A 57,671-nucleotide genomic window follows, 5' to 3' on the forward strand; every position below is an offset into this window, starting at 1 on the left:
CCGCGCTTGCCTCACATTGACCGACGAAGCGTTCGCCGAGCGCAGGGTGAGCTTCTTCCCTTCGTTGCAACTCACGTTGAATCACATCCTTCTGGTGGACCGTTACTACTTCGACGCGCTGATCGGCGGCGGCGCAGGCCTCACCATTTTCGATAACGAACTGCCCTATCAGCGCGCAGCCGACCTATGGGATGCACAAGCGCGGAGCGATCAGCAACTGCTCGCCTTCTGCGAATCGCTGAGCGACGACGATCTGCCACGCGAAATCGAGATCGACCGCGGGCCGTCGGTCGGGGTGCAACGCGAGCAGGTCGGCAGCGTACTGCCGCATGTTTTCGTCCATCAGATTCATCATCGCGGGCAAGTTCACGCGATGATGAGCGGCACGGCGGCCGCCCCACCGCAGCTCGACGAGTTTTTTCTCGCCGCCGACGCACCGCTGCGCGCTTCCGAACTTGGCGATCTCGACACGATGTGCGAGCCGCGAACCACGTCGCGGTCCGCCCATTTCCCCTAGCCGGAGAGCGCGTCAACTGCGTGACAGTCATCGAGAAGGATCGCACCGTGACGGGGCACGAAAAATGCATCCGTCGTTACCGAGAGTCGCGTTAAACTGGTTGTCACGGCAGGACGTCACAATACGCGCTGCCCGGCGGGCCGCGCCAGTCAACGCGCTTGGCGGCGTAAGGCACGCGGGCAGGCGAATGGGTTAACGCGCGGGCAACCACGTAAAGCGTGACGGCGGCGCGACAGACGCCGCACTACCGTGCCTTTACAATGGTTCGATCAACAACGGAACAAGGACAACTTCGATGCGCACTTCCGGGTCTTCCGGGTCAATGGCCCTGCTCGCCGAATACGACGACGCAACGGCGCGCGAACTTCGCTCGCTGCGCCTCGAATCGACAGAAGACGGCAAAGGCATTCTTTTGATCGAAGTCGATGAGCGCAAGCCAGGCATACATCGCGAAGTGCGCTACGAAATCACGCCGGCCGAACTGATTGCCGCAATTCGCGCGCACGGCGCCGAATTGCCGGGCGAACAGCACAATCATCGTCAATGAAATCCGTCACGCGGCATTGCACTTTCGGTGCGAATGCCGCGTGGCGCTTTAGCATCACTGGTCTCTAATTGCTTGCTGAGCCGGCGTCTGCGGACGTCCATCGGGCATTATTTCCGCTTCAGCACCGCGCGCGACATTCGCACCTTTTTTCGTTTTGTTCAAGTCGCGCTGCTAATGCGTCTTTCAAGTGGCTCAGTGCGCTTGAGATAGCGCTTTCCATACCCAAGTAAAGGGCATCTTTTCAAGGCGTTTGCACGTCTTGAAAATGCGTCCATAATCCTTGCATTCTCCTTTGCAATTCCTACCTGCGCCGCGCCCGAAAGGGCTGCGGATGTAAGCCGATGCTACATGATCTCGTCGAGCAATATGGGCCGGCGCTCGTGTTCGTGAACGTGCTCGCCGCCTCGATCGGGCTGCCGGTTCCGGCGATGCCGTCGCTCGTGCTGTTCGGGGCGATGGCTGCCATGCATCCCGGTTCTGTGGGCACGCAGTTGGCGCCGGTGCTCATCCTGTCGATATTCGCCACGCTGATCGGCGACAGCGCGTGGTATTTCGCCGGCCGTATGTACGGCGGCAATACGCTGAAAACCATTTGTCGCCTGTCGCTCTCGCGTGACACCTGCGTAAAAAAGACCGAGCGTTTTTTTGGCCGTTGGGGTGTGAAAGTGCTGGCGGTGGCCAAGTTCGTGCCGGGACTGTCGATCGTGTCAATCCCGATGGCGGGCGCCATGGGCACGCGCTACCGCACGTTCCTCACTTACGACAGCATCGGCGCCGCGTTGTGGTCAGGCACCGGCCTGATCATCGGCGCGTTGTTCGCGAAGCAGATCGACATGCTGTTCGCCCTGGCCGGGCGCCTTGGCCGCACGGCCGCGCTGGTCGCCGTCGGCCTGCTGCTGGCGTATGCCGCGTACCGCTGGATCCGCCGGCGCCAGTTGATTTCGAAACTCGCAACCGCGCGGATCGACATCGACGAACTGGCGGCGCTCGTGAAGGCCGGCAAAACGCCGGTGCTGTTCGACATCCGTTCGCAGGAGAAGCGCGCGCTCGATCCATTCGTGATCCCGGGCTCGCAATTCGCCGACGAGCGGCAGCTCGACGAGATCGTCGCGACCTATCCGCACGATCAGAAGTTGGTGATCTACTGTTCCTGCCCGAATGAGATTTCCGCGGCATGGATGGCCAAGCAATTGAACGAAGCCGGCTTCTCCGACGTGCTGCCGCTGCGCGGCGGCATGGAAGCCTGGCGTGACTCGGGCAAGCCGGTGGAATCGCTGCCCAACATGCCGCCGCCCGACGTGGCGGTCGACGACGTCGCGCCGAAGGCCGTGTAGCGCAAGCAGCGCATCGGGATTCGCGCCTTCGGGCGCCGCGCCGCTTCGCCTCTCGTTCGATCCATCAATGAACACCGAAGGAGCGGTTCAATGCTTTCGACTCAAGAACCTGAAGTGCAGCAACCGGAAATGCCACAACCAGACGTCGTCGCCGACGCGCCGTTTTCGTCGCTCTCGACACGCATGCATCAGATGTTCCCCGCGCTCACCTGCGCCGAAATCGGCCGTCTGCGCAAGTTCGGCGAGATTGGCCACTGGAAGGCCGGTGAGCTGTTGTTCGAGACCGGCCTCACCGGTCCCGGTATGTTCGTGGTGCTCGAAGGGCGCGTGAAGGTCTATCAGCGCGACGGCATCGGGCGCGAAGTGCTGATCAACGAACATGGCGCCGGGCATTTCCTTGCCGAAGTCGGTCAATTGTCGGGACGGCCCGCGCTGGTCAACGGCATGGCGCTCGGTTCGGTGGAAGCGTTGCTGATTCCGCCAGAGCGGCTGCGTGCGCTGATCGTCGCCGAAGCGGAACTCGGCGAGCGCATCATGCGCGCGCTGATCCTGCGGCGCGTGTCGCTGATCGAAAAGGGCGCGGGCGGACCGATCCTGATCGGCAACAGCAGCGACGCCCGGCTCGTCATGCTGCAAGGCTTCTTGTCGCGCAATGGCCATCCGCATTCCGTGATCGACGAACGCGACGAAGACGCGTTGCGTCTGATCGAGCAATTCGCCGCGCAAAAAGAAGACATGCCGCTGGTGATCTGCCCGGACGGTTCGGTGCTGCGTCATCCGAGCATGCCGGAACTCGCCACGTGCCTCGGCTTGTTGCCCGATCTCGACGATGCGCATGTCTACGACGTCGCGATCGTCGGCGCCGGCCCGGCCGGGCTCGCCACCGCCGTGTACGCGGCCTCCGAAGGCCTGTCGGTGATCGTGCTCGACAGCCGCGCGCCGGGCGGCCAGGCTGGCGCGAGCTCGCGGATCGAGAACTACCTCGGTTTTCCGACCGGTATCTCCGGCCAGGCGCTGGCGGGCCGCGCGTTCGTGCAGGCGCAGAAATTCGGCGCGCACGTCGCGATTCCGGTCAACGTGAAGGCGCTGCATTGCGCGGAGCGGCCGCATCGGCTGGAATTGAAGTGCGGCGGGCATATCACGGCGCGCGCGATTGTGATCGCGAGCGGCGCGGTCTACCGACGTCCGGCGCTCGAAGGGCTCGACCGTTTCGAAGGGCGCGGCGTCTACTACTGGGCGTCGCCGGTCGAAGCCAAGCTGTGCAAGCGCCAGGAAGTCGTGCTGGTGGGCGGCGGCAACTCGGCCGGCCAGGCCATCGTCTATCTGGCGACGCATGCGGCCAAGGTCCACGTGCTGATCCGGCGCAGCGGCTTCGAAGCCACCATGTCACGCTATCTCATCGACCGGATCCGCTCGCTGCCGAACGTGTTCGTGCATCCGAATTCGGAGATCGGGCGGCTGGATGCCGACGACAGCGGTTTGTCGTCGGTTGCTCTGAAAAAACCGTTGCCCGACGGCACCGATCATTTCGACACGCGCCATCTGTTCCTTTTCACCGGTGCGGATCCGAATACCGACTGGCTGCGCACCTGCGGCGTCAAACTCGACGAGAAAGGCTTCGTGCTGACCGGCGCGAACGCCGACGGCGCCTCTGTCTGCGATCTCGCGACGACGGTTGAGGGCGTGTACGCGATCGGCGATGCCCGCGCCGGCTCGACCAAACGCGTGGCGGCGGCCGTCGGCGAAGGCGCCGCCGTGGTCGCGCAGATTCATGAACTGCTGGCGGTGTCGGCGGGAGAAGCGGTCGCGCTCGGCGCCTGAATGATCTGGACGGTCTGAAATGGCCGCCGGCCTCGCAACCGCCGGCGGGTAACCTGCTGTTACACACGCCTTCAACTGGTTGCACCTGCTTGTCTTTCTGTCTCGTAATATCGCCGTTAGCCATTCGACAGGAGACAAGCATGTTCCAACGCGCGATCGTTTTCGCCGCCTTCAGCCTTGCCGCCGCCTGCGCATCGACTGCCGCCTCGGCGCGGGTGGACGTCGGCGTGTTCGTCAATACGCCGGGGCCGGTGTATGCGGCACCGCCGGTCTATGCGCCGCCGCCGGTCGTGTACGTGCCCCAACCGGCCTACGGCTACGGTTACGGCTACCGGGACGACTACTATCGCGGCGACCGTCACTGGCATCACGATCATGGCCGTCATCGTGGCTGGGATCGGCATCACGGGCGCGGCTGGTAAAAGCAAGTTCGGGCGCTTCACGCTACAGTAGCGGCTGCTGATCCAGGCCGGGCCTCGTGCTCGCCCCCTTCGCAGTCACTCATTGATCGACGCCCGCGTGAAGACTCTTTCGCTTTCCGCTGCCCGCACCCTCCATCTGGCTGCGCAAGGTTTGCTGACGCCGCCGCGCCGCAAGGCCGTCAAGGCCGACGTGCTCGACGCGATCCGCCGCATGGCGCAATTGCAGATCGACACGATCCACGTCGTCGCGCGCAGTCCCTATCTCGTGTTGTTCAGCCGGCTCGGCACTTATCCCCAGCAATGGCTCGACGAACATCTCGCCGAAGGCAAGCTATTCGAATACTGGTCGCATGAAGCGTGTTTCGTGCCGATCGAAGATTACGGCCTGCTGCGCCATCGCATGCTCGATCCAAGCGGGATGGGCTGGAAATACGCGGCCGAGTGGCACAAGAAGCATCGCAAGGACATTGAGAAGTTGCTCGCGCACATTCGTGCGACTGGACCGGTGCGCTCCGCGGATTTTGCTCGCGAGGCGGGCAAGGGCAACGGCTGGTGGGACTGGAAGCCGGAGAAACGCCATCTGGAAGTGCTGTTCGCGATCGGGCAATTGATGGTGGCCGAGCGGCGCAATTTTCACCGCGTCTACGATCTGACCGAACGCGTGCTGCCGCATTGGCACGACGCGCGCGATCTGCCGCCCGCGCACACCGTGACCGACGCCGTGTTACGCCGCACGTGCCGTGCGCTCGGCGTCGCGCGCGCCGATTGGGTCGCCGATTACTACCGGATGCCGCGTCGCCCGTATCGCGACGAACTGCATGCGCTCGCCGACCAGGGCGAGCTGACTCCGGTGCGCGTGGAAGGGTGGAAGCAGGACGCGTACGTGCATCAAGACTTCGCCGCAATACTCGACGATGCCGCGAGCGGCAAACTCACCTCGACGGTCACTACGGTGTTGTCGCCGTTCGATCCGGTGGTGTGGGACCGCAAGCGCGCGGCGGCGCTGTTCGACTTCGACTACGCGATCGAATGCTACACGCCCGCGCCAAAGCGCAAATATGGTTACTTCGTATTGCCGTTGCTGAGCCGCGGCCGTCTGGTCGGCCGCGTGGATGCGAAAGCGCATCGAACTCAAGGCGTGTTCGAACTGAAGTCGCTGCACATCGAACCGGGCGTGCGTCTGAGCGCGCGTCTTGCCGGCGATCTGCGGCGCGCGTTGCAACGCTGCGCGGATTGGCATGGCACGCCGCAACTGGAAATCACGTCCGCGCCGCCGGAATGGCTCGACGCGTTAAACGTCGATGACACCTTGGGCGACAGCGTGGCCGCCTGAACGCCGCATCAGCGTCGCACTCAATGCAGCGCCGCCCACGCGAGCGACAAGGAAAACACGCCGAGCACGATCGAAGCGCCGCGCTGCATCTTCACCGGATTGAGCCAGGTGAGCTTGCCGCTGCCGAGCGCCGCGCCGAACGCGATCCACGCGAGCGCGATCGGCACCAGCAGGCACGCGAACATCAGCATCGAGAAGGCGTAGGCCGGCAGGTGCGCAAAAGCGACAGCCGGGAAGATCGTGCCGGCGAACAGCAAACCCTTCGGATTGAGCAGCGTGGCCACGAACAACGTGCGCATGCCGCTCGCTCGCTGCGCCGAGTCGGGCAAAGCGACTGCGGCGCGCCACATGTCGACGGCGAGATAGGCGATGTACAGGCCAGCCGCCACGCGCAACAGCGAGGGCAACCAGGGCAGCGCATGCGCCGCCTGGACGAGAAAATGCCCCCACACCGAGATCGAGACCAGATAGCCGCCCAGTTCGGCGGCGATCAGCGGCAGCGAGCGCCGCACGCCTTGGCGCAAGCCGGCCGCAGCAAGCAGCGTATTGGCGGGGCCGGGCGTAATCAGCACGACGACAATGCCGACGGCCAGCAGCGCGATAGCAGACGCAGAGAGCATAAAAAAGGCGCAATGTTGGAGACAGTGCGCCTTTTTATCATAGACAGCGGCGGCGCCGAAATGCAGCGGCCAATTACGATGACGAATCGCAACCACGTGATGCCGTCACACCAAACTGGAGCAACGGCCATTCGACATCGGCATGCATGCCGATGTAAATCGCGCCGCCCACCGGCAACGCGCTGTCGCCTTTAGTGATCCAGCTTCGCGCGTAGCTCGCGAGCGGCTTCCAGCAGACCTTCGTATCCGGAACGTGCATGCTCGGGCAAATCGGGATCGCCGACGAACGTGCCGAGCGTTTCGATCAGGCTATACAGAATGCCCTTGGCGGCGCCGGATGCAATGCTGCCCGACGAAACCTGCTGATCCACGTGACTGAGCGCCGCGTCGAGGTTTTCCAGATCGGGCCGGTCGCCCGTGGGTGGCTTAGGCGTTACGTCTTGCGTCATGATGAAACTTCGCTCCTGTTGATGCAGCGGTGAACAAGCCATCCTTTCACGTTGTTATATACCGATCGTGCGTTGCCGTCCATTCGTGATCAGCACGCATGCGACCGGCGTCAAGGCGTCCATCGATACATCAGAATTTTCGCGCGGGCGTCGTCCTCGAGTAGCACGACATACTCGCCATTGTCGCGTTGCACCGCGCTGATACCAAGATACACGTCTACCCAGCCGCTCGTGTTGCCGACGCTCGCGCCCGGCGTCATATAGCCGACCGCCTGACCGGTGCGCGCGTCGTAGACATCCACCTTCTGCGTGTACAGCTCCGCTACGAAAATGTAATTGCCCGCCACCGCGACGCCCACGGTCGTCGTTTGCGGATTGCTTTGTGTGTTCCAGGGCAGCGAGATCGTGTACTGCTGTGTCGGCGTACTGGAGCTCCAGTTGTCATAACGCGCGAGCACTGGGCCCGCCTCTTTCCAATGCGTCGCATCCCAGGGAATCGCGCTCGTGAAGCCGGAGATGTACAGGGTATCGGTCGCCGCGATGTAGACGATCCGCGCAATCCGCGTGAACGGTTGCGGCATCGTGAACATCTTCGAGCTGGCGTACGTGTAGATCGGATTGCCGGCGGAATCGAGACCCTGCAACGGCATTTCGCGGATGCCGCTCAACGGCGTGGCGAGCCAGACATTGCCCGGCGTGTCGACCCACCAGAAGCCGTTGCCGACGGTGCTGCCGGTCGAAGGATTGCTGCTGATCTCGCTGGCGTCGACGCTGCCGTTGCCATTGCTGTCGCGCCACAGCCATTCGCCATACGTGGGCTGCGCCGCGGGCCATGTGCCCGGCAGCGGATTTTGCGCGAGCAGGCCGGACGGAATCGCCATTTCACCGTGCGCGGCGTCGAAGCGATAGACGTTCAGATAATGCGCGCCTGGATCCAGCGTGTAGAGAAACCGCTGGCCGTTGATTCGACGCACCATCGGCTCGCCGCGCACACCGCGCGGCTGATGAAACGCGGGGTCGTCCGGATAGTCGAAACGGTCGAGCGTGAAACCCGCATACGACCATTCGTGGCCGACGGGCTGGTTGTAATCGAGCGTGAAGCGCTTCGAGCCGGTGTAGACGGAATTGGGCGTGGCGGGATCGAACGCGGCGCTATCGACGAACGTCAGACCGTACAGCCGCCAATTGAAGGCATGCGAACTGTACACGTAGCTTTCGAGCACCGCGCCTTGTCCGACCGATACCGATCCGACCGGTCGCGGCCCTTCGCCGTTCTGCGCGACATACAGATTGCCCGCGGGATCGACGCCGATCCCCGTCATGCCGTTGAAGCGCCAATTGCCCGGCACGCCTTTGACCGCGTGAAAGATGCCGTTGCGCGTGCCGATCGGCGCGGCGGTTTGCGGTTGACCGCTGCCGTCTTTGTTAAAGACGAGAATCTGTTGCGACGGTCCATTGTCGGCGACGAGGATTTGCCCCGCCGGCGTGACCGCAATGTCGGCCGGCACAGCACCCACGGGCAGTGTCAATGTGCCGGCGAGCGTGGTGCCATTTGCGGCGTAGTGTTGAATAGTTAGGCTTCCAGACGAGACGCCGCTCATCACCCACAGTGTCGAATCGGTATCCACCGCAATGCGTCCCGGCGACGTCACGTTCCACGAGCGCAAACGCTGCATCGAATTCGCGTCGAACACGACGATCCGGTTCGCGTAGGTATCGGCCACATACAGTTCGCTGTCGGTGGCGGCCATGCCACGAATGCTCGCGTCGTTACCGGTCCCTACCGTCTCGAGCGGCAGAAAGCTGTTCTTCGTCGCATTGGCGCTATTGCCGATGCCACCGCTGAACGGCGCGCCGGTCGCCAGATTGGCGAGCGTGCGGCGCGTGATGCCGTACCAGGTCAGGTTGGCTGCGGGAAAGTCCGCGCCGACCAGAGCGTTGCTCTCGTTGCCGATCGACATCGCCGCGTAGAGGTAGGTGTGATTCACCGCGACCGCGTCGCCACCGGCCGCGCCCCAGCCATGCGTCGAGCCGGCTACGGCAATCTTGTCGCCCGCGCGATAGGCGGCGATTTCGCTGCCGCTTTCGTCCCAGGGCGCGTTGGTGTACACGGTGCCGTCGGCGCCGACGCTGATGGCCTGAATATCCTGCTGCATCCATTTGCCGTCGCCGAAACCAAAGCTATTGCCGATCCATGAGGTGGTGTAATTGAGTTGCGATTGCGCTGACGTATTCAACGGAATAAGGCTGTTGAAGATAACAACTGCCACGCCCAGGCGAGAGAACAATGTCACGACGGTATTTCCTTGCGAGGTGCGAAGCGCGTACGGTCGGCATTTCCGCCGTACATTCGCGCGCATGCGGTTCGATGGCCAATCGCGCATGCGTGAAAGTTGGCGCTTTATCCTCGCATAGAAAAATCGGAAATATATTTATAAAAAATTCGCGTTAAATATTTAATTACCAAAACGATTCGAAGCGCATAAGCTCACGCACGATACGGTGCTATTTGCCCTTCACGCGCGGATGCGATAAGCGCACCGCCGCGCGCCGGCCAGCACATGCTCCTCGCGCTCAATCGAACCGTCTTCGCCCACGATCTCCGCAAAGAGTTGCAACTCCGTGCGGCAAAATCCCTGGCAGGTTCGCGCCGCCGCACAAATCGGGCAATGGTTTTCGAGCAGCAGCCAGTCGCGTCCGTCTTTTTGCAACTCCGCCATGTAGCCCTCGGCGCTGCGAATTTCCGCCAGCTTCGCGAGCCGCGCCTTGAGGCCTTTGACCGGCTTGAGCGCTGCCAGATAATTCGCGCGCGTTCCAATGGCGCGCTGGTCGATCAACTTGTCGAGGCCCGCTTCACCGAATAGCTTACGAATCGAACCGAGCAATTGCACCGTCAATTGCGGATGCGTGTCGGGAAAGCGCGCGTTGCCCGCGTCCGTCAAAGCCCAACTTTGACTGGGCCGCCCCGGCCCCGTTTGCGAAGCCTGACGCCCTGCTATCAACCCGCCGCTCAGCAACTTCTGGATTTGCTGGCGCGCCGCCTCGACAGTGATATCGAGTTCGCCCGCGATCGACGCGGTCGACAACGGCCCCTGCACTTTCAACAGATTCAGGATGCGATCCACCGGCACAGCTGTCGTCGCGATCGACGCGACGCCCGGTGAATTTTCCAAGCTTTCATTTGCATATCTCATCGAGTGCCATTATTATCCAAGCCAACACTTGCATAATAAGCCAGCCTCGCACGGCTGTCCACGACATGAAAAATCTGCAATCGAATGCGCCCGCATGGAGCGATCTTCTCAGTGGCAGCAACGGCTGGCGGGCGTTGGGACTGGCCGGCGGTGTCGCGCTGCACGCCACCAACGTCTATGTCGCGACGACGATCCTGCCCTCGGTCGTGCACGACATCGGCGGACTCGAACTGTATGCGTGGAACACCACGCTATTCGTGGTGGCGTCGATTCTGGGTTCGGTGTTGTCGGTACGTCTGCTTGCGGTGCTCGGCGCGCGCGGCGCTTACTTCAGCGCGCTCGCCGTATTCGCGTTGGGCACGGTGGTCTGCGCGAGCGCGCCCTCCATGCCGTGGATGCTGGCCGGGCGCACGCTCCAAGGTCTCGGCGGCGGCATTCTGCTCGCACTCAGCTATGCGCTGATTCGCGTCGTGTTCGAAGAGCGCCTGTGGCCTCGCGCGATGGGACTGGTGTCGGGCATGTGGGGCGTCGCCACGTTGTGCGGGCCCGCGCTCGGCGGCATCTTCGCGGAACTGGGCGACTGGCGGCTCGCGTTCTGGGTCCTGCTGCCGGCCATCCTGCTGCTCGCCGTGATCGTGCATCGCGAGGTGGACGGCAAACACGCGACCGGCGCGGCGGCGCCCGTTCCGTTGCTCAAGGTCGTGCTGCTCAGCGCATCTGTTCTGGTGATTTCGCTTGCCGCCTTGAGCGAGAACATGGTGTGGAACGCCATCGGCGTCGCGGCCGGCCTCGGCTTCGTCTGGCTGCTCGCGAGACTCGAACGCGACAGAACGCGTACGCGCTTGTTGCCGAGCGGCTCGTATTCGATTCGCACGCGCATCGGCAGCATTTATGCGTGCATGAGCCTGCTCGGCATCGGCGTGACCAGTGAAATCTACCTGCCGTATTTCTTGCAGACGATTCATGGCCGCTCGCCGCTCGCGGCCGGTTATCTGACCGCCTTGATCGCGGCCGGCTGGTCGGTCGGTTCCATGTTCAGCGCCGGACGCTCCGCCGTCGCCGCGCAACGCTTGAGCCGCGCGGGACCGATCGTCGAAGCGCTCGGTCTCGCCGCGCTTGCGTGGCTAATGCCGCAAGCCGGCTTGTTCGATAGCGCAAGCGGAACGCTGACGCTGTGCGCGGCGCTCGTCAGCGTCGGACTGGGTGTCGGGATCGGCTGGCCGCATCTGCTGACGCGCGTATTCACCGCCGCGCAATCCGGCGAGGAGAACCTCGCATCGCTCTCGATCACCACCATTCAACTCTTCGCGATGGCGCTCGGCTCGGCACTCGCCGGCCTCGTCGCGAACGGCGCGGGTCTCACCACGCTCGCCGCGCTGCCGGGCGCGCAACAGACCACGCTGTGGCTGTTCGCGATCTTTGCGATCGCGCCGCTGCTCGCGGCGGGATTGATACGCCAGCAGTCGCGCTCAACCGGAGAAGCATCGTGATAGATCGCGTGCAGGCCATGCGGATTTTCGTACGCATCGTCGATACGAGCAGTTTCACGCGCGCTGCGGAATCGCTCGAAGTGCCGCGCGCCACCGCGACCACGACCGTGCAGGCGCTCGAGTCGCTGCTCGGCGTGCAACTGCTGGTGCGCACGACGCGCAAGGTCACGCTGACCGCCGAAGGCGCCGCCTATTACGAACGCTGCGCACAGATACTCGCGGCAATCGAAGAAGTCGAATCGGGCCTTTTCAACCGGCCGGAAAATTTGCGCGGCCGCCTGCGCGTGGCCATGCCGGGCATGATCGCGGCGTCGATCGTGGTGCCGGCATTGGCTACGTTTCATGCGCAGCATCCGCATGTGGAACTGGCGCTCGGCGTGCAGCATCGCTCGCTCGATCGGGTTGGTGAGAGCGTGGATTGCAGCATCGAGCTGGGCGAGTTGCCGGACTCACGCCTGCTCGCGCGCCGCCTCGGTTTGATCGAACGCGTGACCTGCGCGAGCCCTGCGTATCTCGCGCGATTCGGCGAGCCGCGCCATCTCGACGATCTCTCGGATCACGTCGCCGTGCACTGGCTGTCGACGCAAACCGGCCGCCGTATGGACTTCGACTTCAGCGTCGCGGCGCGCTCCAGCAAGGTGAAAGTGGACAGCTTCATCCAGGTGAACGACGAACACACTTACCTCGCTTGCGGACTCGAAGGCCTCGGCTTGATTCAGCTCGGACGCGCCGTCGCCGCGCCGTATTTTGCGTCGGGACAGTTGGTCGACGTGTTGCCGAAGTGCAGACCCGCGCCGGTGCCCGTTTCAGTGACGTATGTGAAGAGCCGCCAGATCTCGCCGCGTGTGCGCGCTTTCGTCGACTGGCTCGTCGAGGTATTCGAAAGCGCGCCTGGCATGGTGAGAACGGCGCCGCCGCCGCGAGCCGATTCGCCGCCGTGGCCGGTGCTCGATTCGACTCACGACGCCGTACTCGCGCAGCTTGACTAGCTTGTCGATTTCACGCGTGATGTGCCGTTGCAGCCTGCACGGCCGCCGCTTCCGCCGCGGCGACAGCAGGCGACACGATCGCCGGCTGCCCCGTCTGCCGGCTCACCCGTGCATTCCACAACCGCTTTCTCAACTCCCGATAATACTCACCTCAAACGCCCATAGGTGCGGCCGTGCCGATCTGAATCATCACCTTTGATCAATCGACGCGTCGCCAAACGATGTCACTTCGGCGCGTTCGGCGCGGCGGCGAATTAGCGCGCCGCCTCGCCGAAAGAACGTCCGTCATGAACTCCGCACCCGCCGGACAAAAATACGCCGCGTGAGATCGAACGCCACCAGATTGCCGGCCACCACCAGCAACAGGCCGACCACGGCCAGCGCGGACCACTGATAGCCTTCGAATACCGTCGACACCGCCAGCGCCACGATCGGAAACAAGACCGTGCTGTAAGCGGCGCGTTCCGGTCCGATGCGCCCGACCAGCATCAGGTAAGCCGTGAAGCCAATCACCGAGCCGAAAATCGCGAGATAGGCGAGCGCGCCGAGATAGCGCGCGGACGGCTCGACGGCGAACGAAAAGCCGGCCAATATGCTGCCCACCGTCAAGACGCTGGCGCCGATCAGCATCGCCCAGCTATTCGTAGCGAACGGGTGCAAGCCCATCGATTGCATGCGGCTCGACAACAGATTGCCGGCCGAAAAGCACAGGGTCCCGAGAAACGCGATGCCGAGACCGAACCACGCGGCGTGATCGCCGAGATGCCCCGTCATCTGCTGAACGAACAGACATACGATGCCGACGAGTCCCAATGCCGCCCCGGCAATCGCCGTGGGCTGCAACGGCCGGCCCATGAACAGGCGGCCGTTGATCGAGTTCAGCAGCGGCGCGGTGGAAAACACCACCGCCACCAGGCCGCTCGGCACCACCTGCTCAGCGTAGTAGAAGCACAGAAAGTTCAGACAGAAGAGCGCCAATCCTTGCGCGATCAGGAACCGCCATGCGGCGCGCGGCGGCCAGATCGGCCGGCGCATGATGCGCAGCAACGCGAACAGCACCAGCGCCGCAATCCAGAAACGCCAGGCAATGGATACCGGTGGCGGCACCGCTCCAAGTTGCCATTTGATCGCGATCCACGTGGTGCCCCAAATCAGAACGGTGACAGCATAAAGCGAGAGATTCATGGCGAAGCCTGCGGCAGCGAATGCGGAAGCCCACTATGCCGCAGCCTGGCCAGCCGCACTTGTCCAGGATTGCGCACTTTTTCGGGGTGTCGAGCCGCCGCGCGCGTGGCGCCGTATACTGACTCATTCAGTCATGACAGGTATTTTGCCCGCTTCGTGAACACCAGACCGCCCGCCCCCGTGACCCACGCCACTGAAACGCCGTTCGGCCTTCAGTCGGTGTGTCACACGCTGAGCAGCGCCAATGCGAATCTGGACCGCTTCGCGTGGCTTGGCGACCGGCTGGCCATTGCCGTCTGGACACGCGACACGGAAGAAGCCGAGACCGTTTACGAGCGCCCCGGCCATCACACGCTGTCGTGCTATCTGGACGGCGGCTATCGTACGGAGCGTCAGAAAATGCCGGGGCATTATGGCGCGCCGTCGCGGCTCTGCGCGCTGCCGGGCGAGCACGAATCACGCTGGTGGGTGCGCGGGCACATGCATTTCATGCACCTGTACTTCCTTCCGGAACACTTCACGCAGCGCGCGGTTCAGGAACTCGACCTCGAGCCGCGCGAACTGACGCTCGCCGATCGCACGTATTTCGAAGACGCCCGCATCGCCACGTTGTGTCAATCGCTGGCGAACGAAGACTGGCAGGATCCGGACGGCTTGCTGCGCACCAACGAGACCGCGCATCAGGTCCTGAGTCTGCTGTTGCGCGCGCAAGGCGTGCGCCGCACGGATTTGTCGCTCAAAGGCGGTTTGTCGGTCGCGACTCGCCGGCGGCTGCACGACTATATCGAAAGCCATCTCTCGCAGACGCTCACGCTCGGCGAACTGGCCGGTGTAGCGGCGTTGTCGGAATTCCATCTTGCGCGCATGTTCCGCACCTCGTTCGGACTGCCACCCGCGGCGTGGATCGCGCAGCAGCGGCTCGAACGCGCGCGCACGCTGTTGCGCACTACGGCGCTGCCGCTCGCGCAGGTCGCCGAACAATGCGGCTACGCGAACGCCAGCCATTTCAGCCACCGTTTCCGCGAGAGCGTCGGCGTGGCGGCGACCGCGTATCGGCAGGCTGTCGCCGCCTGAGCGCGGGCCGGCGCGCTCTACGATGCTGCGCTTACTGCAACGCCATCGCCAGCACACGCGCGACGTGGATCGCGTCGACGCCCGCGCCGTCATGGATCTGATGCCGGCAACTCGTGCCGTCCGCGACCATGAGCGTGTCGCCGTCCATCTTGCGCACCGCCGGCAGCAGCGAGAGTTCCGCCATCGCCTGTGACGTCGCGTAGTGTTCGGCCTCGTAACCGAAACTTCCCGCCATCCCGCAGCATGACGATTCCACCGTCGATACCGTCAATTCAGGAATCCACTTCAACACGGTTTGCACGGGCGTGAAGGCGTCGAAGGCTTTTTGATGGCAATGGCCATGCACCAGCGCCTGCTGCTTCGCCAAAGGCTTCAGTGCAAGCTGCAATCGTCCGGCCTTCTCCTCGCGCACCAGAAACTCTTCGAATAGAAATGCCTGCTTCGAGAGCCGCTGCGCTTCGTCGCCGAAGCCGTAGTGCAGGAACTCGTCGCGTAACGACAGCAAGCACGACGGCTCCAGCCCGACGATCGGCACGCCGCGCTCCACGAACGGCTTGAACAGATCGAGCAAGCGCCGCGCTTCCTGCTTCGCTTCATCGACGAGACCCGCGGCGAGGAACGTGCGGCCGCAGCACACGGGCCGCTCGCCCTGGCGCGTGTTGAAGTGCACCGTGTAGCCCGCAGCCTCCAGCACTTGCTGCGCAGCGCGCGCGTTCTCCGGCTCCATGTTGTTGTTGAACGTGTCGACGAACAGCAGCACTTCTTTCAGCGCGGCACCTTGGGCTGCTTTGCGCGATGACACCGCATCAGCCAAAAACGACTTCTTGAAGCGCGGCAAGCTTCGCTCGGGCGCGAAGCCCACGGACCGCTTGAACCACGCCGACAGCACCGGCACGTTGTCGGCCAGCGCCATCAAGCCCGGCATGCGGCTCGCCGTCGATGCGTAACGTGGCATGAAGGCCACCAGCTTGTCACGCAGACGCAGCCCGTGACGCTTGACACGCGCCGCCCGCGCCTCGATCTTGAACTTCGCCATATCGACGCCCGTCGGGCAATCACGCTTGCAACCCTTGCACGACACGCACAGATCGAGCGTCTCCTTGACCTCGTCGCTCGCCAGGCCCGCTTCGCCAAGTTGACCGGAGATCGCGAGGCGCAACGTATTCGCGCGTCCGCGAGTGACGTGCTGTTCGTCCTTCGTCACGCGATAGCTCGGGCACATGGTGCCCGCGTCGAACTTGCGGCAGTGGCCGTTGTTATTGCACATCTCGACGGCCTTCGCGAGACCGCCTGACAGATCGTTGCCGCTGCCTGGCAAGGTGTCGTGTCCGGTCAGCGGATCGCGTTCGACATTCCATGCCGACCAGTCGAGCGCCGTGTCGATGCGATGTTCCTTGTAACCTGGCGCGAAGCGGAAATTGCGCGCGTCGTCCATCTTCGGCGGACGCACGATCTTGTCGGGATTGAAGCGGTTATCCGGATCGAACAGCGTCTTGATCTCGCTGAACGCCTGGTTCAGGCGCGGCCCGTATTGCCACGCGACCCATTCGCCGCGGCATAGTCCGTCGCCGTGTTCGCCCGAATAGGCGCCCTTGTATTCGCGCACGAGTGCCGCCGCTTCATCGGCGATCGCGCGCATCTTCTGCGCGCCGTCGCGGCGCATGTCGAGAATCGGCCGCACGTGCAGCGTGCCGACGCTTGCATGCGCATACCAAGTGCCTTCCGTGCCGTGCCGATGGAACACTTCGGTCAGGCGGCTCGTGTATTCGGCCAGATGTTCGAGCGGCACCGCGCAATCTTCGATGAAGGACACCGGCTTGCCGTCGCCCTTCATACTCATCATGATATTGAGCCCGGCCTTGCGCACTTCCCACAGCGCTTTCTGTTCGTTCGCGTCCGCCATCTCGACGACCGAATCGGGCAAGCCGAGATCGGCCATCAATTCCGTGAGCTGCTTGAGCGACGCGAGTTGCGCTTCGCGGTCCTCGCCCGCGAATTCCACCAGCAAAATAGCTTGCGGCTCGCCGACCAGCGCCTTGCCGATCACCGGACGAAACGCCGGATTGCTCATCGCCAGATCGATCATCGTGCGATCCACCAGCTCCACTGCCACCGGCTTCAGCTTGACGATGTGCTGCGTGAGGTCCATCGACTGCCAGAAGGTCGGGAAGTTGACCACGCCGAGCATTTTATGCGCGGGCAGCGGCACGAGCCTGAGCGTCAATTGCCGGCTGAACGCGAGCGTTCCCTCCGAGCCGACCAGCAGATGTGCGAGATTCGCGACGCCGTCGTCGGTATAAGCGCGCGGATTCTGGCAATCGAACACGTCGATGTTGTAGCCCGCCACGCGGCGCAAGACCTTCGGCACGCGCGCCACGATTTCGTCGCGCTCGCGTTCGGCAATCTGCTTCACGCCCGCGAGTATCTGCTGCAAGCGGGCGCCTTGCGGGGCCTCGCGCAACGAGGCGAAATGCGCTTCGCTGCCGTCGGCGAGAATCGCGTCGATCGCGTCGACGTTGTGCACCATGTTGCCGTATTCGATCGAGCGCGAGCCGCACGAATTATTGCCGGCCATGCCGCCGATCGTGCATTGCGCGGCCGTCGAGACATCCACCGGAAACCATAGACCGTGTGGCTTGAGCCATGCGTTCAGATGGTCCAGCACGACGCCTGGTTCGACCGTCACCGTACGCGCTTCGGCATCGAAGGCGACGATGTTGTTCAACCACTTGCTCGTGTCGATCACCAGCGCTTCGCCGACTGTCTGGCCGCATTGGCTCGTGCCCGCGCCGCGCGCGAGGAGTGGCACTTTTTCGCTGCGCGCGATTTCCAATGCGATGCGCAGATCGTCCTGGTCGCGCGGCACCACCACGCCGATGGGCGTGATCTGATAGATCGACGCGTCGGTCGCATAACGGCCGCGACTCGCCGCGTCGAACAACACGTCGCCGCGCAATGATTTGCGCAGATGCTGCGCGAGCGGACTCGTCAGGCGCGCAGCGGACGGAACGAGGTGGATCGGCTTGACGAGTAAAGCGGAAGTGGGGTTCGTCATATCGTCGGCCTATGGCAATAACAGGGGAACCGGTTAGACCAGCGTGAGGCTGACCGGCGCGAGTCCTTCAATGCGGCCGCTCGCCGTGCCCGCCGTCTGCGGAAAGAACATGCCGGTATATGAACCGGCCGTGACGACCATCTCGGGCGTCACGGCAATGCCGCGCGACGTGGCGTGATTGACGAGCCACGTCAGCAGCCGCCGCGGATCGCCGGCCGGATTGGCGGGCGTGGTTTTAACCACATCGTGTCCATCGAAACTGAAATGCAGCGAAGGCGCCACGAACGGAAAGTCCTCGCGATACGGCATGAACTCGCCCACGATCAGCGCGCCGTGATTCTGCAAATCCGCGAGTTGAGCGAGTTTGTCGATAGCGGGCCATTCGGCGTAGCGGCTCGCCACGATTTCGATGGTCGCGCCGATGGAGCCGATACTCGCCAGCACTTCGGCCTCGCTATACGGCGTGGTGGAAGCATCGAAGCGCCGCCCGAAGCGAAACGCTATTTCCAGTTCGAGGCCCAACGGCGCGAAGACTTCGCGCTGCAAACGCGCGCGGTCGGCATGCAGGTCGAGGTCGGGTAACGGCGCGCCCTGGATCGGACCGCTCTCGGACTTCGCGCCGATTTTCCAACCGGCAATCCGCGCGCCGCATGCGTCCAGGATCTCGTGCTGGATCGCGTAGGCCGCGGCGGCGTCGGCGGGTGTTTGCTCCGGCGGCAACGTGTCGAGCGTGGCGTGATCGCGGCGTGCGTGGGCAAGAAGCCGGCTGAGTGCTGTCGTCATGATGTCGTGTCGTAAGGCGGAGAGAGATGGAACGGTGCAGTGCGCTCAAACGCCCATGCCGGTGGGAACGTGCGCCTTGTCAGCCGCATTGAGCGCAAATTTGCTTTCCGGCTGCATGCGGAATGCGAGCACCACGCCGATCGCCATCAACAGCATGCTGCCGACGAACGGCAATTCCCAGCTACCGAAGTAGTCGATCAGGAAACCGCCGACCACCGGCGAGATGATCGCGGCCAGAGCCGAGCCGGTGTTCATCATGCCGCTCGCCGTGCCCGAGTATTCCGGCGCGATGTCCATCGGAATCGCCCACATCGGACCGATCGTCATTTCAGCAAAGAAGAAGCCGGACGCAAGACACGCCATCGACAGATACAGGCTGTGCGTGAACATCAACGGAATCAGCGAAAGCAGGCAGAAGAACATGCAGACCGACACCATCCAGCTACGTGCGCGCTTCAGACTGCCGGTGCGAGCGAAGATCCAGTCGGTCACGATGCCGCCGAGCGTGTCGCCGATCACGCCGGCGAAGAACACCACCGAAGCGAAGATCGCCGACTTCTGAAGTTGCAGGTGATAGCTGTGCAGAAAGTATTGCGGAATCCAGCTCAGGAACAGCCACAGCGTCCAGCCGTAGCAGAAGTATACGATCGTGACCGGCCACATGCGGCGAAACAGTTTGCCCCACGGCACGCCGGCGGCTTTCGGCTTCGGCGCGGGCAGCACGGAGAGTTCGTCGTTCGTGATACGCGGGTGGTCTTTCGGATGTTCGGTAAACGTGATGGTCCATACACCGACCCACAACAAGCTGAACACGCCGCAGATATAGAACGATTCTCGCCAGCCCCAGGTCGCCATGACGAGCACGATCAGGCCGGGCGCCACCGCATTGCCGATCCGCGACGCCGCATGTGTGATGCCCTGCGCGAAGCCGCGTTTTTCCTTGGCGACCCAACGCGCCATCGCGGACGTGGCGGCGGGAAACGTCGCGCCCTCGCCGAAGCCGAGCAGCACGCGCGCCGCCAGCAGCGAAACCAGGCCGCCGGCAAAACCCGTCAGCAAGGTCGCGACGCCCCAGATGACGCCGCAAAAAATCAGCGTGCGTTTTGCGCCGAAGCGATCACTGACCCATCCGCCGATGATCTGAAAGATCAGATACGGATACGCGAAGGCTGAGAACACCAGGCCGACTTCCGTATGCGAGAGATGGAATTCCTTGCCGAAACCCGCAGCCGCGGTGCTGACGTTGACGCGGTCGAGGTAGGTGATGAAGTACATGATGCATAGCATCACTAGAACGATACTGGTCGCACTGGTCACACGAAACCGCTTCATCGTCTCTCTCCATTGCATGTGTCGACGGCGGGCCTGATAGGGCGCGCTGCGTCGTCGCCCTGCGGCGGCTTGCGCCGCGCGGGACCATCGCATTAGTTCGGGGCCGCGTCTGTGCGCGGCTTCATGAGGGAAATGCTCACCGCCTTCCCTTTTCCGCGAGTCGCTGGTTGCGCTTCGCTCGATGCCCCGAAGGGACTTCCTTCGGGGCGTACTCAGGCTGCGGCTTTCAGGCCGGATGCCTTCGTCGGCTGGCTCAACCATTCCATAGCGGCAGGCAAGCCACTTTCCTTGAGCGGCACGCCCGCGAGCCGCAGACCCATTTCGCAGCCGGCCAGCGTGGCCAGCAGCATCAGGTCGTTGCAGTCGCCGAGATGGCCGATGCGGAACATGCGCCCTTTCATCTTGCCGAGGCCCGTGCCGAGCGACATGTCGAAGCGTTCGTAGATGAGCTTGCGCACCGCATCGGCGTCGATGCCGTCGGGCATCATCACGCCCGTAAGCACCGGGCTGTACACCGACGGATCCGCACACTGAATTTCCAGGCCCCACGCACGCACCGCGCGACGGGTCGCTTCGGCGAGACGTTCGTGACGGGCGAACACGTTGTCGAGCCCTTCGCCAAGAATCATCTCGAGCGCTTCATTGAGTCCGTAAAGCAGGTTCGTGTTCGGCGTGTACGGCCAGTAACCGGTCTTGTTCATCTCGACGATGTCAGTCCAGTCCCAGAAGCTGCGCGGCAGTTTGGCCTGCTTGCTGGCGGCCATGGCTTTCGGTGAGATCGCGTTGAAGCTGATGCCCGGCGGCAGCATCAAACCCTTTTGCGAGCCGGAGACGGTGACGTCGACGCCCCATTCGTCATGACGGTAGTCCGCACACGCAAGGCCGGAGATCGTGTCGACCAGCAGCAAAGCCGGATGACCCGCCGCGTCGATCGCGCGGCGCACGGCGGCGATATCGGAGGTCACGCCCGTGGAGGTTTCGTTGTGTACTACGCACACCGCCTTGATCGCGTGTTGCGTGTCGGCACGCAGACGCTCCTCGATCATTTGCGGCTGCACGCCGCGACGCCAGCCTTCAATGCCCGGCAGGCCGAGGAACTCCGGCTTCAGCCCGAGGCTTTCCGCCATCTTTTTCCACAGCGTGGCGAAGTGGCCGGTTTCGAACATCAGCACGTGGTCGCCGGGGCTCAATGTGTTCGACAGCGCCGCTTCCCAGGCGCCCGTGCCCGAGGCTGGGTAAATCACCACGGGTTGCTGCGTCTTGAAGATTTTCTTGATGCCGTCGAGCACCGTCAGACCAAGTTCGCCGAACTCCGGACCGCGGTGGTCGATGGTCGGGTAGCTCATCGCCCGGAGGATACGGTCGGGCACCGGGCTCGGACCCGGAATCTGCAAAAAGTGACGGCCAGCGGGGTGAAAGTCTAGCTTGAGCATTGGGCTTCTCCGATTGAATTTTGCATTCAAAAAACTATATCAGGCAAACCGCGACTCCCCCAAGATGAAAATCGCCTGTAAACACCGGTGTTTACCCGCGCTATTAACTAATCTTTCAGCTTCCTATAAAATCCGAGCTAATGAGATGTTGAGGGCTTTGTATGCAAAATTCGGATTTCGAGGCAAGCGGCGCCACTTCCCCGCTGATGCCGAAGGTCGAGCGGCAACGCTTGCATGACACCGTGGTGGAGCACATTCGGCGCTTCATCGTCGAAGGCGCGCTCGAGCCGGGCAAGAAACTGAACGAGCGCGAACTGTGCGAAACGCTCGGCATTTCGCGCACGCCGCTGCGCGAGGCGCTGAAGGTGTTGGCCGCGGAAGGGCTGATCGAGATATCGCCGAATCGCGGCGCGTCGGTGTCGAAAATGTCGGAGGCTGAACTGCGCGAGACCTTCGAGTTGATGAGCGGTCTCGAAGCTTTTTCCGGCGAGCTGGCAGCCGAGCGGATGACGGCGGCTGAACTCGCCGAGATCAAGGCGCTGCACTACGCGATGCTCGCGTGCCGTACGCAGAACGATCTGGCCGGGTACTACAGCCGCAATCAGGCGATTCACGACAAGATCAACGAGGCGGCCAGGAATTCAGCACTGCGGCAGACTTATGTCGCGGTGAACCGTCGCCTGCAGGCGCTCAGGTTTCGGTCGAATTTCCAGATCCCCAAGTGGGATAGCGCGATTCATGACCACGACGAGATGTTGAAGGCGCTCGAGGCGCGGGACGGCAAGAAGCTGAGTGCGATTCTTCGGCAGCATCTGCTCGATAAGCGCGATGCGGTTTTGCAGGTGCAATCGCGGGAAGCAGTGGCTGCGTCGCCGTTGAAGACTTGAGGCGAGTTGAGTTAATGCATCTGAGCGGTGGTTGCGTTTGGTGTTGGTGTGAGTTTGCACGTCTGCACCGATGGCAAAACTTGTCCACCCAAAATGTTGGCAAGCCTGTGGACAACGTTCTTACATCTTGGGCAAGTGGTTGATGCAAAGGGGGTATCGGCTGGTGGGTCATGCATGAGCATGGGTTCTCGCTTTGGGGCAAATGCGTTGAAAACGCGTTACGCAATTGCCTTTGGTGCGTGCTTGCGAGCCTCGCCACAGACCGTAGTCAAGCTGCATCCCCAACCGCGGGTCAGCCCGCCCTCCACGCTTCGCACCGAGCCCCTGCTCGATGCAACGCGCCATTTCCGGCGTGATCTCCACGTGCTCAACCCAAAGCCGCGAAAGCGTAACCCGCGACACGGCAAGCTGGCCAGTCGCCGCGGTGCCGCTCATGCTCAGCGCGGGCGGCATGCCCTCGCGCAAAGGATCTGATAAGTCAGTCCTCTTCGATCGCGGTTCTCGCTAGTAGCGCTGTCCTTGGCAGAAGACACGTCGGGTATAACCTTAGATCAGTATTTCCACGGAACGCAACGCCCGGATAATCTCCGGCGTTCGCGCCCATGATTCGTCGCGGATCGTACCGATCAGGCAGTCTATAAAACAACTCGACACCGCGTCGGGAGGCTGCCCGGCACGCGTAATGATGCCGACCGTCGACTCGTCGAGTTGTTCTCGCACGGGGATCGCGCAGAGCCCTTCGCTCGCCGCGCATAGCTCGACGAGCGGCCATGGAAAGATGCTGACCATGTCCATGCGCTTGAGCAGCGAAACGGCGACGGTCAGTGAGTGAAGAAAGTGAATGCTGCGCGGCACGGTCAACCCGTACTGCGCGAACATCGTGTACGGCGTCTGCCCTTCCGTTTCAGGATCCAGCGCGACGAGCCAGTCGAGATCGAGCAGGTTCGTCAGCGACCGGCTGTCCGCACGCGGATGACCTTGCCGCGCGACGATCGCCCGGCCCGTAGAAAACAGCGGCCGGTAAGCGAACTCGGAGCCTGTCGCGCCCGGCGTCTGCCTGCCCACATAGATGTCCAGGCTGCCGTCGCGCAAACGCGGGTTGGCAATCGCAGGCAGACCTTCGAAGATCTCCAGTTGGATGTCCGGCATCCTTGCGCGAAAGCGTGCGACAGCCTCCGGGAGAAACGTCATCGTGACCCACGCCGACACGGCAACGGAGAGGCGCCCGTGCGGATCGCCGCGCATCGCATCAACGGCCTGATGCGCATGTGTTATTTGCGCGACGACGAGGCGCGCATGGACCAGCAGCGTTTGTCCGCATTCCGTGAGTGTCACGCCTGACGAAGTGCGCGCCACGAGCTGCATTCGGACGGTCTCCTCCAGATACTGAAGGTTTTGCGTGACCGCCGCGGGCGAGGAATTGAGCAGCCGCGCCGCGCCGCGGACGCTGCCTGCGTCGGCAATGGCGACAAGCGCACGTAACTGATGAATTTTCATTGCACTCCCGTTGACTCGCCAACGACGTGACCGTAGCCCTTCAGTGCAAAATCTTCGCAAGAAAATCTTTCGCGCGATCCGACTTCGGATTCGCGAAGAAATCTTCCTTGCGATCGTCTTCCACGATCAGGCCACGATCCATGAAGATAACGCGATGGGCGACCTTCTTCGCAAAGCCCATTTCGTGCGTGACACACATCATCGTCATGCCCTCCTGCGCCAGTTCGACCATCACGTCGAGTACTTCGTTGATCATTTCCGGATCGAGCGCGGAAGTGGGCTCGTCGAACAGCATCGCGATTGGATCCATCGAAAGCGCACGCGCGATCGCCACCCGCTGCTGCTGCCCGCCCGACAGCTGACCTGGAAACTTGTCCGCCTGCACGCGCAGACCGACGCGATCCAGCAACTTCAGCCCCTTCGCCGCCGCTTCGTCTTTCGAACGGCCCAGCACCTTGACCTGCGCGAGCATCAGATTCTGCACAATCGACAGATGTGGGAACAGCTCGAAGTGCTGGAACACCATGCCAACTTTCGCGCGCAACTTCGACAGATTGACCTTCCTGTCGGTCAGCGATTGACCGTTGATGACGATCTCGCCTTTCTGGAACGGCTCGAGACCGTTCACGGTTTTGATGAGAGTGGATTTCCCGGAACCAGACGGACCACACACCACGACCACTTCGCCTTTCTGAATTTGGGTCGTGCAATCCGTCAACACCTGGAACTGCCCATAATATTTCGAAACGCGATTCAACTCGATCATTTTGCCAACCTCGTTCGGACCACTTTGACGGTTACCGTCAACCCTGTACTAATCAACCAGTAAGCGACGCCGGCGAACAGCAGCATTGGCACGACTGTGCCGTCGCGCTCGCCGATTGCCGATACCCGGCGGAAAAAATCGCCCAGCGCTATCACGTAGACCAATGACGTGTCCTGGAAAATCACGATGCACTGTGTCAGCGCCACCGGTACCATCGCGCGAAACGCCTGCGGCAGAATCACATAGCGCATTGTCTGCCCCGCTGTCATGCCGAGCGCAAGCGCAGCCTGCGCCTGGCCGCGCGGCAGGCTTTCGATCCCAGCCCGGATGATTTCGCAAAAGAATGCAGCCTCCAGCAGCGAGTAAGCCACCATCGCGGAGATGAGCCGCACGTCGACACTGGAGGGCAAGTTAAACAGCGCCTTCAGGAACTGCGGCACGATCAGGAAGAACCACAACAACAGCATCACCAGCGGAATCGACCGGAACAAGGCGACGTAGCCTTGTGCGAAAACGCGAACCGCGCGTTGCGGCGACCGGTGCAATACCGCTAGCACGGTGCCCCATAGCACCCCGCACAAGATCGCCACGAGCGTAATTTGCAACGTGATGCCCATGCCCGCGAGCACGATACGCTTCGAATCCGCAAGCGCTTGCCAATCCATATTGAACATCTCAATCTCCCAGCAAGCCCGGCAGACGGGTTTGGCGACGAATCCAGTTCATGCCGTGCAGAATCGCAAAGTTCAGTGCCATATAGGCCAGCGTCACACAGATGAACGACTCATAGGGCTGTGCGGTGTAATCGACCAACTGACGCGCCTGACCCGACAATTCCAGTAGGCCAATCGTCGAAGCGACAGCGGAATTTTTTGAAATGATCAGAAACTCGGATGTGAGCGGACCCAGAATGGTGCGGAACGTCACCGGCAGCAACACGTAACGGTAGGTCTGCGCGCGCGTCAGACCCAGCGCGAACCCCGCGTCGAACTGGCCGCGCGGCAGCGCCTGAATGCCAGCGCGCACCTGTTCGCAGATACGTGATCCTGTATATATCCCGAGCGAGAAAATCGACACCGACAGGAACTGCGCATACGGCGGCAGGTCTTTGAACCAGTCGCCCAGCACCGTCGGCAGCAGTTCCGGCACGACAAAGAACCAGATAAAGAACTGCACGATCAGCGGCACGCCGCGGAACACCGACACGTACGCGGTGCCAAGCATCGCCGCAGGACGGCTGGGCAGCGTGCGAAGAATCCCGAATCCGGTGCCAACCACAAGCGCCAACGCGTAGGCCGACACGGTTAGCAGCACGGTGTTGAGCAGGCCGGAAAACAGCCATCCGAGGTAAGTCGCGTGCTCGCCGGTGGACACGGCCTGCAGCAGCACACCCCAATGCCACGAGTAATCCATAAACCCCTCCAGGCCGGCGGACCATGGCCCACCGCAAATGACAACCGCCCGTCAGGACGCCGGTTTATCGTTCGGATGCGCGAACAGCGCCTGCATGCGAGCGGACATCGGAAAGTCGAGATTGATCCCCTTCGGCGGAATCGGCGCCATAAACCATTTCTTGTAGATTGTCGCGGCCATGCCGGAACGCTCGGCATCCGCAATCGCTCCATCCATCACCGCTTTCAACTCCGCATCGTTCTTGCGCAGCATGCAGCCATAGGCCTCGAATGATTGCGGCGTGCCGACGATTGCGTAATCGTCCGGATGGCTGGTTTTGGCACGCTCACCAGCCAGCAGCGCGTCATCCATCATCATCGCCTTGGCGCGGCCGGTGGAGAGCATCAGGAACGATTCGCTGTGATCCTTTGCGCTGATAATGTTCATGCCCATCGATTTCTCGACGTTCATGCTGCGAATGGTCTTCTCCGACGTGGTGCCTGCACCGACGACAACCGTCTTGCCCTTGAGGTCGCCGAAGTCATGGATACCGGAGTTCTGCCTGACGAGCAGGCGCGTGCCGATTTCAAAGAAGCTGTTAGAAAAATCGACCTGCTGCGCTCGCGCCGCGTTGTTTGTCGTGCTTGTGCACTCGAAGTCAATCGTGCCATTCTGCAGCAGCGAAATTCGGTTCTGCGACGTAATCGGAATCATGCGCACCTGCAGGTCGCCCTGCTTTAGTTGCGCCTTGATCCGGTCGATAATCAGATTCGCGATGTCGATTGAATAGCCAATCGGCTTTTGTTGTGCGTCATAGTATGAGAACGGGATTGACGCGTCGCGATAGCCGATGGTGACAACGTGCTGGTCCTGGATCTTCTTGAGCGTACCGGTCGGCACCGCATCGGCCGCCACTACGGGCAGGGACACGACGGCAAGCGCGGCTGCAAGCGCTGAAAGGCATGCGCCGAATGCATGGCGCGGACTCGATCCGGAACGGGTTTGTTGCATGGTGTCTCCCCTATGTGAGGTTGATTTCGATTTTGGCAGTCGGCGCGGGCTGTCCGCCTCCAGGAAAGCGAGTTGGAGAAATCGGCGTGGCGCGACCTGTCCCGCGCTTTATGCGCTAGTGATGGCCGATACATCGAGTACATACATCTGGCGCTCGCCTTCATGTACGGAGTCGATGCACACCGCGCGGCCGTCTCGCCGCCAACGCGGATGCAGATCGCAGCGGTTCTCCTTCGTCAGATCGGGTGGTGTGTAGAAAGAGCCGATGTCGTAGCGCAAACCTTCCTTGGCGTCGAACAGGAACAACACCCGCTCGTTGGTCTGCGTATCCGGATACGTGTCGGACAACAGCCAGCGCGGATCGACGGGCGAATACGTCATGTGGCCGTTCTCTGTCAGCACACCCTCGCCGACGACATCGACCTGACCTGAATCACTGTCCTCGTAAAGATGATAGTGAATGCTGCCCGCATGCGGCCCCCAGACAATGATGTGCCGCTCGTCCCGCCACAGCGGGTGAGAAATCTGGTACTCGGACTTTTCGTAGTCGAAGGTGCCGACCGCAGTAGGATCGAAATCTTCCGCGAGCTGCGGCAATGGATGGTCGGAGCATTCAAGCAAGCGCATGACCGTTCCGTCCGGGTTCATCGTGATCAGCCGATGCAGGAAACAGGTCTCGTCGTCTACCCGCTCGGTCCAACGATGCAGGAACAGCATCCGCGACGACGCCGGATTGATCTCGATATGGCTCACCCAGTGGATTGCCTTCTCCATCGACGCCTTTGGGTGAAAATTGCGCAAATCGGCGTAACTCACCAGCAACTGCGCGGCCCCAGTAGCAAGGTCCATCCGATAGATGCCGTCGTCGGACGGCGCGAGCGGCAGTTCGAAGGGGCCACCGTGCTCGCCATATCCAATCGTCTCATGCGTGACGTACAGGCGACGGTAATCGATGCACAGCGCGTAGCGGCTGTTGGGTGCGACCACATAGACAGGCAGCGGCAGCACCGTCGCGGCGTTGCTGTCGATATCGTGGATCGCTGCGCCGAAACCCGGATAGCGCGCCGTCATGTCACCGGTGCGGACGTTGTAAATGATTTTGCGTCCGGGTTCACCATCGAGCCATTGCAGCTGGCAGCCCATTTGCCAGTTCCATGCGCGCGTGGTGCCAACCGCGCGAAATGCCTCGCTCTCGCCCAGAGCGAAATAGCCAACTTCGGCCTCCAGTTCCGGTGTAAGACGCGCATCCATCATCGGCACCTGATTGGCCAGTAAATAGCGGCCCATCTTGTCCCAGCCAGATTTGTTGTAGTAACCGAAGAAGTGATGCTTGCCCCCCGACTCTAAGCGGTGTACGGGGCATGGATGTTTGATGACGCAGGACGAAGTCATGAGCTGATGCATTTAGAAATCGGTGAGACCGCGATGGGGAGCATTGCAGCCAGAAATGCGATAGCTGGGATCATATATTTGCGTGACCTATGCAACGTAATTCTTTTTTTTCGACAGGCTATTCACTCCTGGTATAGTCGAGGCTTGACGCCGTCACCCATCCTCTTCCGTGAAACTATGGCTAGGCCTTTGAATTTCCAGCAGATCCAGGCCTTTCGCGCCGTGATGCAGATGGGCACCACCACTGGCGCCGCCTCGATGCTAAACACGACACAGCCGTCAATCAGCCGGCGCCTTGCCGAGTTGCAGAGTTGCACCGAGTTCAAGCTCTTCGACATGCACCAGGGGCGACTTCGCCCGACCAGCGAGGGTAAGCTGCTCTACAAAACCGTCCAGAAGCATTTCGACGGACTCGAAAAGATCGAATCTGTGGTCGCAATCATGCGTAACTCGGGCACGGGCGCGCTCCGCGTAGGCTGCACGCCAACGCTGGGGGCTGGGCTGCTGCCGCAGGTGGTGCGCGCATTTCTATCGGAATTTCCGGGCACCTATCTCAACATGCAGACGCTGAGCACGCCTCAGCTAGCCGACCTGCTGCGGCAAGATCTGTTCGACGTCGTGCTGACCACAGGCAAGCTCGATCCGCGAGACTTCGAGCCGGTGATCATCAAGACCGTGCCGGCGGTTTGCGTGTTGCCGCCCGGTCACCGGCTGCATGTTGAGCCGGAGATCCACGTGTCCATGCTGCTCGACGAAACGATGCTGTCGCTGGGCGACGCCGACGACCTCACGATCGAAATCAAGAAGCTGCTGCAAGCTCACGGCTTGTCCGACAATTTTCTGATCGAAACCACGTCATCAATCGCAATCTGCGCACTCGTTGCAGCCGGCAACGGTATTGGAATCGTCAACCCCTACGTGGCCAGTACGTTTGCAGGGCAGTTGCTGATCAAACCGCTTGTCCCCACTATCGACGTCGCCGTACAGATGGCTATGCCGAGACACACGGCACCATCACTATTGACGCGTCATTTCGTTGACATCCTGCTGGCACACGTCAATGCGATTTGCACGGACCCCGGGTGCTGAAAGTAGAGTTCTGCTGAATTACCCATAGGTCAGGAATTTAGCGGACAAAGTCTGGAATCTGGATTCCATGGACCACTAAACTGCGTCGTCTGCAGGAAAACGTCGACGCGGTCGCGCTGGAACTGTCGGCTGATGATCTGATGTGCGGCTTCGCGATGCGCGTCACACGCAAACGTTTCTCTCATGCTTCACCCCTATCCGGCAGCACTTCGCGTTGCCCAGCCATCAGATGAACTCGGCCTATCATCGGGCCGTACTCAGGTAACGCTTCGACAGATGGCACGGTTGGGCAGTCGCTATCGCAGCTGACAAAGTTATCCAATAAGGATAACTACTATTGTCCACAGAGGCCGTCTATTCGCGCTAACTGGACAGCCCATATCTTCATCCGGTCGATTACTTCGTGCGGCAATGCGTTCACCTTTGCTTTACGCGTTCACCCAAACGGCCCGTTTTCGCACCACCGATTCTCGGATATCGTGGCGACACGTTCATCACTTCCTGCGCTGAGGAATGCACATCATGCTGCTCATGCCGGTATGCATGCTTCTAACCTACATGACAATTCGTCATGCAAAACACATAGATTCACTCGTGCGCTACGGATCAGATCGCCGCCGCCGGCGTTATTAAGCAGCGTTTTCAGGCTATCCGCGCCGGACGAAGTTCTAAGAAGGAGTGCAAAGATGACTCGTCGAGCGACCATTGCGAGCGTCAAGGCAAGTCCGCCCGATCTGGCCGCTAGCATGCCGGTCGACGACGCGGCGTTTCATATGCGCTGGGGAGTGAGCAGTGAACAGCCGAGTCCCATTCGACACTTAGGCTATGCGTCGTTTCTCGATTCGCTCACCGGTTTGTATAACCGCGCTTACGTGGCTGAACGCGTGCAGCATTTGCTGAAATTGATGCCTGCGGCGCGCGTCGCCGTGCTTTTCATCAATCTCGATTGCTTCGGCAAGGTCAACGATATCGCCGGTTACGATCTTGGCGACCGCGTTTTGCGCGGCGTCGCGCGCCGGCTTGCCGGACTGATGAATCATGACGACCTGCTCGGGCGCATCTGTGGTGACGAGTTCGTTGTCGTCGTCGATAAGCGCGGCGACGCGCCGGCCATCGGCGAGTTCGCGTTGCGAATCCTGGACCTGTTCAGCGCGCCGTTGGAAATTGCGGGCCGTGAGTATCACCTGGGTGCATCGATCGGCATTGCCTGCTCCTCCGATGGCGCTCGCGATGCGGACGCGCTGATACGCGACGCCGGCTCGGCGATGCGTCGCGCGAAGGAGAGCGGCCGCGGCCGGGTGCAATTTTTCACGCAGGGCTTGCAAGACCAATTGCAACGTCGCTTCAGGGTGGTGGAGTTGTTGCACCACGCGCTTGCTGCCGGTGAACTGAAGCTGGCCTATCAGCCCATCATTGACAGCGCGTCGCACGAGGCGGTGGGCGCCGAAGCGCTGCTGCGCTGGACCAGCAGCGAGCTGGGCGAAGTCGCGCCAGCCGAGTTCGTACCGGTTGCGGAGGAGGCCGGTCTGATGGAGAGCATAGGCGACTGGGTGCTGGAACAGGCCTGCGCCCAGGCCGCTCAATGGCGCAGGAGCATTGCGCCGCGCCTGCCTGTCTCCGTCAACATTTCGCCGCTCCAGTTCAACGAGCGCCTCGTGCGGCACGTTGCCGCGTGCCTCGAACGCAGCGGGCTCGACCCATTGGCGTTGCAACTGGAAATCACGGAGCGCGTATTAATGCCGGATGACCCGGCGGTTGCGGCGACGACGGCAGCACTGGCGGATCTCGGCGTCACGCTCGCTCTCGACGACTTTGGCACGGGCTACGCATCGCTGTCGTACCTGAAGCGCTTTGCTTTGCACAACCTGAAGATCGATCGATCGTTCGTCGCGGGCTTGCCACACGATAGCGAATCGATCGCGATCACGCGTGCGCTTGTGACGATGGCTCACGCGTGCAGCATGACAATCACGGCCGAAGGCGTGGAAACCCTCGAACAGGCAACGGCCTTGCGCGAGATGGGCTGCGACATGCTGCAGGGTTACCTGTTCAGCCGTCCGGCGAGCGCGGATGAATTTGCCGGCGCGCTGCTGGGCGCGAGTCGCGCGAATATACGGCGCGCTACGCAGTAGAGCATTCGGCAACATAACAATTGAAATTGTCGGCGCGTCGCGACGTCTTCGGGGACGTCTTTGTGTTGCCGACAGGATGCGAATCAGGAGAGAGACCATGTTCGATGCGGAAATCGCCGCAACACTGCTAAACCGCTGGGCTGCTCAGGCGCCCACGGAAGAATGCCACCCGTACCTTGGGCTGCTGCGCGAAGGCAACCTGCACTTCATTCACGAAGTCGACTGCGTAGGCACACGCGGCATTCGCGACACGGGCGCATGTTGTACCGAATCGCTGTTTTTCGGCGACGGTTCGCGGGCGTTGCGAGTCGGCGCGCCGGACAGCGAAACAGGTTGGACCCGATGGTCGGCGCTGCAACCACTTCAATGACACGCGCCGCAGCGACGACGGCGGCCCGGTTGCGAACAAGCCTACATGTATGGGGCGGTGCCGGTGGGTGGGATTTCGCATCCGGCATCACCGTGCCCTATGTCTGGACCGAAGTGACCGCGTCGCTCGCGGTGGGAGGCGCTGGCGCCTCGACGAGCGACCGCGCATCGAATCTATTCGACCTCTATTTCACTCAACGTTGTCGCGGGCCTGCAGTTCTACCCGACCAACACTGCGACCGATTACCACAATGCACCTCTTTTCACGCTCGATATCATGGCATCGAAGAGGTTTGCGAACGGTCTCGGTGTAGGCCTCGTGGCCGGAACCGTGCAACAGCTCGGCAACGACTCAGGACAGGAAAGGATTCATGGAACTCAATATCGTTGAGCAAGTCGCATTGACGCTGCGACGCATGGGTGAACACAGACGGCTGGTTCCCTACCAGCGCTTTCACGCGCTCTTCGACCGGATGGATCCGCTGTCCAGCCGGTATGCCACGCTCGAGAAAGCTGTTGCTCTGCTGGCTGGGGAGAGCGGCGTCGACTACGGTGCGCTACTCACATCGGCTAATGGACTTGCGGGAAAGGAATTCTATTTGCGCTTCAGGCGCAACAGATTCGACGACTACCTGGCTATCATGGGCAGTCAGATGCATGAACATTCGTTAAAGAAAAAGAGGTGTCTCGTTGAAGCAGAGCGTGCCCGTGTTTTCGATGATGCAATGCGGCGGCAACGCTCCGCCGAGAGGGAGACGGCATGACGAATCGCTGGGTTGATTTGCGCATGCCGGTTGTGCCATTCGGTGCGCGTGCCGGCTGGCAATCAGAAACTCGTGCTCCAGGCGGGCGTCGGACCAGATGGTGACGATGCCCGGCCGTGCGCCTGTCGAAAGCAGTGCGCAGGCAACAGCAACATCGTGTTTTCTGCAGGCCCCAGGGACGCACGCTGTAGCAGTAGGCAACAAGGGCGCAGCCTGAATACGTTTATCGCGCGGCTTCCTTGCGTCGCAAGGTATCGGGCAATCCGTACAGCACGATCAACGCGCACACCAGGCTCATCGCACCGATCACATACAAGGCTGGCGTCGTACTGCCGGTCAGGTCTCGCACGCGTCCCACCATGATCGGGCTCACAATCCCGCCCAGCTGCCCGAGCGTGTTGATCAAGGCGATCCCACCGGCCGCGCCGGCGCCCGTGACGAGCTTCGGTGGCAACGCCCAGAACGCCGGAATCGAAGCGACCACGCCCGCGCCCATCACAGCCAGCGCGACGACCAGCAACGCCGTCTGCTTGTCGAAGAAGCCTGCGGCAAAGAAGCCGATCGCCGACATGACCAGCAAGCCGAACACGAACTTGCGCCGTTCGCCGCTCGCATCGGACAAGCGCCCGACCACCACCATGCAGATTGCGCCGGCAATATAAGGCACCGCCGTCAGCAAACCGATCACCGTCGGATTGTTCGTACCCGCCGCGTGGATCAGATGCGGCGCCCAGAAGTTCAAGCCGTACGACGCCACCTGAATCAGGAAGTACACCAGCCCCAGCGTGAGAAAGCCCGGTGTCCTGATCGCGCCCATCAACGAATGTCCGGTGTCCGGATGACGGCTTTGCTGCGCAATCTGCCCGGACAGAAAGGACTTTTCCGCGGACGACAGCCAACCCGCGTCTTCGATACGATCCTTCAGCAGTTTCAGCACCAGATAGCCGAGCACGATGCACGGCAAGCCGCCGAGCAGAAACAGCCAGTGCCAGCCCGGCATGCCCAGCACGCCGTTCATGTGTCCAATCACGAGTCCCGCGAGCGGCGCGCCGACCAGGCCGGAAAACGCGGACGCCAGAAACAGCATCGACGTGACACGCCCGCGATAGCTCGGCGGAAACCACAGCGTCAGGTAGTACAGCACGCCCGGCGCGAAGCCCGCTTCCATGGCGCCGATCACGAAGCGCAACCCGTAGAACTGCCATTCGTTGCTGACGAACACCATCGCGGCCGTCGCCAGTCCCCACGAGATCATGATCCGTGCGATCCAGCGTCGCGCGCCGACCTTGTACAAAAACAGATTGCTTGGGACTTCGAACAGCACGTAGCCAATCACGAACAGACTCGCACCGAGACCATAAGCGGTGTCGGACAAGCCAAGGTCGCTCTGCAACTGGAACTTCGCGAAGCTGATGTTGATGCGGTCGAAGAATGCAAACAGATAGCAGATCATGATCAACGGCATCAACCGCCACGCCACTTTGCGGATGATGGCCGCGGCATCGTTCGCGCTGTGCTCGCGGTTGCCGGTTGCGACTGCGCCCAGGTCACTCATGTTCGTCTCCAAAGCCGGATTCGGCGAAGCCATCCGGTCGTTTAATCGATTAGGGGATGTCAGATTTGCAGAACGTATTCAGGCACGGGATGCAGGTCGCAGTTACGACCCGCCTTCGCCAATTGTCCAGGCACGTCGTGGCCGAGCAACGCCGGCAGGCCGCGCGACAACGCGATCAGCTTTTCCAGATCGATCCCGGTCGGAATGCCCATTTCGTCGCACAGGTTCACGAGATCTTCCGTGCAGATGTTGCCGGACGCGCCCGGCGCGAACGGACATCCGCCAAGGCCGCCCAACGCGGCGTCGAAGCGGCGCGCGCCGGCTTCGTAGGCCGCCAGCACATTTGCGAGACCCAGCCCGCGCGTGTTGTGAAAGTGCAGCGTGAGCGCGGTGGCCGGCAGCCGTTCCAGCACGCGAGTAACCAGTCGCGTCACCTGGCGCGGGTTCGCCATGCCGGTCGTGTCGGCGAGCGTGATGCCCTCGATCCCCATCTCGCGATACGTATCGACAATGCTGATCACGCGGTCTTCGTCGATCTTGCCTTCGAACGGACAGCCGAACGCGGTTGCCACCGACGCGTTCAACAGCACGCCCGAGCCCTTCACGTGCCGCACGATATCGCCGAACGCCACCAGCGACGACTCGCAACTCATCCGCATGTTGGCGCGGTTGTGGGTCTGACTCGCGGACATCACGAGGTTCAGTTCATCGGCACGCGAAGCCAGCGCGCGTTCGGCGCCCTTCAGATTCGGGATCAGCGCGACGTAGATCACGCCGGGTTGCCGCTCGATCTGCTGGAACACGGCGTCGCCGTCACGCAGGGCAGGGATCGCTTTCGGCGAGACGAACGAGCCGGCCTCGATGCGTGTAAAACCAGCGGTAGACAACGCATTGATCAGCGCGATCTTGTCGGGCGTGTCGACCCAGGTGGGTTCGATCTGCAAGCCGTCGCGCGGCGCGACTTCCTGCACGATCAGTTTGTCGTAGTGCGGGGTGTTCAAAGCGCGAGTCATTGCACGGCTCCTTCGCGGCGCAGCCGCTCGATATCTTCGTCGGCGAATCCCAGTTCGCTGAGCACGCTGCCGGTATGTTCGCCGAGCGCCGGCCCTTGCCAACGCACTTCGCCCGGCGTGTCCGAGAGCTTCGGCACGATCCCCGGCATCTTCACCGACGCGCCGCCCGGCAGTTGCGCCTCCAACAACATGTCGCGTGCCTGGTAGTGCGGATCGGCGACGATGTCGGCCACCGAATAGATGCGCCCCGACGGCACTTCAGCGCGTTCGAGCGCCGCCAGCACGTCGTCGGTGGAGTGATGCGAGGTCCACTCGGTGATGGCCTGATCGAGCATCGCGCAGTGCTGAACACGCCCGTCGTTACGCGCCAACGCGGGATCGTCTGCGAGATCGGGACGGCCGATCACCTGCATCAGGCGCTTGAAAATCGGATCGCTATTGCCGGCGATTACGACGAAGCCTTCGTCTTCCGTGCGATATGTATTCGACGGCGCGATGCCCGGCAACGCACCGCCGCTGCGTTCGCGCACGTGGCCGAGCAGATCGTATTCGGGCACGAGGCTTTCCATCAGATTGAACACGCTCTCGACCAGCGAGACATCGACCACCTGGCCTTCGCCCTGTCCGGTCTTCACGCGCAGCAACGACATCAGCGCGCCGATCACGCCATGCAACGACGCGAGCGAATCGCCGAGACTCACGCCGACGCGCGCCGGCGCACCGTCCACGTCGCCGGTCGTGTAGCGAATGCCGCCCATCGCCTCGCCGATCGCGCCGAAGCCCGGCCGATCACGATACGGACCGCTCTGGCCGTAGCCGGAAATGCGGACCATCGTCAGTTTCGGATTGATGGCGTGCAGCACGTCCCAGCCGAGGCCGAGCTTTTCGAGCGCGCCGGGACGGAGGTTTTCGATCACGACATCGGCGTCGGCCGCGAGCCGTTTGACGATCTCGACACCGTCCGCCGACTTCAGATTCACGCAGATGGACTTCTTGTTGCGCGACTGCAGATACCACCAGAGCGAAGTGCCCTCATGCAGCTTGCGCCATTTGCGAAGGGGATCGCCGGTCTCGGGCGCTTCGATCTTGATGACGTCGGCGCCGAACTCGGCCATGAGGCGCGCGGCAAACGGCGCGGCGATAAGGGTTCCGATCTCGATGACGCGGATACCCTGAAGCGGTCCACCCATTGTGCTGTCTCCAAAGCTGGTTTCGTGTTGAGAGACAGCTTATGAGCGGCACGGCTACAGCGTCCAACCGCAATTCACCAACGACCGTTCGTGAACGGCGAATGCTCCTTGTCAAGCGAGGGCCGGCGGGGCTTCCGAGGCTTCGATCGAGCGCAGGTGGTCGAACAGCAGGCGGCTCACCGGCGACAATGCGTCGACGTCGCGCACCACCAGCACGAGGCTGCGCGCCGACCAGTCGTCTTCGAGCGGCGTGCCGACGAGACCCAGCGGACGGCCCATCAGTTGATACACCTTCAGCGGCAACACCCCGACGCCCATGCCGGCCTGCACCATCCGGCAGACCGCGTCGAAGCCGGGCACGTGGATGCGCAGCCGCAGCGGCTTGCCCGCCTGACGCGCGGCGAGATGCGTGCGGGCATTGATCGAACTCGCGGCGTGCAGACCGACGTGATCGCCGTCCAGCGTTTCGACGAAGGCGACACTTTCGCGCGACGCCAGTGGATGATCGTCGCGCATCACGAGCACCAGTGAATCATGCCGGTAGTGTTCGACATGCAGATCGCGCGTGTCGGCGTCGCCGGAACAGATGCCGACGTCGACGAGGCTGTCGTCGACGGCTTCGACCACGCCGCCGCTCGGCCGCTCTTCCAGATCGAGTTTGACGCGCTCGTGCTGCAACTGGAACGCGCGCAAGTCCTCCGGCAGGAATTCGACGATCGCCGACAGGTTGGCCATCATGCGCACATAGCCGCGCACGCCGCTCGCATGACCGGCCAGTTCGATGCCGATGTTTTCGATGTCGCGCATCACGCGGCGCGCATGGTGCAGCAGCGTTTCGCCCGCTGGCGTGAGCGTCATGCCGCGCGCGTTGCGCTGGAACAGCGTGGCGCCGACTGCCTGTTCGAGTTCGAGCAGACGCTTGCTCGCGGCGGAGACGGCGATCGCCTCGCGCTCGGCGGCACGCGTGAGCGTGCCTTCCTCGTAGACCGCGAGAAAGAGTTGCAGCGTGGTGAGGTCGAGCCTTCGGAGAAGGTTTTTGATTACCATGGCGGGGCGCCGCGTTGTTGTGCGATCCGCCTATTCTGACGCCAGATGCAAAAAATAGGTGCCGAGCCCTCGCGGATTCCGTCCCTCGTCAAAGGAAGTCTTCCGATGCCCACCGTCGCGATCGCGATCTTTCCCGGCGTGCAGGCGCTCGACGTCGCCGGTCCCGTCGATGTGTTTTCCGAAGCCAACCGGTTCATCGCGCCCGCGGATGCCTACGAGGTGAAGTTGCTCAGCGCCGACGCCGCACCGCTGCGCGCGTCCAACGGCATGATGCTGGTCGCCGACGCTACCTTCGACAAAGCGCGCGGTCCGTTCGATCTTGCGCTGGTCGCGGGCGGCCCGGCGCTGCCGGACACTACACCTGATGCGCCCTTGCTCGACTGGCTGGCGAACGTCGCCAGCCAGTGCAGCCGCTACGGTTCGATCTGCACCGGCGCGTTCGCGCTCGGTCACGCAGGCCTGCTCGACGACCGCAACGTGACGACGCATTGGCAGCACGCAGCGCAACTGGCGGCGCAATTTCCAAAGGCGCGCGTCGACTTCGACCGCATCTATCTGCGCGATGGGCAACTCGTCACATCAGCTGGCGTGACCGCGGGCATCGATCTGTCGCTCGCTCTAGTCGCCGAAGATCACGGTCCGCACACGGCGCTTGCCGTCGCCAAACGTCTGGTGGTGTTCGCGCAGCGGCAAGGTGGCCAGTCGCAATTCAGCCCCTACCTGACAGCGGCCGCCGACGACACCTCGCCAGTCGCCAAAGTCCAGGCGCACGTCATGGAACGGATTCGCGAGAGCTTTTCGGTGAAGCAACTCGCGGATGTCGCGGGCATGAGCGCCCGCAACTTCGCGCGCGTGTTCGTGCAGGAGACCGGCGTGACGCCGCACGAGTTCGTCGAACGCGCGCGTGTGGATGCGGCGCGCAAGCTGCTCGAAAGTAGCGGTGCGGCGCTCAAGGCCATTGCGTACGACTGCGGTTTCGGCACGGCGGACCGCATGCGTATCGTCTTCACCAAACGAATCGGCGCGACGCCGATGCAGTATCGCGAGCGTTTTCGCTCGGCTTGAAGTGAAGCGCACGGGCACGCGGTGAACCGCACGGGCACGCGCGCGCAGTGAGCGTCACCGCACGCGGAAAAACGTCGCGTGAGAAAATAGCCGCCTTTCAAAGCCAACGATCCCAAGGACCGACATGACCACCCCTTCTCCGATCCGTGCGATCGTCACCGGCCACACACGCGGTCTGGGCGCGGCGCTCGCCGAACAACTTCTGGCTCGCGATATCGCCGTGCTGGGGTTGTCCCGCTCGCGTCACGATGCGCTCAAAGCGCGCTTCCCGGCGCTGCTCGAAGAAATCGAACTGGAACTGGCCGACACCGCGCGCGTCGCGCAATGGATCGCGAGCGATGCGCTGCGTGAATTCGTCAGCGGCGCGCAAACGGTTCTGCTGATCAACAACGCGGGTATGGTGCAACCCATCGGCCCGATTGAAGGACAAGACGCGGCATCCATCGCGAGCGCCGTGAGCCTCAATGTCGCCACGCCGCTGATGCTGGCCAGCGCGCTCGCCGCAGCCGCCGTCGACGCAACCGATCGGCGCATCGTGCACATTTCCAGTGGCGCGGCGCGCAACGCGTATCCCGGCTGGAGCATCTACTGCGCGACCAAGGCCGCGCTCGATCATCACGCGCGCGCCGTCGCGCTCGATGCGAATCGCGCGTTGCGTATCTGCAGTCTGGCGCCGGGCGTGATCGATACGAATATGCAGGCGGAGATTCGCGGCAGCGGCGTCGAACAGTTCCCCATGCGCGAGCGATTCGAAGAACTCAAGCGCAACGGCCAACTGTCGACGCCTGAACAATGCGCCACCCAGTTGCTCGATTACGCATTGAGCGATGCTTTCGGCCAAACGCCGGTCGCGGACATTCGCGAGATCGCGAAGCCGGCGTGATGCGCTGATAACGGAGCAGCAACGGAGCGTATCAAGCGCTCCCGAAAACTCTCACCTTTAGCCTGATTCACCGCGGATTTGCACGCCGGGCGCGACCATCACACCGCGCTCGGCCGCGCCGAGTTCGCCGTGCGGCACGAACACATAGCCGCGTCCCCACACCGTTTGCACATAGCGCGGCTCGGACGGATCGATCTCGATCAGCCGACGCAGCCGCCAGATCGACACGTCCAAACTGCGCCCTTGATGCAGCACGCTATTGCCGCGCAGTTTCTCGTTGAGTTGCACGCGCGTGAGCACAGTCATCGCGTGATTGACGAAGATTTTGAGCAACGCGAACTCGGAACTGCGCAACGCAAAGTGCTCGTTGTCGCGGCGCAATTCACGGGCGGAGAAGTTCAGTTCGCAGCGGCCGAAGCGATACGGCGGCCGCGTCTCCGGCGCACCTGGCGCGAGCGTGCCGCGCCGTCGCAGCAAGACGCGAATGCGCGCGAGCAGCTCGGCCGGGTCGGCGGGCTTGCTCATGAAGTCGTCGGCGCCGAGTTCGAGACCGATCACGCGATCAATCGCTTTGCTGCTTGCCGAAAGCAGAATCACGGGCACGTCGTTGCCGCTCATGCGCAAATCGCGCAAGACAGCGAGACCGTCGCCATGCGGCGCCGAGATATCGAGGACCAGCAACGAAGGCCGCTCCATCTCGATCACGTGTTTGAGCCCAGCGGCAGGCGGACGTGCTGACACGCCGCAGCCCTGCCCGCGCAATGATTCGCCCACCACGGCAGTCAAGCCGGCGTCGGCACCCACGAAAAGAATATGCTGACTCATCCAACTGATTCCAGGAGACGATCGTTTTTCAGAGACAGGCATCTGGCAGGCGGATATAGCCGATCCGCGCACCCTGTCGTCCGCGTCGCCATCTTCCCTGCATGCGGGTGTTCTCAAAACGCGGAACAGCCCCCAAGGTTGCCAATTTCTTCCCAACTCTTTCAACGCGAAACGTGATACGAGTCGGCGCGTGTGACGCACCGTACGATTCACCGGTCTGCTCCCGAAAAACCTCACCTTTGACACGGAGCGCTTGGGGTTCGAGGCGAGGTGCGTGTCGGATTGCTCCCGAAAACCCTCACCTTTCGAGCTTGGGGGCAGGCCGCAAAGGCTTGCTGGGCTTGGTTCGCCTACTCCAAAACAGGCCACTCCCGCAAACCCTCACCTTTAAAGTCGGTGGAGTAATTTGCATACCCAGGTAAGCGGTGGAGCGCGTGCGGGCCTTTGCACGTGATGGAGACGTGAGATTTACGCGAGAGATGCGCAGTGTGATCGATCCGTGCCGGCCATTGCGACACCATCGTGTTGCGAACAGAGTCAGCTGGTGAGTGCGGATCGATTTCTCCGCTCACCGTTTCGACTCTGAGGCGCGAAGCGCGGAGAAAGCGGCATGGTCCGCGCATGCCGCGATAGACCAGGCTTTGCGGCGAGCGTCGCGCGAATACGCGGAAGGTCCCGAATATCCTCACCTTTGAGCAAGCTGAGGCATCCGGAAGCATCGAGTCGATCACTGCGCCAGCCGGTTTATTGGCATTTAGCCCGTGTTTCGACAGCCGCCGCGACTGCGAAACAGACTTAAACACGGGCCCGCGCGAGACTCCCGAAAACTCTCACCTTTGCGCTCGCCTGCATTGAAAGAGGTGCTTAGCTCGCCAGTTTGCGGAACGTTTCCAGCACCGCGTCGCCCTTGAACGGCTTGACGATCCAGCCTTTCACGCCGGCTGCCTTGCCACGCTCCTTCATCGCCGGGCTGCTCTCGGTTGTGAGCATGATGACGTTGACGGTCTTGTTCGCGAGCTCGCCGCGGATCTTCTCGACCATCGTCAGACCGTCCATATTCGGCATGTTGACGTCGCTGATCACCAGCTTGATGCCGGGGCTGGCCTTCAGCTTGGCGAGGCCGTCCTTGCCGTCCACGGCCGTGTCGACGTCCAGACCGTTCTTCTTCAGAAAGCCGGCTACTTCGTCGCGCACCGTGCTCGAGTCATCCACCACCAGAATTTTCGACATGTTTTTTTCCTATGACAACACTCAGAACAGATCCAGTTCGCCTGCCTCGACCATTGCGCCGACGTCGTCCGTGACTTCCTTGAAGTCCTCCGGCGACCAGCTCAGGCTGAACACAAAACGTTGATGCAACTTGACCGCACGGTTCGACTGCGGGTCCTTCAACCAATACGTGAAGCACAGTTGCGGATTGCCGCTGCCGAACGAGATGTACTTGTGCTTGTGATTCACCAGCAACGGCACCTGCACCTGGCTGCGCGCCCAGGCGTCCGCGTCGCCGACATAGCGGTTCTTGAAGGAACCCCAGATCAGATTCGTCACTTCGCCCAGCACGCTGTTCAGGTCGCGGAAATCCGCTTCGCCGTGCCGCGCGTTGTCGACCATCTGATAGCGATCGAGCAGTTCGAGGATCGGCGTCTCTTCGGCCTGCATCATCATGTAGCCGCGGCACCAAGCGCTTTCCAGCGGAATCAGGCTGAACACTTCGCCGAAGATGATGCGGTCGCGCACGATATACGGCGTGTCGCACGTGATGGTCAGGTCCTTGAACACATCGCCGAGAATCGCCTGCGTCATGTCGGCGATGCCGCGCACCAGCGCGTTCGGATAATCCAGGCTGAAGATGTAGTCGTCGATCACCTGGCGCAGCGGCGCCATATCGTGCGCCACGTACGCGGCGCAGACCACGCGTCGCAAGCTCTCCGGCAAGCCGTCCATGCCGGGATCGTTGTCGCGGCGCATGATGATCGGCAACTCGGGGCGCACCGCGTTGATCCTGATCGCGATTTCGGCGCTCGCTTCCGGCGAGCCGCCATAACGCTCGGCAAACAGCACCGCGCCCAGATCGATGTTCGAGCGCAGCACCGACTGCAGACGGTTCTTGCCGACTTTCACGCCGACCAGATTGTTCTCGTCGCAAAAGCGCTTCAGCGCTTCTTTGTGCGCCGGGCAGTCGTCCAGCACCAGCACTTTGCTGACCGGCTTGTTCATGTTCATGTCGCGTTCCTGCTCACAGCGGCTATTCATTTCACGGTCAGAACAACTCCAGCTCGCCGCTGGTTTCTTCGACAGCGCTCGTATCGGCGACGAAGTCGAGCGGCGCATGCGCGCACACGCAAATCGTCGCGGCAAGCCGCACGCTGCCGTCGAGCGTGATCGAATATGACGACAGCAAAGCCGGCTTCAATTCATGCAGATGCGGCAGGCAACGCGCGTTCAGCACGTAGGGCGTCGACATGCCGAGGTCGGGGAAATAGCGCAGCAACTCCTGATTCATCGCCCCGCAACACAGGTTGCAGATTTCCAGAAAGGCTTCCTGGAAGTTGCGTTCTTCGGTGGAGCCTTTCAGGTAGTAGCTGCGCGTGCTGTCGTCTTCGTCGAAATGGAGGATCAGCAGCAATCTGAACACGATCGACGAAATGGTCAGCACGACCACTTGCGTGTTTTTGGAAACGCCGACGCTGACGTCCGCCATCGGCGTGATTTCGCACAGATCGCCCGAATTCAGCGGTAAGCGCGCCTGCGACGCCTTGCGGAAAATGCGGTCGAAGCTGTCCGTGGCGTGGGCCGAGATCACGCCGCCACCTCGTGCAGCTTCGCATGAAACTGATGAGCCAACGACTCGACGCTGGCAAGCGATGCCGCGATCATCTTGCCGCCCGCCTGAATGTCCTGAAACGTGGACGTCGTGGTCAGGTCGTTGCGATGCAGGCTGTCGCGATAGCTCTTCGATAGTTCTTCGGAACGTGCAGCGAGCGCGCGCACTTCACTCGCCACCACGGCGAAGCCTCGACCCGCCGGCCCCGCGCGCGCGGCCTCGATCGACGCGTTCAGCGACACGATCACCACGTGCCGCACGATCGACGACAGCTCCTGATTCTTCGCGTGCATGTCGTGGTTTTGCGTCATCAGCGAGATCATCTGTTCGTGCCAGCGCTCGAACGTCGCGCCGAGACTCTTCAGACGCTCGGCTTCGCCGGCGATCTGCCGTGCTTGATGCGCCAGCTGGTCTTTGTCTTCGCTAGCCGCCTTCAGTGCGGCGCGCAGTTCGTCGGCCTTGCTTTGTTGTTGCGCGAGTTCCTCGCGCAACTGCGTGGTCAACGCGTGCAGTTCCTGCTCGGCCTGCTCTCGCTCGCGAATGGCTGCGCCGTGATCGGCCCGCTCAGCCTCAAGCCTGGAAATGCTGGCTTGCGCTTCGGCACGCAGCCGCTCCGTCAGCTTCGCGCTGTGCAGCCTGTGCGCGGCAAATGCCAGCAGCGCGGTCACCGCGCTGCCTGCTGCCACCGCCAATACATACTGTTGAATCACAACCGTTCCCTTCAAATGCCGTCGCGACGTACGCCGATGCGGCGCTCAGTCCACCATCGCGTCGAGTTGCAGTGCGCCGGCTTCGCCACGCGCTTCCACGCCGAGCGTATCGACGGCAACGCTATCCGGCAGGCAGACGATCGTCTGGAACTGACGGAACGCCGCGCCTTTGCGATCGTCGGTGAAGCGCAGTTCGATGCTGCCGTTTGCGCGCTTGAGGAAATCGCGCACGGCGTCCATGCCCACACCACGGCCCGACAACTCTGTGACCGTTTCCGCGGTCGAGAAGCCCGGCCGGAAAATGAAATCGGCGATGGCTTCGTCGCTCAGCGTGTCATCCTGACCGATCCAGCCGCGCTCCATAGCGATGCCGCGAATGCGTTCGAGCGCGAGGCCGCGGCCGTCGTCACTCAGCGTGATCTGCAGCGCGCCGTTGTCCACGCCGACGTCGATCTCGATCGCGCCGGCCTGCACCTTGCCGTGGGCGCTGCGCGCCTCGGCGGTTTCAATGCCGTGATCCATCGAATTGCGCAGCAGATGCATGAACACGTTGTTCAGCGTGCCGCCCGCCTGGCCACGCAGACGATAACCGTTGTCGTCGATACGCACGTCCGGCGCGGGCTTGCCCAGCTCGCTCGCGAGCGACGGCAGCGAGTCCAGCACGCCGGCGAGCGCGTCGCGCACGCTCTCGCTGCCCAGTGCGCGCAGCGTGCGGCGCAGCGCATCGCGCATCGACTGAAGTTCGTGCAGTTCGCCGGCGTTGGTTTGCTCCAGCATGCTCAGCGTGTGCTGGATATGGTCCTTCGCGACCATTACGTAGTGAGCGGAGTTGGCAGCGTCGTTCGTCAGGCTCTTGTTCTTGCGGCCAAGGCTCTGTTCGTTGATCTTCGCGTAGCTCTCGATGGCTTCGCGCACGCGCGTCAGTTCGCTCATCAGATGCTCCTGATCCCACGAGCGATCCGCGTCCGGTTGGCGCAACTCGTGATAGCTCTGCTCGGTCTCGTGCACGACGTTGGTCAGATGCTGCAGGTTGTAGGTCCGCGCATTGCCCTTGATGGTGTGCATGTTGCGGAACAGCTCGGCAATTGCCGCGTGATCTGCCTCCGAATGCTTGCGAATGATCCGCTCGTTCTCGCTGACAAAGCCCGCCGAACTCTCGATGAAGTGGTGGAACTTCTCCTCGCTGACCGCGAGAATCTCACCGATCATGTCGAGGCGGCGGCGCTGTTCGCTGGCTTCCGCTGCGAGCTTGCGCAATTCGGTGACATCGCGCACGCACAGCATCAGGCGCCCGATCACGTCGTTTTCATCGGTGATCGCCGACCAGCTCAGATCGAGAATCTTCACGCGCCCGTCGGTCATACGTTTGGAAATCTCGCCGACCAGCAGATGCTGATTGAACGCGAAGTTGATGCAGTCTTCGCCGAGACACGCATGCGCGGCGGCATCGACTTGCGAGAGCGCGTCCGAACCGAGGTCGGTATCCGCGAACACCAGATCCATCAAACCGCGCCCGGCAATATCCTTCGTTTCGAAGATGTCTTCCAGATACGCCGAGTACTCGGCGTGAATCACGGCGCCGTCGATCACGGTGAGAATGCCTTGCTGCATGTTCTGCAACATCGCCTGAATGTCAGCGGTTTTCTGCTTGAGTTGCGCCGAGCTTTCCTGGATCTTCTCGATCATGCCGTTGAAGGCGACGATTGAATGGCCGATCTCGTCGAATCGCCCAACCGGCACGCGCCGCGTAAAGTCCTGGCTCGAGGCGATCTCGCTCATCATGGCCTGCATGCGGCTGAGCGGGCGCGTGATCTGCCGGTAGAGCAGCGAACCGATGGATGTCAGCAAAATGATCGCGATGCCCGTGACGACGGCGATGGCCGTGGTCGTAGTCGAGAGCGTGGTGTTCAGCGTGCTGATCGCGTCGTCTTTCTCGCGATTCTTTTCGACGCGCAAGGTCTCGACGATCCCTTCGAGTTCGTCGCGATACTGCGCAACGTTGGCGAACAAATAAGCCTGCGCGAGTTCGTTCTTGCCGTCGGCCTTCATTTTGGCCGTCTCGGCGATCGCGGAAAAGTAGTTCTCCAGGCTGTCGTTGGCCTGCGAGACGAGACCCTTCTGGGCATGGCTCGCGGCATCTTTCGCTTGCAAGGCGAGCGCCTGTTGCAGCGAGGTCCGCTTCTTCTTCAGGTCGTCCTGTGCCTGGGCGACCATGTTGGCGTCGGGCGCGTAGACCAGCGTCATCGTGGCGAGTTGCACATCCTTGACTTGCGAAACGAGGTCGGCGGATGCGAGCGCGCTGGGCACGACGCCTTCCGTTACCTTGCGCACCTCGGCGGCGCTGCCGCGCGTCTGGTAGACGGCGTAGCCGCCGATCGCCGATAGGGCGACGAACATCAAAACAACCAATAGCGTGATGCGATGACGAATAGTCATGTGAACCCCCGGGGTCTGGCCTTCGCGTCAGCCCTCGTTGGGAGCAGCGCGTTTTATGCGAAATTTGGTCTGACTTGCAGCGCTGCGGAGTATTGCGCAAGCATGTTACTAAGCGATGACTGCAGACTTTTTTAAAGCGCATTCACCGCTCCAAATTAATTGCTAAAGTTTTTGGAGAAAGCGCCGTTATTTGATGCTCTTTTGATTTTGCGTCTTGTCGCCATTTCAACAAACTGCGCGTATCGAGCGCACGCGTTGGCGATACGGTCGAACGACGGACGTAAGAAGCGTCAGCGAATCGGCAGAAGATGTTTCGACGCCTCGCGCAAGGTGAGCGGCGAGATGAGGTCTCGCGACGCCGACAGAAAATCGCTCACCGCTTCGGGCGCGTGCCGCGCGTAATCTCGCAACGCCCAGCCGATCGCCTTGCGGATAAAGAAGTCGCTTTCCGCAGCCAGCGAACGCGCGTAGCCGAAGAGGCGATCTTCGTCGGTATGCCCGCGCCAGCCGAGTTGATGAATCATCGCGATGCGCCGCACCCACATGGATTCGTGCTGAAGCGCAGCATCCATTACGGCCTGCGCTTGCGCTTGCGGCGTCTGGACTCGCGCCGCTTTCAGCACGTCGCCGACCACGGCCGCGAGTGGATCGATCGAATCCCACCATGAAGCGTGCTGAGCGATGGTCAGCAAATGCGCGATGTCGGTGACGGCAAGCGTTTTCCAGTTGCGCGCCAGCAGATCGGTCGCGACGTACTGGTATTCGCGCGCCGGCATCGTCCATAAGCGATTGGCGCACGCCAGCAAGTGTTCGGCGTTCTGCACCGGCAGCCGCTTGAAAACCGGCGTTACCGCTTGCCGTCGCAGCGGCGTCGGCACACCGATAAAGTCGAACTGGTGACGCATGTAGGCGCGCATGGCGAGCGCGCGCTCTGCGTCGGCATGCGGGGCGAGTACCGCCTTGATTTCCTTGGCGAAGGCGTGAGGCGTCATTGAGGAAAGCGCTCGACGTGAACTTCGCCGCGTCGGCCAAAATATTGCACCTGACGTCCCGCGATCCAGACGAAATAGCCGACACATCCCGCGGTCAGAGTTCGGCGCACGAACTCGGCGTACTTGACCGCGCCGTTTTGCGCGCCGCGCACGGCTTGGTTGACGGCGTCGGCATCGAATGCGTTCGCGATGGCGACGTCCGGCAGCGGCAAGGCGATCACATGCGTCTCGCCGCCGGGCGCGTAGTACGTATGCTCGCCGCGACGGTAATCGGTGAAATACGACTCGATGCCGGCCTCACCGAGCGCGCGTACCACGGAGCCGAAGTCGATCGTGCCGTTGTGCGAGCGCTGCGCGCAGTCTTCGGCAACGCGACGGCTTGCTTCATCGAGCCTGGCGGGCATGGCGATCTCCTGCAAAGTTGGGCATTTAAGCCACGGAAACAGAGACGATCCGTTATTCGAATACTAGTTTCCTAGGAAATCAATGTCAAACTCGCAGGCAAAACTTAGCTCGATAAGAACCCCGGCTTCTGCTCCCGAATTCCCTCACCTTTGTATTTAAAGTGCGCGTACAGGTGGCGATATTCTCACCTCGACGGCTCCCGAATCTTCTCACCTCTACGCTTTCAGCCTTGCTCCCAACCTCCGCCCAACACCTTGTACAAGGTCACGAGATTGGCTTGCCTCGACAGCGTATCCGTCGCGAGTTGCTGCTGCGCGGTGTAGAGCGTGCGTTGCGCATCGAGGAAAGTCAGAAAGCTATCCGTGCCCGCCTTGTAACGCGCTTCGGCCAGCGTGTAGTATCGCTGCGAGGACGCCACGTATTCGCGGTCCGCCTGCACCTGATCGACGTAAGTGGCGCGCGCCGTCAGCGCATTCGAAACCTCCTTGAACGCCGTCTGGATCGTGCTTTCATAGTCGGCGACCTCGATCTGCTTCTCGATCTTCGCGACATCGAGCGATGCCTTGTTGCTGCCGTAATCGAAGATCGGCACCGACACGCTCGGCGCAAATGCCCACGCTCCCGTGCCGGCCTTGAACAGACTTGAGAGCGTCGAACTCGACGTGCCGGCCGTCGCTGTCAGTTCGATCTTCGGAAAAAACGCTGCGCGCGCAGCGCCGATATTCGCATTCGCCGCTTTCAACGCGTGCTCCGCCTGCACGATGTCAGGACGACGGGTGAGCAGCAGCGACGGCACGCCCGCACCGATGTCGGCGAACATCGACTCGTCGTCGAATGAACGGGCAGGCGGCAGGTCATCGGGAATCGGCGCGCCGAGCACGGCGACCAGGTTGTTGCGATCCTGCGCGACGGCGCGACGGTAAGACGCAAGACTCGCCTTCGCGCTCGCCAATGAGTTCTCGGCTTGTTGCACGTCGAGCAGAGAAGAATTGCCCAACTCCTGGACGCGCTTCGTCACGTCGTAGGTGGACTGATCCGCCTTGACCGTGTCTTCGGTCAATTGCAACAGGCGTTCATCGGAGAGCAAGGTCAGATAGTCGGTCGCCACCGTCGCGATCAGACTGATCTGCGTACTTTGCCGCGATGCATCCGTTGCGAGGTAGTTTTCCAGCGCCTGACGCTTGAGACTGCGCAAGCGCCCAAAGAAGTCGATTTCCCACGACGTCGTGCCGACGTTGAGGTCGCTGGCACTGCTCGTCACGCCTTGGGTCCGTTCGCGAGTCAGGCTCCCGCTCGCGCTGATCGACGGCGCGAGTGCGGCACGCGTGATGCGATATTGCGCCTCGTATTCGGCGACGTTCAGCGCCGCCACGCGCATGTCGCGGTTGTTCGCGAGCGCGATTTCGATCAATCGTTCCAGACGTTCGTCGCGAAAGAAGTCGCGCCATGCAGTATCGATGGCAAGCGGCGATGTGGCGGCCGTGCCGCTCGCGCTCTTTGCAGCCGCCGCCGCGCTCGTGCTTTCGTAAGCATCGCCTTGCGGATAAGCCACCGCGACCGGCGCTGCGGGCCGTTCATAGTGCGGATCGAGCGTGCAGCCCGCGAGCACGGCGAGCGCGCACGCCACGGCGCAGGCACCGAGTTTGAGTCTCATCATTCGACACCTTCCTGTTGCTTGGGGTCGCCGTGTTCGCCGAACAGGCGTCGCACGACGACAAAGAACACCGGCACGAAAAAGATCGCGAGGAACGTGGCGGCGATCATGCCGCCCATCACGCCGGTGCCGATCGCATGACGGCTCGCCGAACCGGCGCCGCTGCTGATCACGAGCGGCAAGACGCCGAATATGAAGGCGAGCGACGTCATCAGAATCGGCCGCAGCCGCAGCCTGGCGGCTTCGATGGTGGCCTCGATCAGCCCGCGCCCCTGCGCTTGCAGATCCTTGGCGAATTCGACGATCAGGATTGCGTTCTTGGTAGACAGGCCAATGGTCGCGAGCAGGCCGACCTTGAAATAGATGTCGTCGGAAAGCCCGCGGATATGCGCGCCCAGCACAGCGCCGAGCACGCCGAGCGGCACCACCAGAATCACCGCGATCGGAATGGACCAGCTTTCATACAGGCCGGCGAGGCAGAGGAACACGACGATCAACGAAATCGCGTACAGATAGATCGCCTGTGAACCGGCGATGCGCTCCTGGTACGATTGCCCGGTCCAGTCGATGCCGTAGCCTGCGGGCAGTTTCTTGACGAGCGCGTCGACGGCGTCCATTGCCTGGCCTGTGCTGGTATTCGCGCCGGTTTGCGCGGTGATTTCCATCGCCAGCGTGCGGTTGAAGCGCTCGATCTGCGGCGGCCCAAAGGTCCATTTGCCGGTGGCGAAGGCGGAGAAGGGCACCATCTCGCCGTCGTAGCCGCTGGTGGTCGTGCTGCTCGTGCCGCTCGCGGCGGTAGTCGTACTTGTGCTCGTCGAAGTGGTGCTCGACCGCACATACCATCGGCCGATGTCCGACGGCATCATCCGGTACGGCGCGTCGGCCTGCACATAGACCTTTTGAATCCGCCCCGTGTCGACATAGTTGTTCACATACGACGAGCCGAACGCGGTCTGCAACGTGTCGTTCACATCGGCAATGGAGAGCCCGAGCGCGCTCGCCTTCTCACGGTCGATGTCGACATGGAACTGCGGCGTGTCGTCGAGACCGCCAGGTCGCATGCCGGACAGCGCGCTGTCTTTGGCTGCGAGCGCGATCAGTTGCTGGCGCGCGGCCATCAGCTTGTCGTGACCTTGGCCCGCGCGGTCTTCCAGTTCGAAGTCGAGGCCGCTCTGCGTGCCGAGTTCCTGAATGGCCGGCGGATTGAGCGCGAAAATCTGCGCGTCGCGCGTGGCCGCGAAGTGCATGTTGGCGTGCTGGATCAGCGCCGAAGCCGAGCCGTCTTTGCCACGCCGGGTGCTCCAGTCCTTGAGCTTGACGAAGGTCAACGCGTTGTTCTGTCCGGAGCCGTTGAAGCTGAAGCCCGTCAGCGCAATGATCTTGTCGACCTGCGGAAGCCCGAGATAATAGGCTTCGACCTTTTTCACGGTCTCCAGCGTCTGCGCGGCCGGCGTGCCGACGGGCGCGGAAATCGACGTGATGATGATCCCCTGATCGTCGTCCGGCAGGTACGACGACGGCAGCTTCATGAAGAGCAACGCCACGACGCCCGCGATCAAGACATAGATCACCATGTAGCGCATCGGATTGCCGATCACACGCGAGACCGCCGAGTCGTAGCGATCGGTGCCGCGCGCAAGCACGCGGTTGAACCAGCCGAACACGCCACGCTTCGCGTGATGCTCGACGTCAGTACGCCGCAGCAACGTCGCGCACAGCGCCGGCGTGAGCGTCAGCGCGAGGAACACCGAGAGCAGCATCGCCGCGACGATCGTGACGGAGAACTGCCGATAGATCGCGCCTGTCGAGCCCGAAAAGAACGCCATCGGAATGAATACGGCGATCAGTACCGTCGTGATGCCGACCAGTGCGCCGGTGATCTGCTTCATCGCCTTGCGCGTGGCTTCGACGGGAGACAGTCCTTCTTCGGCGATCAACCGCTCGACGTTTTCGACGACCACGATGGCGTCATCCACTAGCAGGCCAATTGCCAGCACGAGCCCGAACATCGACAGCACGTTGATCGAAAAGCCGACCAACGACATCACCGCAAACGTGCCGAGCAAAGCGACCGGCACGACAATGGTCGGAATCAGCGTCGCGCGCAGGTTCTGCAAAAATACGTACATCACGACGAACACCAGCATCACCGCTTCGACCAGCGTCTTTACCACTTCTTCGATCGATATCTTCACGAACGGCGTGGTGTCGTACGGATAGTCGACCACGACGTTGCGTGGCAATTGCCCGCTCATTTCGTCGAGCTTGGCGCGCACGGCTTTCGCCACGCTCATGGCATTCGCGCCGCTCGCGAGCTTGACCGCGAGCGACGCCGCCGGCTTGCCGTTCAGGCGCGAGTCCGTGCTGTAATCGTCGCCGCCGACCTCGACGCGCGCGACGTCCTTGAGCATGACCTTCGAGCCATCGCTATTCACACGCAACAGAATCGCGCCGAACTGCACGGGCGTGGTGAGCAGGCTCGACGCGGAAATCGTCGCGTTGATGGCTTGCGTTTTCGTGGACGGCGAACCGCCAACCTGGCCCACCGAGAGTTGCACGTTCTGATTCGTGATCGCAGTGGTGACGTCGGCGGTAGTTAGCCCGAGCGCCTGTAGCTTCACCGGATCGAGCCAGATGCGCATGGCGTGTTGCGCGCCGAACAGCGTGACGTCGCCCACGCCGTCGATCTGTGTGAGCGGATCCTCGATTTGCGTCGCGATGATATTGCCGAGGTCGATGGAATTCATGCTGCCGTCCGTCGACGACAGCGACACGATCATCAGGAACGCGTTGGCCGCTTTCGCGACCTGCACGCCTTGCTCCTGAACCGTCTCCGGCAGCGACGAGCTGGCCTGTTCAACCTTGTTCTGCACCTGCACCTGAGCGATGTCCGCGTTGGTGCCCTGCTGGAAGGTGAGCGTGATGCGCGCCTGTCCCGACGAACTGCTGGTGGACGACATATAGAGCAGATGGTCGATGCCGCTCAGTTTCTGCTCGATCACCTGCGTGACAGTGGTCGCGATCGTTTCGGCCGAGGCGCCCGGATAGGTCGCCGTGATCTGCACGGAGACCGGTGCCACGCTCGGATACTGTTCGACCGGAAGCGTCCCGATGGAAGCGCCGCCGATCATCATGATGACGATGGCGATGACCCACGCGAGAATCGGTCGGTTGATAAAAAATCCTGCCATGAGAATCTCGCTTTAACTATGTGCTGCCGACGTGTTGTCCGCGGTGGCGGGCGCACCCGATGTGCCCGACGTGCCGGGACTTTCGACCGGCTTGACGACCGCGCCGGTGCGCGCCTTCTGCGAGCCCGCGACGATCACGCGATCGCCCGCCTTGAGGCCGCTCGTGACGAGCCAGTCGCTGCCTGATGCGGTGTCCGCCGTCACGGCGGTTTGCGCGACCTTGTTGTCGGCGCCGACGGTGAGCACGCTGGCCGAGCCGTCCGACGCACGCGAGACCGCGAGTTGCGGCACCGTGATCGCCTGCTGGTTCACGCCTTCTTCGAGGCGCGCGCGCACGAACATGCCGGGCAACAACACGCCGTCCGGGTTCGGGAACACGCAGCGCAAGGTCACCGAACCGGTGGTGGCGTCGACGGTGATATCGGAGAACAGCAGCTTGCCGGGTTGCGCATAAGTGCTGCCGTCTTCCATCACCAGATGAACGACGGCGCCGTCCGTGCCGGACTGCTGCAATTGCCCGCTCGCGAATTCCTTCTGCAAACGCAGCCAGTCGGCGGAAGAACGCGTGACGTCGAGATACATCTCCGTGGTCGCCTGCACGGTTGCGAGCGCGGTGGTCTGCTCCGCGGTCACGAGCGCGCCTTCGGTCACGCTCGATTTGCCGATGCGGCCCGCAATCGGCGCCACCACTTTCGTGTAGCCGAGGTTGATCGCCGCGGTCTTCAACGCGGCGCGGTCGGCGACCACGTCGGCTTTCGCTTCGTCCAATGCGGCGACGGCGTCGTCGTAGTCCTGACGACTCACACCCTGGATCTTCGAGAGCTCGGCATAGCGCGCGGCCTTGGTCTGCGCGGCGTTCGCCGTCGCCACTGCTTTGGCTAGCGTGCCGACCGCCTGGTCATAAGTGGCTTGATAACTGGACGCATCGATCTGATACAGCACGGCGTCGGCCGCGACTTGCGAGCCTTCAGTGAACAGGCGCTTTCTAACGATGCCTTCAACCTGCGGCCTGACTTCCGCGACGCGAATCGCCGAGAGCCGCCCGGACAATTCGGTGCTCGACACGACGGTATGCGGCGTGATCGTTTCGACGCTGACTTCGGGAACCGACTGCATGGGTCCGTGAGACGTCTGTTCGCCGCAACCCGATAACATGAACGTAGCAACGGCAACGGCCGCGGCAAGAAGCGTGAACGCCGGCGCGCGCCGCGACGGTTCGACCGCGATGGAGAGAGTGGGCATGCTGTGAGCATCCTTCGACTGGATTCGACCAAGGGCCGTCTGGCATGCGCCGTTCGCTCGCGAAGAGCCCACGCAGCGCCGCGCCAGCGGCAAGATGGGGTCCAGCATAGAGAGCAGCATCTTACGGTGGCTTAGACAGGGATTACGACGTGTAACGCGGCGCGGAGTAATGGCGTGAAGGGACGCGATAGTTCGCGCAAGCCACTCGAACTGGCGCCATTGCCGTAATAAACTGTAAGCACGGTTAAGAACCCGAAACCGCCGGCGCCGTGCGATTCGATATATTTCGACGAGTGACAGGCGCGCGGGAACGCCGTCAGTCAATTGTCCTCATCGATCAGGGCCCAGCCATGTCAGACACGCCCATCCAGGTTTTACTGGTCGACGACGACGCCGACCTTCGTGACCTGCTCCGAACCTTCTTCCAGCAACGCGGCATCGAGATGTCCGTGCTGCACGACGCCAATCACCTGGCACGCCGGCTCGAACGCGAGCGGCCGTCCATCATCGTGCTCGATCTGATGATGCCGGGCATCGACGGACTCAGCGCTCTCAAGCAATTGCGCGCCAACGGCGACACGATTCCCGTGATCATGCTGACCGCGCGCGCCGACGGCGTCGATCGCGTGGTCGGGCTCGAACTCGGTGCCGACGACTATCTCGGCAAACCGTTCATGCCGCAGGAATTGCTCGCACGCATTCATGCCGTGCTGCGCCGGCATGCGCAACCGGCGCCTGCCGCAGCGGCGCCGGTCGAGAAGCGCGAAGCGCTGCGCTTCGGCCGCTTCCGGCTCGATTTCGCGAGCCGTACGCTGTTTCGCGACGACGAGCCGCTCAAGCTGACCGGCAGTGAATATGCGTTGCTTGAAGTGCTCGCCCAGCATCCGATGGAAACACTGTCGCGCTCGAAGCTCGTCGACCTGCTGCACGGCCCGTATTCGGAAGTGACCGAACGCGGTATCGACGTGCCGGTGTGGCGCCTGCGCCGTCTGCTCGAAGAGGATCCGGCCAACCCGCGCCTGATTCAGACCCTACGCGGCACCGGCTACATGTTCGTGCCTGGCGGCAGTGACGATGACCAATCCCTTTAACACGCTGTTCGGCCGGCTCTCGTTGATGACGGTGAGCCTGATCGTGCTGGTGCACATCACCGCCATGCTGCTCGTGGACCGTGAGCGCGGGCAGATCGATACGGGTCATGCGCGGCAAGCGCTGCTTCTAGCGGTCCAGGCCGAACACGACGGGGCGCTGGCCGCGTCGCACGTCTCGGCGATACTCGGCGTGTCGTATGTCAAAACGAACGACGCGATCGCGGCAGGCTGTCCCGCACCCTGTGAGAACACGTCGGGTCCGTTCGAACGGGACCTGCGCGCGAAGTTGCCGCCGGGCAGCCAGGTGGTGGCCGACGCCGATGACGGCACGGTGTGGGTGCACTACGCGGGCTATTCGGACTGGCTCAAACTGCAGAATTCGATGCTGCCGGCACGACGGTTTCTCGGCGCATCGGCAACGATGCTGGTGCTCGCCGTTATCATCGCGTTGGTCGGCGCTTGGCATTTGCAGCGGCCGTTGCATCGGCTTGCGCTTGCGGCGCGCGAATTCCGCGTCGGCCATCGCGCGCCGGTCGTCGAGGCGAGCGGTCCGCGCGAGTTGAAGGAATTGATCGGCGACTTCAATCAGATGGTGCATGAACTCGCGCAGGCCGAGCAGGAACGCGCGGTGATGCTGGCTGGCGTGGCGCACGATCTGCGCGCGCCGATCACGCGCATGCAGGTGCGCGCGGATCTGCTGCCTGACGAAGCGAACCGTCGCGGTTTCTTGCGCGATGCGGAGTCGTTGTCCCGCATCGTCACGCAGTTTCTGGATTTTGCGCGCGAGACCGCGGACACCTCGCCGCGCACTAATGTCGACGCGCATTGCCGCCGGCATTACGGCGACAGTCTCGCCGACGATGCACTCGTGCGTCTGAATCTGCACGCCGGCGACGGCTTCGAACTGCCGCTCGTCGACCTCGACCGGATTCTGACGAACCTGATCGAGAACGCGCTCACCTATGGCGAACCGCCGGTGGAAATCTCGACGTCCCGGCATAACGGCCGCTTCACGCTCGAGGTGCGCGATCATGGCAGCGGCATTCCAGGCGGCCAGCTCGACCGGGCGCTGCAACCCTTCGTGCGACTCGACGAAGCACGCAGCGGCGATGCGCACTGCGGTTTGGGTCTCGCGATCGTTCGGCGTCTGGTGCGCTATAACAGCGGCGCTTTTCACGCGGATAACGCGGCTGACGGCGGGTTCGTGGTGTCGATGACGTTTCCGGCGTAGTTGCTTGCGGATCTGCTCGCGCGGCTGCGTGGATAAATTGTTCGCGGCGTTGCCGCGCGTGAGCTCACGCGCGGCGTGTATCGGTCAGGCTTGAGCGACGTTGCCGGGAACGACGATCGCGCCATGAGGCCCATCGCCTCCGCCGGGACCGCCGCCGCCAGGCCCGCCGCCGGGGCCGCCGTGACCCTGACCGCCGCCGCCCCAACCCGGAGGCGGTCCCCACCAGCATCCGCTCAAGGTTGCGCTCAAGGCGGCCAGCGCCGCGATTGCCAATAACTTCTTCATGCTTTCTCCTTCGATGAGTCTATGGTCACGTCACGTCGTCGCTCGTGTTCGGAGTGGCGACGTTGCGTGTCATGCGCAACTTATCAACCCGCGAAAGATCATGTTTTACGAAGCCGTTACAAGCTCGGTGGTGAATGGCGGTTGACGCGAAACGCGTGTGTGGGTGTGTCGCCTTACAGCGCGGGCGACGTGGCTTTTTACAGCGTTGCGCGGGCAACGCTGACGCGTTCACGCTTTGTTTGCATATGGAAGAGGATGTAAGCAGATGGGCGGCATCGGCGTCGCGTCCATGCCCTTCAAGGTGAGGTGCCTGAGCGCTTGATGCTTCACCGTTGGCGCTATGGATAGAACTCCCTGGAAATCCTCACCTTATCTTCGGTGCGGATTCAGCGCGGCGTTGACTCACCTCCTGGAATCGCTCACCTTTTCCGGGTGATCTCCTGGAACGGCTCACCTTGACGTCTTTTGTTTGCGGCTAAAGTGCGGTTCCGGCTCCTGGGACGGCTCACCTCTCAGCAGGTTTGAGCTGTCTGTCTCCTGGAAAGCTTCACCGTTAAACGCGATGAAGTTATCTCCTGGAATTCCTCACCTTTGATCGTGGTGGCGCCATCTCCTGGAATTCCTCACCATTCATCGGTGCGGCGCTATCTCCTGGAATTCCTCACCATCCTGGAACGGCTCACCTCAACGAGCGACCCTATCGGCAAGCCAGACGACTGCTTTAACTGCGGCGTCGAGTGCTTCTTCCTTCGAAGCAAACACAGCACCCGAATAGTATTGGACCGGCGTCCAGGCCCCGCCGTCTTCAACATCGCGACGAAACTCTTCGAATCCGTACGTGCTGTCTGAACGCAGGAACAGGTCCACGCATCGGTTGTGCTCATCGTTTTCGATGCTGTCGAACACCAGCGAAGACTTGTCGATACGTGATGACATTTCGGATCTCCATTCGCAGACCGGATTCGCACTTCGCCGTTGTCGGAACTTACCCGTCGGGATGCTATCACCGCAGACGAATCCCTGTTTTCGCCTTCTAGCTGGATTTGCAAGCGCGGTTTTCGGCCACCCGCAGACCATTCGCAATCGGCCTTTCTCAGTGCCGGGATGCCCGGAAACCCGCCATGGGCCGCACTCCGCCTCATTGTTCGTTTTGCA

General features: G+C 62.1%; 51 protein-coding genes and 1 pseudogene (1 of these 52 only partly in view). 20 read left to right on the top strand and 32 right to left on the bottom strand.

What is annotated here, in order from left to right:
- The 6 genes from HF916_RS27705 to HF916_RS27730 form a co-directional block, all read left to right on the top strand.
- Nucleotides 1-517, top strand: partial view of a DinB family protein gene (locus tag HF916_RS27705; protein ID WP_168791913.1) — the 3' portion only. 92 nt of this gene lie to the left of the window's left edge; 517 of the gene's 609 nt are visible here — the last part of the coding sequence; its start codon lies beyond the left edge, outside the window; its stop codon occupies nucleotides 515-517.
- 295 nt (nucleotides 518-812) lie between these two features.
- Nucleotides 813-1,064, top strand: coding sequence for a hypothetical protein (locus HF916_RS27710; protein ID WP_168791914.1), 252 nt, complete (start codon nucleotides 813-815; stop codon nucleotides 1,062-1,064).
- 341 nt (nucleotides 1,065-1,405) lie between these two features.
- Nucleotides 1,406-2,398, top strand: a complete 993-nt coding sequence (locus HF916_RS27715; RefSeq protein ID WP_168791915.1) for a DedA family protein/thiosulfate sulfurtransferase GlpE — start codon at nucleotides 1,406-1,408, stop codon at nucleotides 2,396-2,398.
- A gap of 90 nt (nucleotides 2,399-2,488) precedes the next feature.
- Nucleotides 2,489-4,219, top strand: a complete 1,731-nt coding sequence (locus HF916_RS27720; protein WP_168791916.1) for an FAD-dependent oxidoreductase — start codon at nucleotides 2,489-2,491, stop codon at nucleotides 4,217-4,219.
- A 140-nt stretch (nucleotides 4,220-4,359) separates the two neighbouring features.
- Nucleotides 4,360-4,641 (top strand): hypothetical protein, encoded by a 282-nt coding sequence (locus tag HF916_RS27725; RefSeq protein ID WP_168791917.1) that lies wholly within the window; start codon nucleotides 4,360-4,362, stop codon nucleotides 4,639-4,641.
- A 97-nt stretch (nucleotides 4,642-4,738) separates the two neighbouring features.
- Nucleotides 4,739-5,974: a winged helix-turn-helix domain-containing protein gene (locus tag HF916_RS27730; RefSeq protein WP_168791918.1), complete on the top strand. Its 1,236-nt coding sequence runs from the start codon at nucleotides 4,739-4,741 to the stop codon at nucleotides 5,972-5,974.
- Between the two features lie 20 nt (nucleotides 5,975-5,994).
- Here HF916_RS27730 and HF916_RS27735 read toward each other — a convergent pair whose 3' ends face one another.
- From HF916_RS27735 to HF916_RS27750, 4 genes are all read right to left on the bottom strand, one after another.
- Nucleotides 5,995-6,594, bottom strand: a complete 600-nt coding sequence (locus HF916_RS27735; RefSeq protein WP_168791919.1) for a LysE family translocator — start codon at nucleotides 6,592-6,594, stop codon at nucleotides 5,995-5,997.
- A 191-nt stretch (nucleotides 6,595-6,785) separates the two neighbouring features.
- Nucleotides 6,786-7,043 carry a hypothetical protein gene (locus tag HF916_RS27740; RefSeq protein WP_012428738.1) on the bottom strand — a complete coding sequence of 86 codons (258 nt, stop codon included), beginning with the start codon at nucleotides 7,041-7,043 and terminating at the stop codon, nucleotides 6,786-6,788.
- Nucleotides 7,044-7,153: 110 nt separating this feature from the next.
- Nucleotides 7,154-9,337, bottom strand: a complete 2,184-nt coding sequence (locus HF916_RS27745) for a hypothetical protein (RefSeq protein WP_168791920.1) — start codon at nucleotides 9,335-9,337, stop codon at nucleotides 7,154-7,156.
- A gap of 222 nt (nucleotides 9,338-9,559) precedes the next feature.
- Entirely contained in the window at nucleotides 9,560-10,216 is a 657-nt protein-coding gene (locus HF916_RS27750) for a helix-turn-helix transcriptional regulator (RefSeq protein WP_168791921.1), read from the bottom strand.
- Nucleotides 10,217-10,302: 86 nt separating this feature from the next.
- Here HF916_RS27750 and HF916_RS27755 point away from each other — a divergent pair, with 86 nt between their 5' ends.
- Both HF916_RS27755 and HF916_RS27760 read left to right on the top strand, forming a co-directional pair.
- A complete protein-coding gene (locus HF916_RS27755; protein ID WP_168791922.1) occupies nucleotides 10,303-11,727 on the top strand; it encodes an MFS transporter in 1,425 nt (474 codons plus the stop codon).
- A complete protein-coding gene (locus HF916_RS27760) occupies nucleotides 11,724-12,716 on the top strand; it encodes a LysR family transcriptional regulator (RefSeq protein WP_168791923.1) in 993 nt (330 codons plus the stop codon). The genes HF916_RS27755 and HF916_RS27760 overlap by 4 nt, the downstream gene beginning before the upstream one ends.
- A gap of 285 nt (nucleotides 12,717-13,001) precedes the next feature.
- Here the strand turns inward: HF916_RS27760 and HF916_RS27765 are convergent, their stop codons facing one another.
- Nucleotides 13,002-13,901, bottom strand: a complete 900-nt coding sequence (locus HF916_RS27765) for a DMT family transporter (protein WP_168791924.1) — start codon at nucleotides 13,899-13,901, stop codon at nucleotides 13,002-13,004.
- A 156-nt stretch (nucleotides 13,902-14,057) separates the two neighbouring features.
- Here HF916_RS27765 and HF916_RS27770 point away from each other — a divergent pair, with 156 nt between their 5' ends.
- Complete coding sequence (locus HF916_RS27770; RefSeq protein ID WP_168791925.1) at nucleotides 14,058-14,975, top strand: helix-turn-helix domain-containing protein; 918 nt, start codon at nucleotides 14,058-14,060, stop codon at nucleotides 14,973-14,975.
- A gap of 31 nt (nucleotides 14,976-15,006) precedes the next feature.
- Here HF916_RS27770 and HF916_RS27775 read toward each other — a convergent pair whose 3' ends face one another.
- From HF916_RS27775 to HF916_RS27790, 4 genes are all read right to left on the bottom strand, one after another.
- Entirely contained in the window at nucleotides 15,007-18,030 is a 3,024-nt protein-coding gene (locus HF916_RS27775) for an FAD-binding and (Fe-S)-binding domain-containing protein (RefSeq protein ID WP_168791926.1), read from the bottom strand.
- Nucleotides 18,031-18,063: 33 nt separating this feature from the next.
- Nucleotides 18,064-18,813 (bottom strand): 2-keto-4-pentenoate hydratase, encoded by a 750-nt coding sequence (locus HF916_RS27780; RefSeq protein WP_168791927.1) that lies wholly within the window; start codon nucleotides 18,811-18,813, stop codon nucleotides 18,064-18,066.
- A 45-nt stretch (nucleotides 18,814-18,858) separates the two neighbouring features.
- Complete coding sequence (locus tag HF916_RS27785; RefSeq protein ID WP_168791928.1) at nucleotides 18,859-20,145, bottom strand: MFS transporter; 1,287 nt, start codon at nucleotides 20,143-20,145, stop codon at nucleotides 18,859-18,861.
- A gap of 212 nt (nucleotides 20,146-20,357) precedes the next feature.
- Nucleotides 20,358-21,578 carry a pyridoxal-phosphate-dependent aminotransferase family protein gene (locus tag HF916_RS27790; RefSeq protein WP_168791929.1) on the bottom strand — a complete coding sequence of 407 codons (1,221 nt, stop codon included), beginning with the start codon at nucleotides 21,576-21,578 and terminating at the stop codon, nucleotides 20,358-20,360.
- 161 nt (nucleotides 21,579-21,739) lie between these two features.
- Here HF916_RS27790 and HF916_RS27795 point away from each other — a divergent pair, with 161 nt between their 5' ends.
- The gene (locus tag HF916_RS27795) at nucleotides 21,740-22,465 is read left to right on the top strand and encodes a GntR family transcriptional regulator (RefSeq protein WP_168791930.1); all 726 of its coding nucleotides are present in this window, start codon (nucleotides 21,740-21,742) and stop codon (nucleotides 22,463-22,465) included.
- Between the two features lie 546 nt (nucleotides 22,466-23,011).
- On the opposite strand, the gene HF916_RS27805 is transcribed toward HF916_RS27795, so the two are convergent.
- From HF916_RS27805 to HF916_RS27830, 6 genes are all read right to left on the bottom strand, one after another.
- Nucleotides 23,012-23,962 carry a LysR substrate-binding domain-containing protein gene (locus HF916_RS27805; protein ID WP_168791932.1) on the bottom strand — a complete coding sequence of 317 codons (951 nt, stop codon included), beginning with the start codon at nucleotides 23,960-23,962 and terminating at the stop codon, nucleotides 23,012-23,014.
- 40 nt (nucleotides 23,963-24,002) lie between these two features.
- Entirely contained in the window at nucleotides 24,003-24,728 is a 726-nt protein-coding gene (locus HF916_RS27810) for an amino acid ABC transporter ATP-binding protein (protein ID WP_168791933.1), read from the bottom strand.
- Nucleotides 24,725-25,402, bottom strand: a complete 678-nt coding sequence (locus HF916_RS27815; protein ID WP_168791934.1) for an ABC transporter permease subunit — start codon at nucleotides 25,400-25,402, stop codon at nucleotides 24,725-24,727. The genes HF916_RS27810 and HF916_RS27815 overlap by 4 nt, the downstream gene beginning before the upstream one ends.
- 1 nt (nucleotide 25,403) lies before the next feature.
- Nucleotides 25,404-26,141, bottom strand: coding sequence for an amino acid ABC transporter permease (locus HF916_RS27820; RefSeq protein ID WP_168791935.1), 738 nt, complete (start codon nucleotides 26,139-26,141; stop codon nucleotides 25,404-25,406).
- A 51-nt stretch (nucleotides 26,142-26,192) separates the two neighbouring features.
- Nucleotides 26,193-27,131: a glutamate/aspartate ABC transporter substrate-binding protein gene (locus HF916_RS27825; RefSeq protein ID WP_240975517.1), complete on the bottom strand. Its 939-nt coding sequence runs from the start codon at nucleotides 27,129-27,131 to the stop codon at nucleotides 26,193-26,195.
- Nucleotides 27,132-27,239: 108 nt separating this feature from the next.
- Complete coding sequence (locus HF916_RS27830; protein WP_206001869.1) at nucleotides 27,240-28,523, bottom strand: hypothetical protein; 1,284 nt, start codon at nucleotides 28,521-28,523, stop codon at nucleotides 27,240-27,242.
- Nucleotides 28,524-28,700: 177 nt separating this feature from the next.
- On the opposite strand from HF916_RS27830, the gene HF916_RS27835 reads away from it, so the two are divergent.
- The 6 genes and pseudogenes from HF916_RS27835 (at nucleotide 28,701) to HF916_RS27855 (ending at nucleotide 32,877) form a co-directional block, all read left to right on the top strand.
- Entirely contained in the window at nucleotides 28,701-29,612 is a 912-nt protein-coding gene (locus tag HF916_RS27835; RefSeq protein WP_168792177.1) for a LysR substrate-binding domain-containing protein, read from the top strand.
- A gap of 151 nt (nucleotides 29,613-29,763) precedes the next feature.
- Nucleotides 29,764-29,877, top strand: a pseudogene (locus HF916_RS52105) (IS6 family transposase); the annotation flags it as partial.
- A gap of 421 nt (nucleotides 29,878-30,298) precedes the next feature.
- Complete coding sequence (locus HF916_RS27840; RefSeq protein ID WP_168791936.1) at nucleotides 30,299-31,744, top strand: putative bifunctional diguanylate cyclase/phosphodiesterase; 1,446 nt, start codon at nucleotides 30,299-30,301, stop codon at nucleotides 31,742-31,744.
- 97 nt (nucleotides 31,745-31,841) lie between these two features.
- Entirely contained in the window at nucleotides 31,842-32,114 is a 273-nt protein-coding gene (locus tag HF916_RS27845) for a hypothetical protein (RefSeq protein ID WP_168791937.1), read from the top strand.
- Nucleotides 32,115-32,324: 210 nt separating this feature from the next.
- Nucleotides 32,325-32,504, top strand: coding sequence for a transporter (locus HF916_RS52110; protein ID WP_431311437.1), 180 nt, complete (start codon nucleotides 32,325-32,327; stop codon nucleotides 32,502-32,504).
- A complete protein-coding gene (locus tag HF916_RS27855) occupies nucleotides 32,485-32,877 on the top strand; it encodes a hypothetical protein (protein ID WP_168791938.1) in 393 nt (130 codons plus the stop codon). Before HF916_RS52110 ends, HF916_RS27855 begins: the two co-directional genes overlap by 20 nt.
- 223 nt (nucleotides 32,878-33,100) lie before the next feature.
- Here the strand turns inward: HF916_RS27855 and HF916_RS27860 are convergent, their stop codons facing one another.
- From HF916_RS27860 to HF916_RS27875, 4 genes are all read right to left on the bottom strand, one after another.
- Complete coding sequence (locus tag HF916_RS27860; protein WP_168791939.1) at nucleotides 33,101-34,432, bottom strand: MFS transporter; 1,332 nt, start codon at nucleotides 34,430-34,432, stop codon at nucleotides 33,101-33,103.
- 59 nt (nucleotides 34,433-34,491) lie between these two features.
- Nucleotides 34,492-35,445 (bottom strand): hydroxymethylglutaryl-CoA lyase, encoded by a 954-nt coding sequence (locus HF916_RS27865; protein WP_168791940.1) that lies wholly within the window; start codon nucleotides 35,443-35,445, stop codon nucleotides 34,492-34,494.
- The gene (locus HF916_RS27870; protein ID WP_168791941.1) at nucleotides 35,442-36,635 is read right to left on the bottom strand and encodes a CaiB/BaiF CoA transferase family protein; all 1,194 of its coding nucleotides are present in this window, start codon (nucleotides 36,633-36,635) and stop codon (nucleotides 35,442-35,444) included. The genes HF916_RS27865 and HF916_RS27870 overlap by 4 nt, the downstream gene beginning before the upstream one ends.
- 111 nt (nucleotides 36,636-36,746) lie before the next feature.
- On the bottom strand, nucleotides 36,747-37,682 hold the full coding sequence (locus tag HF916_RS27875) for a LysR family transcriptional regulator (RefSeq protein WP_168791942.1): 936 nt from the start codon (nucleotides 37,680-37,682) through the stop codon (nucleotides 36,747-36,749).
- A gap of 105 nt (nucleotides 37,683-37,787) precedes the next feature.
- Between HF916_RS27875 and HF916_RS27880 the strand changes: the two genes are divergently transcribed.
- Nucleotides 37,788-38,747, top strand: coding sequence for a GlxA family transcriptional regulator (locus HF916_RS27880; RefSeq protein ID WP_168791943.1), 960 nt, complete (start codon nucleotides 37,788-37,790; stop codon nucleotides 38,745-38,747).
- Between the two features lie 124 nt (nucleotides 38,748-38,871).
- The gene (locus HF916_RS27885) at nucleotides 38,872-39,630 is read left to right on the top strand and encodes an SDR family oxidoreductase (RefSeq protein WP_168791944.1); all 759 of its coding nucleotides are present in this window, start codon (nucleotides 38,872-38,874) and stop codon (nucleotides 39,628-39,630) included.
- Nucleotides 39,631-39,687: 57 nt separating this feature from the next.
- Here HF916_RS27885 and HF916_RS27890 read toward each other — a convergent pair whose 3' ends face one another.
- From HF916_RS27890 to HF916_RS27940, 11 genes are all read right to left on the bottom strand, one after another.
- Nucleotides 39,688-40,455 carry a winged helix-turn-helix domain-containing protein gene (locus tag HF916_RS27890; protein ID WP_168791945.1) on the bottom strand — a complete coding sequence of 256 codons (768 nt, stop codon included), beginning with the start codon at nucleotides 40,453-40,455 and terminating at the stop codon, nucleotides 39,688-39,690.
- An 864-nt stretch (nucleotides 40,456-41,319) separates the two neighbouring features.
- Complete coding sequence (locus HF916_RS27895) at nucleotides 41,320-41,685, bottom strand: response regulator (RefSeq protein WP_007178665.1); 366 nt, start codon at nucleotides 41,683-41,685, stop codon at nucleotides 41,320-41,322.
- A 21-nt stretch (nucleotides 41,686-41,706) separates the two neighbouring features.
- Nucleotides 41,707-42,678, bottom strand: a complete 972-nt coding sequence (locus HF916_RS27900) for a chemotaxis protein CheX (RefSeq protein WP_168791946.1) — start codon at nucleotides 42,676-42,678, stop codon at nucleotides 41,707-41,709.
- A 37-nt stretch (nucleotides 42,679-42,715) separates the two neighbouring features.
- Complete coding sequence (locus tag HF916_RS27905) at nucleotides 42,716-43,258, bottom strand: hypothetical protein (protein ID WP_168791947.1); 543 nt, start codon at nucleotides 43,256-43,258, stop codon at nucleotides 42,716-42,718.
- Nucleotides 43,255-43,989 (bottom strand): methyl-accepting chemotaxis protein, encoded by a 735-nt coding sequence (locus HF916_RS27910; RefSeq protein WP_168791948.1) that lies wholly within the window; start codon nucleotides 43,987-43,989, stop codon nucleotides 43,255-43,257. The genes HF916_RS27905 and HF916_RS27910 overlap by 4 nt, the downstream gene beginning before the upstream one ends.
- Before the next feature lie 45 nt (nucleotides 43,990-44,034).
- Entirely contained in the window at nucleotides 44,035-46,425 is a 2,391-nt protein-coding gene (locus HF916_RS27915) for an ATP-binding protein (RefSeq protein WP_168791949.1), read from the bottom strand.
- Between the two features lie 290 nt (nucleotides 46,426-46,715).
- Complete coding sequence (locus HF916_RS27920; RefSeq protein ID WP_168791950.1) at nucleotides 46,716-47,417, bottom strand: DNA alkylation repair protein; 702 nt, start codon at nucleotides 47,415-47,417, stop codon at nucleotides 46,716-46,718.
- Nucleotides 47,414-47,821, bottom strand: a complete 408-nt coding sequence (locus HF916_RS27925; RefSeq protein ID WP_168791951.1) for a DUF1398 domain-containing protein — start codon at nucleotides 47,819-47,821, stop codon at nucleotides 47,414-47,416. Before HF916_RS27925 ends, HF916_RS27920 begins: the two co-directional genes overlap by 4 nt.
- 224 nt (nucleotides 47,822-48,045) lie before the next feature.
- Nucleotides 48,046-49,479, bottom strand: coding sequence for an efflux transporter outer membrane subunit (locus HF916_RS27930; protein WP_168791952.1), 1,434 nt, complete (start codon nucleotides 49,477-49,479; stop codon nucleotides 48,046-48,048).
- On the bottom strand, nucleotides 49,476-52,667 hold the full coding sequence (locus tag HF916_RS27935) for an efflux RND transporter permease subunit (RefSeq protein ID WP_168791953.1): 3,192 nt from the start codon (nucleotides 52,665-52,667) through the stop codon (nucleotides 49,476-49,478). Before HF916_RS27935 ends, HF916_RS27930 begins: the two co-directional genes overlap by 4 nt.
- 12 nt (nucleotides 52,668-52,679) lie before the next feature.
- A complete protein-coding gene (locus HF916_RS27940; protein WP_168791954.1) occupies nucleotides 52,680-53,909 on the bottom strand; it encodes an efflux RND transporter periplasmic adaptor subunit in 1,230 nt (409 codons plus the stop codon).
- 350 nt (nucleotides 53,910-54,259) lie between these two features.
- Between HF916_RS27940 and HF916_RS27945 the strand changes: the two genes are divergently transcribed.
- Together HF916_RS27945 and HF916_RS27950 are read left to right on the top strand one after the other, a co-directional pair.
- The gene (locus HF916_RS27945) at nucleotides 54,260-55,000 is read left to right on the top strand and encodes a response regulator (protein WP_168791955.1); all 741 of its coding nucleotides are present in this window, start codon (nucleotides 54,260-54,262) and stop codon (nucleotides 54,998-55,000) included.
- The gene (locus HF916_RS27950) at nucleotides 54,984-56,231 is read left to right on the top strand and encodes an ATP-binding protein (RefSeq protein ID WP_168791956.1); all 1,248 of its coding nucleotides are present in this window, start codon (nucleotides 54,984-54,986) and stop codon (nucleotides 56,229-56,231) included. Before HF916_RS27945 ends, HF916_RS27950 begins: the two co-directional genes overlap by 17 nt.
- An 84-nt stretch (nucleotides 56,232-56,315) precedes the next feature.
- On the opposite strand, the gene HF916_RS27955 is transcribed toward HF916_RS27950, so the two are convergent.
- Complete coding sequence (locus HF916_RS27955) at nucleotides 56,316-56,516, bottom strand: hypothetical protein (RefSeq protein WP_168791957.1); 201 nt, start codon at nucleotides 56,514-56,516, stop codon at nucleotides 56,316-56,318.
- A gap of 684 nt (nucleotides 56,517-57,200) precedes the next feature.
- Nucleotides 57,201-57,452, bottom strand: coding sequence for a hypothetical protein (locus tag HF916_RS27960; RefSeq protein WP_168791958.1), 252 nt, complete (start codon nucleotides 57,450-57,452; stop codon nucleotides 57,201-57,203).
- Nucleotides 57,453-57,671 lie beyond the last annotated feature (219 nt).

The sequence above is a fragment of the Paraburkholderia aromaticivorans genome, from assembly GCF_012689525.1.
Lineage (GTDB): Bacteria > Pseudomonadota > Gammaproteobacteria > Burkholderiales > Burkholderiaceae > Paraburkholderia > Paraburkholderia aromaticivorans_A.

Excerpts from the sequence above, each read along its gene's own strand:
- HF916_RS27710 (WP_168791914.1), top strand. The coding sequence starts at position 813 with ATGCGCACTTCCGGGTCTTCCGGGTCAATGGCCCTGCTCGCCGAATAC.
- HF916_RS27715 (WP_168791915.1), top strand. The coding sequence starts at position 1,406 with ATGCTACATGATCTCGTCGAGCAATATGGGCCGGCGCTCGTGTTCGTG.
- HF916_RS27720 (WP_168791916.1), top strand. The coding sequence starts at position 2,489 with ATGCTTTCGACTCAAGAACCTGAAGTGCAGCAACCGGAAATGCCACAA.
- HF916_RS27725 (WP_168791917.1), top strand. The coding sequence starts at position 4,360 with ATGTTCCAACGCGCGATCGTTTTCGCCGCCTTCAGCCTTGCCGCCGCC.
- HF916_RS27735 (WP_168791919.1), bottom strand. The coding sequence starts at position 6,594 with ATGCTCTCTGCGTCTGCTATCGCGCTGCTGGCCGTCGGCATTGTCGTC.
- HF916_RS27740 (WP_012428738.1), bottom strand. The coding sequence starts at position 7,043 with ATGACGCAAGACGTAACGCCTAAGCCACCCACGGGCGACCGGCCCGAT.
- HF916_RS27755 (WP_168791922.1), top strand. The coding sequence starts at position 10,303 with ATGAAAAATCTGCAATCGAATGCGCCCGCATGGAGCGATCTTCTCAGT.
- HF916_RS27765 (WP_168791924.1), bottom strand. The coding sequence starts at position 13,901 with ATGAATCTCTCGCTTTATGCTGTCACCGTTCTGATTTGGGGCACCACG.
- HF916_RS27775 (WP_168791926.1), bottom strand. The coding sequence starts at position 18,030 with ATGACGAACCCCACTTCCGCTTTACTCGTCAAGCCGATCCACCTCGTT.
- HF916_RS27780 (WP_168791927.1), bottom strand. The coding sequence starts at position 18,813 with ATGACGACAGCACTCAGCCGGCTTCTTGCCCACGCACGCCGCGATCAC.
- HF916_RS27785 (WP_168791928.1), bottom strand. The coding sequence starts at position 20,145 with ATGAAGCGGTTTCGTGTGACCAGTGCGACCAGTATCGTTCTAGTGATG.
- HF916_RS27790 (WP_168791929.1), bottom strand. The coding sequence starts at position 21,578 with ATGCTCAAGCTAGACTTTCACCCCGCTGGCCGTCACTTTTTGCAGATT.
- HF916_RS27795 (WP_168791930.1), top strand. The coding sequence starts at position 21,740 with ATGCAAAATTCGGATTTCGAGGCAAGCGGCGCCACTTCCCCGCTGATG.
- HF916_RS27805 (WP_168791932.1), bottom strand. The coding sequence starts at position 23,962 with ATGAAAATTCATCAGTTACGTGCGCTTGTCGCCATTGCCGACGCAGGC.
- HF916_RS27810 (WP_168791933.1), bottom strand. The coding sequence starts at position 24,728 with ATGATCGAGTTGAATCGCGTTTCGAAATATTATGGGCAGTTCCAGGTG.
- HF916_RS27815 (WP_168791934.1), bottom strand. The coding sequence starts at position 25,402 with ATGTTCAATATGGATTGGCAAGCGCTTGCGGATTCGAAGCGTATCGTG.
- HF916_RS27820 (WP_168791935.1), bottom strand. The coding sequence starts at position 26,141 with ATGGATTACTCGTGGCATTGGGGTGTGCTGCTGCAGGCCGTGTCCACC.
- HF916_RS27825 (WP_240975517.1), bottom strand. The coding sequence starts at position 27,131 with ATGCAACAAACCCGTTCCGGATCGAGTCCGCGCCATGCATTCGGCGCA.
- HF916_RS27830 (WP_206001869.1), bottom strand. The coding sequence starts at position 28,523 with ATGACTTCGTCCTGCGTCATCAAACATCCATGCCCCGTACACCGCTTA.
- HF916_RS27835 (WP_168792177.1), top strand. The coding sequence starts at position 28,701 with ATGGCTAGGCCTTTGAATTTCCAGCAGATCCAGGCCTTTCGCGCCGTG.
- HF916_RS27840 (WP_168791936.1), top strand. The coding sequence starts at position 30,299 with ATGACTCGTCGAGCGACCATTGCGAGCGTCAAGGCAAGTCCGCCCGAT.
- HF916_RS27845 (WP_168791937.1), top strand. The coding sequence starts at position 31,842 with ATGTTCGATGCGGAAATCGCCGCAACACTGCTAAACCGCTGGGCTGCT.
- HF916_RS27855 (WP_168791938.1), top strand. The coding sequence starts at position 32,485 with ATGGAACTCAATATCGTTGAGCAAGTCGCATTGACGCTGCGACGCATG.
- HF916_RS27860 (WP_168791939.1), bottom strand. The coding sequence starts at position 34,432 with ATGAGTGACCTGGGCGCAGTCGCAACCGGCAACCGCGAGCACAGCGCG.
- HF916_RS27865 (WP_168791940.1), bottom strand. The coding sequence starts at position 35,445 with ATGACTCGCGCTTTGAACACCCCGCACTACGACAAACTGATCGTGCAG.
- HF916_RS27870 (WP_168791941.1), bottom strand. The coding sequence starts at position 36,635 with ATGGGTGGACCGCTTCAGGGTATCCGCGTCATCGAGATCGGAACCCTT.
- HF916_RS27875 (WP_168791942.1), bottom strand. The coding sequence starts at position 37,682 with ATGGTAATCAAAAACCTTCTCCGAAGGCTCGACCTCACCACGCTGCAA.
- HF916_RS27880 (WP_168791943.1), top strand. The coding sequence starts at position 37,788 with ATGCCCACCGTCGCGATCGCGATCTTTCCCGGCGTGCAGGCGCTCGAC.
- HF916_RS27885 (WP_168791944.1), top strand. The coding sequence starts at position 38,872 with ATGACCACCCCTTCTCCGATCCGTGCGATCGTCACCGGCCACACACGC.
- HF916_RS27890 (WP_168791945.1), bottom strand. The coding sequence starts at position 40,455 with ATGAGTCAGCATATTCTTTTCGTGGGTGCCGACGCCGGCTTGACTGCC.
- HF916_RS27895 (WP_007178665.1), bottom strand. The coding sequence starts at position 41,685 with ATGTCGAAAATTCTGGTGGTGGATGACTCGAGCACGGTGCGCGACGAA.
- HF916_RS27900 (WP_168791946.1), bottom strand. The coding sequence starts at position 42,678 with ATGAACATGAACAAGCCGGTCAGCAAAGTGCTGGTGCTGGACGACTGC.
- HF916_RS27915 (WP_168791949.1), bottom strand. The coding sequence starts at position 46,425 with ATGACTATTCGTCATCGCATCACGCTATTGGTTGTTTTGATGTTCGTC.
- HF916_RS27920 (WP_168791950.1), bottom strand. The coding sequence starts at position 47,417 with ATGACGCCTCACGCCTTCGCCAAGGAAATCAAGGCGGTACTCGCCCCG.
- HF916_RS27925 (WP_168791951.1), bottom strand. The coding sequence starts at position 47,821 with ATGCCCGCCAGGCTCGATGAAGCAAGCCGTCGCGTTGCCGAAGACTGC.
- HF916_RS27930 (WP_168791952.1), bottom strand. The coding sequence starts at position 49,479 with ATGATGAGACTCAAACTCGGTGCCTGCGCCGTGGCGTGCGCGCTCGCC.
- HF916_RS27935 (WP_168791953.1), bottom strand. The coding sequence starts at position 52,667 with ATGGCAGGATTTTTTATCAACCGACCGATTCTCGCGTGGGTCATCGCC.
- HF916_RS27940 (WP_168791954.1), bottom strand. The coding sequence starts at position 53,909 with ATGCCCACTCTCTCCATCGCGGTCGAACCGTCGCGGCGCGCGCCGGCG.
- HF916_RS27945 (WP_168791955.1), top strand. The coding sequence starts at position 54,260 with ATGTCAGACACGCCCATCCAGGTTTTACTGGTCGACGACGACGCCGAC.
- HF916_RS27950 (WP_168791956.1), top strand. The coding sequence starts at position 54,984 with ATGACCAATCCCTTTAACACGCTGTTCGGCCGGCTCTCGTTGATGACG.
- HF916_RS27955 (WP_168791957.1), bottom strand. The coding sequence starts at position 56,516 with ATGAAGAAGTTATTGGCAATCGCGGCGCTGGCCGCCTTGAGCGCAACC.
- HF916_RS27960 (WP_168791958.1), bottom strand. The coding sequence starts at position 57,452 with ATGTCATCACGTATCGACAAGTCTTCGCTGGTGTTCGACAGCATCGAA.